The organism is Paenibacillus thermotolerans (genome assembly GCF_028745515.1).
Taxonomy (GTDB): domain Bacteria; phylum Bacillota; class Bacilli; order Paenibacillales; family YIM-B00363; genus Paenibacillus_AE; species Paenibacillus_AE thermotolerans.
Genome location: NZ_JAQZSG010000026.1, coordinates 11,962 through 69,632 on the forward strand (window position 1 = coordinate 11,962; position 57,671 = coordinate 69,632).

Here is a 57,671-nt window from a genome sequence, read left to right on the forward strand (position 1 = left end):
GCCGCGGGAAAGCGAGCAAGTCGAGCAGTACTTGATGGAAGAAGTGTTCGAAGGACTGGATAAGGCGATGCAAACCTTTTTGCTGGATGTGTCTGTGCTCCAGCGCATGACCGGACCGCTGTGCGAGACGGTATCCGGACCCGGCGGTGCGGACCGGCTGGCGGAACTGGCACGCCTTCGCTTGTTTCTTATTCCGCTGGACGAGCGGAAGCAATGGTATCGGTTCCACCACCTGTTCGGTGAATTTCTGCGGAAGCAGCGGCAAAAGCTGAATCCGGAACGAACCGCGTCCTTGTACAAGGCAGCAGCGGAGTGGTGCGAAGCTCGGGAGCTGTTCGAGGAATCGGTGGACTACTATTTGGCGGGGCAAATCTTCGAGGACGCAGTCCGCTTGTTGGAGCAAATGAAAAGCATGATGGTGCGGAAAGAGTTCTCATCGTTGAAAATGTGGCTGTCCGCGATTCCGGAGCCGTTGCTGCAGCAGCATCCGTTCCTTTATTTTTCGTACATCCATTCCTTGCTGTGGGACGGCGAACGCGATCTTGCCGAGCGGCACCTGCAAAGGGCCGAGCAATACTGCCGGACGGCCTCCGCCGGCTGGACCGAAGCGCAAACGAATTCCTACTTGGGCAATTTGTATTACATTCGCAATTTCCAAGCGACGCAATACGAGATGGATATGGTGAAAGGGCTCCATTACATACGTCTGTCTTTGCAGTATAGCCCCGAGGGCACCGATCTCTTGTTTGCGTCTCCTCATATGCCGCTGGTCCCGACCGTCTACCGATCGTATAACGGGAAACGGGGAAACCATTTGCCGAGGGGGCTTGCGGACTCCTTTTTCCATAATATGATTGAATTTATGACTCCCATGGGGCTGCACCGTTCGGTGCTTGTCTGTTACGGGGAACTGCTATACGAGCGCAATGAACTGGAGAAGGCGGAGCAGTATCTGAAATTGGCGTTGCAGGAACCCGGTCAATTCTACTATCAGCCGGAGAAGGTATATCTTCCCGCGTATTTTCTTTTGTCGAGGATTTGCAAGGCGAGGAAGGATTGGCAGCAGGCCGAGAGATGGCTTGAAGAGGCGGGGAGGAGGGCGGTCGAGGAAGAAGCGGAGGACGCGCTGCCGTTTGTGGAGGCAGAGTTGGCCGCACTGCATCTGGATGCAGGGGATGCGGCTGCCGCAGCGGCATGGCAGGAGAGTTACAAGCTGTCGGAAGACGACCCAGTCTCCGTATTTCAACTCTATAAATACTCGTTCCTTGCCCGGGTGCTGCTGGAAACCGGCTGCTTGAGGCAGGCTTGGGGATTAACGGAGAAGCTTCATCCGATCGCGGTAAAAGGGCACAGACCGATGGATGCACTGGAGATTGAGGTTGTTCAGGCGTTGATTTTGAAGGCGGAAGGCAATGGGGAGCAAGCGCTGCTGAAGGTCGAAGAGGCGCTCGTGTACGCGGAGCCGGACGATTATATTCGGGTATTCGTCGATAAGGGACCGGCGGTCGCCGTGCTGCTTACCGAATATGTCCAGCATCGTCAGAAGGGCAATTTACGCGACAAGCGCGGGCCCTCTCTTGGTTTTGTGCGCAGGATATTGGCTTGCTTCGAGGGACGTTCCGTCCCGTCGGAACGGTCGGCCGACTCGCTGGAGGCGCTGCTTACGCCGCGCGAGCTGACGGTCTTTCGGTGTATGGAAGAAGGAATGGACAATGCCGCGATTATCGAGGCGCTCGGCATCGGCATGGGGACGCTGAAAACGCATATTAACCATATTTACAGTAAGCTTCAGGTGACGAACCGGGTGGAAGCGATTAACCGGGGTAGAAAACTGCTTCATCTATAACCGAGTCTATAACCGAGGTTAGGTTTCAACTCTCTATAAATCATTTACTATTTGCTAATATGCAAATTCGTTTGATTGGGAGGATGTGGTTATTTATGAGCAAAATGAGCCGAAAATGGAAACAAAGTGCGATAGCCGCGTTGTGCGCCGCCGTGCTGATGTTCTCGATGTCGTTCGTGCGGCCCGCGTCGGCCGACGCGGAACTCATATATAATCAGGACGGGGCTGCCTTCAGCGGCCTAATCGAGGCTCAGCCGCTGGGGGCGGAGATCCGAATGACGGGTTATGCGCACTGGCCGAGCGAAGTGGGGAAGGGACGCTTCTCATTCGTTGGCGGGGTGTATGACGGCAGGGATGTTTGGATGATTCCGTTCAACGAGAGTCATGTTGTGAAAGTCGACGGCTCGACCGGCGACATGACGGCGTACGGCGATTGGCCGGCCGGGTTGAGCCTCGGAACCGACGGCTTCTTTGCGGGCTCTTTCCTAGGCGGCGTGTACGACGGGGAGTATGTCTGGATGATTCCGTACAATGCCAGTCACGTCGTGCGCCTGGATCCGGTTACCGGGGAAATGACGGCATACGACAATTGGCCGGACGGTTTCGTCAAAGGAAATCATGCCTTCTCGGGCGGCGTCTTCGACGGGGAGTATGTTTGGATGATTCCTGCCGAAGCCGATCGCGTCATTCGTCTCGATGCGGACACCGGCGAGATGGCGGGCTATATGGCTTGGCCGGACGAGGCGAATTTAGGCGTTAATCCTTTCGTCGGCGGAGTCTTCGACGGCCGAAGCATCTGGATGATCCCTTACGATGCCGATCAGGCGGTGAAGCTGGATACGCAAACCGGCTCGATGACGGGGTATGCCGATTGGCCGGCCGGATTTGCGAAGGGGTCAGCCGCGTTCGCCAGCGGGGTGTTCGACGGCGACAGCGTGTGGCTGATTCCCTACAATGCCGATCAAATAGTGAAAATTCATACGGCGACCGGGGAGATGACAAGCTACGACCGATGGCCGGACGGAGTTACAAAAACGGGCGGCAATACGTTCCGCGGGGGCGCTTTCGACGGGAGCGGCATCTGGATGTTCCCCTATACCGGAATCGGCAAGATCGTTCGTGCGGATGCGGCAACCGGAGAGATGACGGCCTATGACAACTGGCCCGACGGAACGGATACGTCTTTGTCCGCCTTCGCGAGCGGCGTATTCGACGGGACCAACGTATGGCTTGTTCCTTACTCGGCGGATCCCGTCGTCAAGCTGTCGACAAAGCTGCCGGGGCAAGGGACCGCGGAAGATCCGTATCGTATACGGACGATTCATCAATTAAGCGCCATTCGAGATGATTTGAACGCGCACTACAAGCTGGTTGCGGATATTGACGCCTCCGGGACGGCAAGCTGGAATCGCGGCGACGGGTTCCGGCCGATCGGCGACCCGGCTCGCCCGTTCCAGGGCGTCTTCGACGGGAACGGGTATACGATCGCGGGTCTTACGATCGACCGTCCCGCGATGATGGGCGTCGGGCTTTTCGGCGTGATCGGTGAGGATGGCGAGGTGCGCAACGTCGGTTTGTCCGGCGGGAGCGTGAAAGGATGGCAGCTCGTAGGAGGGATTGCGGGGCAAAACTTCGGCAGTATTCGGAATACGTTCGTTACCGCCGATGTAAGCTCCTCCGGCGCGAATGTCGGAGGGCTCGTCGGGTGGAATGCCTTGGCGGGGACGGTTTCTTACTCTTATGCGACCGGTGATGTTGCCGGTTGGGACAATGTCGGCGGGGTTGCCGGTCAGAACAACGGGACAATCGATCATACCTTCATGACGGGAGATGTAAGTGGCTCCCGTGCTGTCGGCGGGCTGGTCGGACGGAATGAGATGTATTCGGCTTCGATCATTGACAGCTACGCTGCGGGGAATGTGGAAGGATCGAGCGAGGTTGGCGGAGCCGTGGGACGGCATATCGGCATATTGGAACGAACGTATGCCGTTGGGAACGTGAGCGGTGCTTCCGTTGAGATCGGCGCATTGGTGGGCCGCAATATGACCGGTGTTGTGACAGATAGTTTCTATGATTCCCAGACGACCGGTCAAGGCGGATTCGGCACGGCGCTGACGACGGCACAGATGATGCAGCGCGCTTCGTATGGGGATGCTTGGGATTTCGAGGCGACATGGTCGATCGAAGAAGGGGAAGGGTATCCTTCGTTGCGTCCTGCACTGGCTGCACCGACCGGCGTTGGAGCCGCTGCCGACAAGGATTCGATTGACATTGTTTGGAACGATGTCGAGCTCGCCCACCGCTATCGGGTATTTGTAAGTACGGAGAGCGGCAAGTACCCGGGGACGCCGAACGCGGTGGTGACGGATTCATCTTATAGCATTACCGATGCGGTCTACGGCACCACTTACTATGTAGCGGTCCAATCCGCCAATTCCATGGGTGTAAGCGGCTTGTCCGGCGAGGTGGCCGTTGCGCTGGAAGACGGAACTCCGCCGCTCCTCAGCATTACGATGAAGACGGCGAGTGGGCACGACTATTCGGAGGGTGCATGGACGAACGAAAGCGTGACCATCAGCGTGTATGCGGAGGAAGCGCTAAGCGACATCGAAACCATTACGTACCGGATCGGCGGCGGCCCGGAACTGCAGTACACGGAGGAGGCCCCGATCGTGTTGGACGAGGAAGGAACGCATCTCGTTACGATTCAGGTGACGGACGGAGCGGGCAACAACACTTCCGATTCGGTAACGGTGCGGATCGATAAAAGTCCTCCAACGATCGTATTCGATCCGAACGGCAGCGAACGATGGGCGGAAGCCGCTTCGACGAATGTGACGGTCGCGGACGAGGCGAGCGGGGTTGACGCATCCCGTTTGCGATATGCATGGAAGATGGAGGAACAGACGCCTTCCTCCGGTTGGGCATCGTTCGGCAGCGGGGACGATCTGCGCCAATCGGGGGCCGACGGCGATTGGTACTTGCACGTGCAAGCGGTCGACTTAGCCGGCAATGTCGTGAACGCCGTGTCGAACCGGTACCGACTCGATACGTCGAGTGCCGTGCTTTGGGGCTTGTCCGTTCGGGAAGGGACGCTTCGTCCGGTCTTCGATGCGCACACGTCCGACTATTTCATCGGAGTGGGGCGCAGCGTAACGCAGCTGACGATCGACGCCGTGCCCGCGGACGCCAGCGATGCCATGACGGTGCGCGTGAACGGCGGCCAATCCGCACCTTTCGCAAACCAACCGATCGCGCTGCACTCGGGCAATAACACGGTCGAACTGACGGTCACGGCGCTTAACGGCTTGGAACACACCTACACCCTCTCGGTCGTACGAGATTCGTCAGGTCCGGGAAGTACGGGGGGTTCGCGTAATAACGACAGCTCGGAAGCGCAGCCGTCCAATATATTTTTAATCGGGTTGAGCGGTGGTACGGTCGTTTTCGAGGGAGGGCGAATTGTGATTCCGTCCGGCGCGCATGCCGCTTCGTTCTTTGTCACGGTCGATCCGGTGGAAGACACAGGCAAGCTGCCGCTCGATGAGAACGAGCGCTTCGCGAGCCGCGTGATCGAGTTGATGAAAAATGTGTCCGGACCGTTCGATCGAGAGGTTGCGATTGAGATGGAAGTTGCGGGAGACGTGCTGCAGGAGGAGACCATGGAAGTCACCTTGCGGTGGTTCGATGAAGCCCGCAACAAATGGGTCGCGTTGGATAACAACACAGTGGATTGGGAGAACGGCATCGTTAGCGGCACGACGAATCATTTCACAAAATTTGCCGCGATAGCCCGAACCGTCGAAGCGAAGCCTTCGGGGCCGCAGGAAGGCGAGGATTCGCACGATGACGTGCACTTCATCGATATCCAGGGGCACTGGGCCGAGACGCAGATCATGCAATTCGTCCGTGATACGGGGTTGGAAGGCTATCCTGACGGCACCTTCGGTCCGGATCGAACGGTGTCGCGGGCCGAGTTCGTTACGATGCTGGCTAAAGTCTTCGCATGGCCGAGCGGCGGGACACTGCTCTTCGACGATACGTCAGGGCATTGGGCTGAACGATCCATCGCAGCTGCGGTTGCGGCCGGCATCGTACAAGGTTATGATGCGAATACTTTCGCACCTGACGCACCGATTACACGTGAGGAGATGGCGGTGATGGCGGTGAGGGCGCTTCGGTTCTCAAACGGAGGGAGCGCTCCGGCTCCGGCTGATAAGATTTTGATTTTCGCCGATCAAGCCGCGATTGCGACCTGGGCGCTTGAGGGCCTCAAAGCCGCCTTGGACGGAGGCATCATCGCCGGCTATGCCGACGGCACGTTCCGACCGAAGGCTCACGCCACGCGAGCGGAAGCGGTTGTTGTCGTATCGCGCGTGCTGCGTTCCCTCAAATAACTCTTGTTAGGCACGGATACGTTTTCTTTCGGCTAACGCCGGAATTAACGGAACAAGTTGTCCGCTAATCGCCCGAAAACCGCCAATTACCGGCGATTCTAGCGAATTAACGGTCATCCGGTTCCGTTAGCGCCTTTCATACCTGGTGTTGCCCGCATGGACATGAGAGTTTACGGTGAAACACTATCGGNTAGCGAATTAACGGTCATCCGGTTCCGTTAGCGCCTTTCATACCTGGTGTTGCCCGCATGGACATGAGAGTTTACGGTGAAACACTATCGGCGGAGCCATGCGGTTTTTCGGGCGCTCCGCCTTAAGTTTTTTTTAGGCTTTTCCGCTATATCCAAGCATATATTTCATATATGTGGAACCAACGTCTAGCCGTTTCCATCCGCATGTACTATACTTGTCTTGACATCGATGGAAACGCTTCAATAAATATGGGGAGGAAAGTCGTATGAAGATCAGTATTTGTTCCTTCAGCTTTCACCGTTTGTTGGCGGCGAGAAAACAGGATATCTTCCAGTATATTGAGGATTGACAAGATGCTTGGCTGTACGCAGCTTGATCCGTGGAACGCGCATCTTTCGGCTCTCAATGACGGCGGACAGGTGCTTCATGCGGGAGCGAATCCCGGCGAGTCCCAGCATCTGACCGCTGTGGACGACGATTATATCGTTCGGGTAAAAGAGGCGGCAGACCGCGCGGGATTGCCCTTCGGCTGCATTGCGGTGGACGGCGCCCATATTTATGAGGAGAACGAAGAAGACCGGCGGCGGAACCGGGAGAAGGCTTATCGCTGGATCGAGATCGCCCGTAAGCTCGGCGCATCGCAAATTCGGATCGATACCGGCGGACCGGAGCAGCTGACGGACGAGATTTTCGAGATTATCGTGGAAGGCTACCGCGATTTGATCCCACGAGCCCGAGAAGCGGGAATCGAGGTCATCGTTGAGAACCACTGGGGTCCGACCAAACATCCCGAGAATGTCGTTCGATTAATGGAAGCGCTCCCGGAGCTGGGGCTGTTGCTGGATTCGTGGAATTGGGCCCACGGGAAGCAGGCTCAAGGCTGGTTAACCTGCGCCAAATACGCAAAGCTGACGCACATCAAGTCGTTCGTCTTCAATGAAGAGGGCGAGGAATTGACGCAGAATGTCCCTGCTTTTTGCAGGCTATTGATAAATAGCGGTTATACGGGTTCGTGGGGAGTGGAAAGCGTACCGGCCGACGGCGAAGAAATCGAAGCGGCACGCAAGACGATCGAGCTGATCCGGCGTTCGGTGCAGTCCGCGTAGCGCGAATTCGCAGAGAAACGAGAATAGAGGACGAAGAACAGCAGCCGAACGGCTGCTGTTCTTTGTGTTGCGCCCTAACATGCTTGAATTGGGTTGTTTTTTTGTTGACATATAATACATGCGGCATGGTACGATATATTTATCTTAGATTTGAGATAAATAGAGGCGCATTGGATGTATTGTTACTGTGCATTTTATAATTATTAACGGTAAAGGAAGGAAAATGTATGACAAACGATAAAATTGTTGGTGTACAGAAGCTGGGTTTTCAATGGCAGGCGGAAGATCCGTTTCTCGTAACTATGCACCATAAAGACGCTTATCCTTCAGGTAATGATAATCAGGGGCCGAACACCTCATTGGAAGGCAGAAATCTCGGTGAAGATTTTAGCTCGAAGGATGGCTTTAGTATGTATCATGGAACAACCGTGCCGGGGTTTCCTGCCCATCCTCATTGCGGGTTTGAAACGGTAACGATCGTTCTGGAAGGCTTCGTCGACCATTTTGATTCGACCGGAGGAGCAGGACGCTACGGGAATGGAGATGTACAATGGCTCACCACGGGAAAGGGAACGATGCATAGTGAAATGTTCCCGCTTGTACATCAAGATCGGGAAAACCCTTTAGAGCTGTTTCAAATTTGGTTAAATCTCGCATCGAACAATAAATTTGCCGAGCCGGAATATAAGATGCTTTGGGCGGAAGACATCCCGGAAATACAGTCGATCCATGCAAACGGGGCGACAACAACAATAAGACTGATAGCAGGAACTTTGCAGGGAAAAACCAGTTTAGAACCGAACAGAGCTTCCTGGGCAAATGACCGAAGCCATCATGTCGGAATTTATCTTGTTAAGATGGAACCCGAGGCCGCTTTTACGCTGCCATCCGTTTCGGGAACATTAAACAGAAATATATACTTTTACAAAGGAAAAGAAATCCGCATCGACGGAACTTTGATTGAAGCTTCACACCGCGTGAAGCTGGCGGGCGATCAAGAAATCGAGATAACGAACGGAACGGAAGAGTCTTATATTCTCGTCCTTGAAGGCGAGCCGATCCAAGAGCCTGTTGCACAATACGGACCTTTCGTCATGAACACAAAACACGAAATTCAAAATGCTTTCAATGAATATCAGAGAACTCAATTCGGAGGCTGGAAATGGGGCAGTTACGATCACGTAAATGAGCGCGATTCCGGAAGGTTTGCCCGTCATTCCGACGGCAGAGTCGAGAAGAGATAATTGCCGGTAAGTCATGTGTAACGTGCTGTCGAATGGGAATATAAAAAGATCACAAATCGGCTTCGATTTGTGATCTTTTTTTTACAATCATTCGTGAGTTGGTTCGATGACAGGTGCCCCGATTTTTTGGTAGCGGAACAGATGCTTTGCGCGCTCCGACATGTTATCGTAGGTTTCCTGAGGAATATGAACGGAATTGTCTCGACCGATAGCGCTATAGATGAGAGCAAGGTTCGGACGAATTTCATTGCTTCGATTAGGCGTGCCCCTATGCAGCATGCGAACGTCGCGGATCAGAATCGAGCCGGCAGGCATATGAACCTTCACCGACGTCATATGGGCGGTAAGCTGTTCCCAATTGTAACCGTTCGGGCCGTAAGCACGATCCGGAAGCAAATGAGTTCCGCCCGGCCAAATTTCCATAGGTCCGTTCTCGTCGGTGACATCCACAAGCGGTATGTTAAGTACGAGATCGGTGATGGGAAGCGCGGTGTCGCATAGATCGCCGAATCTTGCGCCGTAATCCGGATGAACGGGCTGAGTCTTCTTGCCTCCCGGAAGCGATGTATTGGAGGAGAACAACGTTACCGAGTGATCTTTCCCGAGTATGCGGTCGATAATATCAAGGGCAAACGGATGCTCGATCACAAGCGGGTCGTTGAACGGCGCTTCAAATGGGAGGAGTATGCCTAAGTGGTTCGTGCCTTCGTTGAAGCCCTTTTTGTTCAAATAAATACCTTCGCCGTGCTTGTTAATGAACCAATCCATTGCTGCTTTGAAGGCCGTTCTTAGCTCGAGCACCTTCTCTTTGGGCAGAACGCCTTCCAAAATAACGTAGCCGTTCACGCGAATCAAATCCGCGGCAAGCCGGGCTGTTTCTTCATTCAGCTTAAGGCTGTCCAGTTCTTCTTGACTGACTTTCAAGTATAATCACCTCGCGTAATGATGAGCGCTTTCGAATGAACACTATAAAAATACCATAGTTGGCGCTTACAATCCACGAAATGAAGCTAATCCTCTATAAAGTGCAATAATAACATAACGTACAACCATTCGTTCATATGACTGATAAATGAACAAGATTTTGGCTATGGGAATGGGGTAACGCGATGACCGATTCCGCCAAATCGCAGGCTATCGTCTTTGACGACGTATCTTTTCGATATTCGGAGCAGGGCAATTGGATCGTACGGGATATCAAATTCAGCGTTGCTTCGGGCGAATGGATCGCCGTCGTGGGAGGGAACGGTTCGGGAAAATCGACCTTGGTCAAGTTAATGAACGGCCTGCTGAAACCATGTTTGGGGAAGGCGCTTGTTTTCGGGGAAAACGTCGATTCGGGCAATACACAAAAGATCCGCCAGCGGGTTGGAGTGATTTTTCAAAACCCTGAAGAACAGACGGTCGGCACTACTGTCGAAGAGGATATCGCGTTCGGTTTGCAAAACTTAAGATTCCCGCGAGCAGAGATGATTGCAAGAGTAGATCGCATACTGAAATTGCTGCAATTGGAACCGTTGCGAAACCGACCGGTTCGAACCTTGTCCGGCGGGCAAAAGCAATTGGTTGCGATCGCAGGCGTACTCGTCATGCATCCGGAGGTCATCGTTTTCGATGAAGCCGCATCCATGTTGGATCCGCAGCATGCCGGCAAATTGCATGACGTGATGTTCGACCTTCATCGAATGGGGCTTACCGTCGTTCAAGTGACGCATGATCCGGAAGACATCTTGAGGGCGAATCGCGTCCTGGTACTGCATCAGGGATGTCTTGCTTTTGACGGAGACGTCCTCGCTTTCATGAAGCAATCCGATCTTCTCGAAGAGGCCCGGATGCTTCCGCCGTTTCTGGTTCGGTTCAATAAAGCGCTTCGCAGTAAGGGGATGAACCTGCCCGAATACTGCGGGTCGGAAAAGGAATTGGCCAAATCCATATGGGAATCGATTTCCGCAATGTAAGCTATACGCATGCCAAAAGATCGCCTATGGCGCATAGAGCGGTAAATGATATTACGTGCTCTATACCGGACGGACAATTTGTCGCGGTTATGGGCCCTTCCGGTTCCGGCAAATCCACGTTGGGGCAGCTGGGCGCCGGTCTATTGCACCCGGATACGGGGATCGTATATGTGGACAATATCCCGACGAACAACAAAAGAAGCCGTTCCGATGCATGGAACAAAGTCGCTTACGTATCCCAATTCCCGGAGCATCAGCTGATTGAAGAATCGGTATTCCGGGATATAAGCTACGGGCTTCGAAGTATGAAGTATAACGATCGAGAAATAACGGTAAAAGTGAAAGAAGCGATGGAAAGCGTAGGGCTCTCCTTTGAACAATATAAGGATCGCGCCCCATCCCAGCTAAGCGGCGGCGAAAAGAGACGGGTTGCATTGGCGGGGACCATCATCCTAAAGCCAAAGATCCTTATCCTAGACGAGCCGACGGCCGGACTGGATCCATTGACTCGCGTGAAGTTTTTGGCTTTGCTGACCTTTCTTCAACGAACGCGCCGGTTGACCATAGTCTGCATTACGCATCATCTGCAGGATGCTTTGGAGCATGCAGATCGGTTGCTCATTATAAATCGCGGACAACTGATCCGTGATTTGAAAATAACCGAAATCCGCTCTGTCCTTGAGGATCCAGATATTCCGTTATCTTCAACACCGTTACTGCGCTTTCTAAATGAGCTTGAATCCTTATTCGGCGGAAAAATCGATCCGGAGCTTGTTCAAGAATACAAGCTTCTCACCTTCATCGCTGAACGGCTCACGCGTACATAGCAGGTGATGAATCATGAACGGCTTAGGCCCTTTATCCGCCCTTCAGTATGTACCCGGCAATTCCTTACTGCACAAGCTGGATCCCCGCTCAAAATACGGGTTTGTCGTCAGTTATTCAATAACTCTTGTTTCTTCCCATTCTTTAACATGGAGCCTGATTTGTACGTTAGTCGCCTTATTTTTATTTTTACTTTCCAAGCTTCACCTCCTTACCGTATGGAAAAATATCCGAGGGCTTTTTGTCGTTATTTTCCTATTGGGTTACTTTCAATTTCGTTTACATGGAATTGAAGCAGCCGCTCTGCTGGCGCTAAAGATGCTTTCCTTATTTATGGCGGCGACGCTGATGCTATCCACAACGCCGCCTGAAAAACAAATGGAGGGGCTGCGAAAGGTTTTGTCCCCTTTGCGGCGGCTGGGAGTGAAGACGGAAACGTTTGTGTTCATGTTTACTATAGCTGTTATTTATGTTCCGCTTCTCTTGGAAGATATGATGCGAATCATGCAAGCGCAGCGTGCCCGCGGTCCGCAGCCCGGCAGATGGAATATTTTGAGCAAGGGCAAAGATATGGTTTTACTCTTGAATCCCTTACTTCTCATCATCTTCAGACGTGCGGAACGATTGGCAGAGGCCATGGAGTCCCGCTCCTATCGCCCCGGATGCGAGCGAACCGCTTATTATCAATTGAAGTTAGGCAAGCAAGATTTAGTAGTGCTGCTCCTGGCCCTGCTGCTTGCGTTTGTTCCTCTATACTCCGAATGGCATAAATGAGGGGGGGCTTCCAACAATGCGCGGACCGCTAATCGATTATTGGGCAAAACCGCTGCCGCGAACGGAATCCGGATCACCGCTCGCCAGAGTCGGCGCAAATCAAACCAAATCGATCGTGACCGTTGCCTTTTTAGGCGCCGTGGCGGCATTATTCCAATCCGCGGGAGGCTTTATGCCGGGGGCGGGATACTTGTTCAGCCCTCTTTCTACCGCCCCGATCGTATTAGCGACTCTCGTTTCATTTCGCTCGGGCCTAACCGCCTATGCACTGAGCAGCTTGTTATTGCTTCTCATCCAACCGAGCGAGTTAATCGTCTTTCCGTTTACAACAGGATTGCTGGGGCTGGCGCTGGGCCGCTTCATTGCGCGCTCCAAAAATCGTATTCAGGTTGTCTTCCTTTCCGCAACTGCATTATGGGCGGGGATTGCACTGGTGTTATATGCTTTTCGTTTTCCTTTGCTCGGGGCGTCGGTCGCCATGAGCTTTCGGATCGATACGGCCGTGTATGTATTTCTTTTTTGTCTTCTTTATAGCGGGATGTGGATGGAAATCAGCCTCAGGATATTGGCGAAGTTACGAAAATCCGTGTAAGGGTTATAAGGAAGGAGAAAGGAGAGGAATGCGATTTGAGAAAAGTTAAGGTTCGGTTACAGCCCATTGTTAGAAACTTGAATTTACCTACAGTAATAAAAACAGCTAAGCTCCCGGGCGACTCCACGGAATCATTATTTATTGCAACCCAGATCGGAGAAATCTTTTGCATAGGAAACGGAGTTATTAGAACATTTTTAGACATTCGCCCGCGAATCATCAAACTGGGCGGTTCCGGCGGCGGATATGACGAACGGGGATTGCTGGGACTGGCGTTTCATCCCGAATTTCATTATAACGGTCTGTTTTATCTTCATTATTCTTTAGCCGGAACCCAAGGTCCGGGCGCTCTTCCAGGCGCTCCTTTCGAATCATTTAAGCCGAACCCGTGCGATCCCGGAACTTTAAATCTAAGGTGGCTAAATAGAGAGACGCAGTATGATCATATCGATACGGTTGAAGAATGGATGTTGCAGCCGAATCGCGAGCCTCAAAGACGGCGGACATTGCTTAACGTAAGGAGACCGTTTTTAAATCATAACGGTGTCAATAGCTTAACCTTTTCGCCTGAAACCGGAAAACTTGTTTTAACAACCGGAGACGGCGGAGCAGGCTACGATCCGTTTAATTTGAGCCAAGACGATATGGAAATTGCCGGCAAAATCATTGAAATTGATGCAGGTGTGAATACTTTTATCAATAATCCGCCCGTAGTCACACGTTTTCATGAGCTTCCCGCACCTGTTCAGGAATCGTTAACCGTCATTGCCAAAGGGGTACGCAACATACCTGGCATTTCATTTCAAAGGTTTTATAATCAGTATATTAAATATGCGGGGAATGTCGGACAGGATTTTGCGGAGTCGATTTATTCATTCGTTCATTATAAACCGATGCCTGTCAATCAGCTTGTTCAAGCTCATTTAATGAATTCCGAACTTGACCGAGAAGGATGTATTAACTTTGGCTGGCGGGGATGGGAAGGCGCTTTTCCTACTTCGATAGTAAGGGGCTGCGCTGCAAATCCGGCTTTGGATGAGAAAACCGTTGCATATTACAATGAAGCGGTAGAAACTTCAGTTAAACGTCTTCAGCCTTTAACAAGTTATTATCATAAAGATCCCAGACCCGATAAGTTTGGAGGAACCGCGCTCACCGGAGTCCAGCCATATATGGGAAATGCAATTCCCGAGTTAACGGGAAGCGTTGTGTTTACCGATCTTGCACGGAATGAAGGATCGGAGCCGCCGGTCAAAGGGGTTTTAGCCTGCACCAGAGTAAGAGCGGATTGTAAACTAAATGATTTTCATGTGATTGAAGCCGATTATCATTTCGGATCTCAATCGGCTTACTATGTCAGCTTGGGAACGAATCGGGATCAAACCAGACTGTATTTAGGGGTCTATGGCTCTATGAGCGTGACGGATGTTAACCAAGGCACTGTTTTTGAAGTTGTCCCATGAATCAAATATCAATGAATGCTGAATGCCCAGAGAAATCTGGGCTTTTTTGCGGAGATGATATTTTTATGAACTTTCTTAATAATCGTTGAAGGCGCAATGGTCGTATGTTAGGGTGTGATTGAGCGAAATAACGAGACCGGGGGAATAGTAACGTTGACAAGAGAAAAATCAAATAATAAAAAGCAAAGAAAACAGCAGCGGGAATTGGAGAGAAATAAACAACAGCAACGAATGAAGTGGATGATCGTTACAGGGAGTATTGTGATTGTTGCATTCATCGTACTCGCAATCGTTTTCGCTCCAAAACCGAAACCCGTCGAGTTTGCTTATCATGAGCTTCCGATTCTCGGTTCGCCGACCGCGCCTGTGAAAATCGTAGAGTTCGGCGATTTCAAATGTCCGGCATGTCAATTTTTCAGTCAACAAATCGAACCATTGCTGAAACAAGATTTCATTGACGACGGTACCGCTGCTCTATACTTTATGAATTATCCTTTTATCGGTCCGGATTCGTATACGGCTGCGTTAGCAGGTCAATCGATATATCACCAAAATAATAATGAGTTTTGGAAATATTACGACGCGATCTATAGAGATCAAGGCGACGAAACGATTCAATGGGCAACGCCGGAATTTTTAGTCGAGCTGGCGAAGAAGGAAAAATTAAATATTGATTATGACAAGCTTCACAAAGAAATTACTTCTCAAACTTATGCGGATGAAGTAAACGAGCATAACCAGATCGCGCAGCGCCTTGTAACGAGTACCCCGACATTATTTATTAATGGTGTGAAATTTGAAGATTTTTCAGATTATCGTTCGCTGAAAAATGCCATTCAAAAGGCACTGGATGAGGCGAAGGAATGAGCGACGGGCTACTTCGTTATTTGAGGCGGCATGGTCTTTTTTTAGCATGGGTCGTTTCACTGATTGCAACCGGGGGCAGTTTGTTTTTAAGTGAAATTATGCACTATATCCCATGCAATCTTTGCTGGTTTCAACGCATGTTCATGTATCCGATTGTCATCTTGCTTGGAAGAGCTTCCTTTAAAAATGATCATTCCATTATTGGTTATGTATTGCCCCTGAGTATAATCGGGGGAAGCATATCCATGTACCACTATGCCGAACAGAAAATCCCGGCCTTGGCCAAGATGTTGCCATGCACTGTCGGTGTCCCGTGTCATTTGGATTATTTAAATTGGTTCGGATTTATTACGATCCCCTTATTAGCCATGATCGCATTTCTTTTGATTACGTTACTTTTACTGATATCCAAAAAAGGTTTGGAGTCGTAATGACGGGGGATACCCTCTGCGGTGCTAACGGACGCCACAGTCGTTATATCGCCTATTTGCCTACCGCTATATCGCTAACGGACACCACAGACGCTATACTCCGATTTTTGGCGCTAATCCCTGCTTTTTCGAAGCAATAACTGCAGTGGTGTCCGTTAGAACTGTAAACTCCATTCAAAACGCCGAATAACTGCATCCCTGACCGTTACAACGATCCGCCAGCCGTCTTGTCCGAATTTGATAGGTCCGATCCCTGAGACTGCCGCTCCTAACCGCCGAATTGCCCCCGCTTTATCTTATTTCATGTGGCGTGACCGCTCGAGAGGGCGGTATTTGCCTTACATAATTCGATTGATTTCGTCACATTTTTCCATTATACTAGCAACCGTAAATTTAAATAGTTTCTAGAAATAAAGGCAAAATCACCGAAAGGTGGTGACGCAAAGCCATGGGTCTTCCGTCCTCGCATGAGGTCAAAGATCGCCAGGTTACTCTAGGAGGTTTCGTTTTCCCTGAGTAACGCTATCAGGGATTTTTTATTTTTTGATGTATGACTGGAGAGGTCGAGAAAGGGAGAGATTCCACGTGGGTTTGAAAAGAAAGGTTTGGTTTCTTGTATTCGCCTCCGTTATATTCGCAATGCTGTTGGGCACCGGAGATGCCGCGAAAATCCAAGGTGCCGCTAAGGTTGCAGTAACGGACAAAGCGACAAAATACCCGGCCCCGGAGCCGGTTAATAATAAAGTGCAGGCACAAATCGCAGGCAGCGACATGATCTGGCTGGAAAACATAAAATTCAAGGGAATACATGTATTTTATCGCAATCTTGAAACAGGGGAATCGAAGCAGATAACGCAAGGGACAGGGGTTAGTGCCGCCAGTCTGGGCGGGGATTATGTTGCGGCGGTTATGTATGACAAAGGGTATGTTGTGAAGCTGTACAATCTTCGGACAGGCGGCGTGAAACAAATCACCGCCGAACCGCTGAGCACGATCGATAAAATTGCAACCGATGGACGCTACGTTGCTTACACGGACAATTATAAAAATATCCTTTACATATACAGTATCGAGAAACAGACCACCAAACCATTGAAAGAAGCCACGCTGCCGGCCGCGGCAGACGGTAAAATACTGTTCAAACAAAAGGACGGGTCCATTGGTTTATATGACGGCGCTAGCGATACGGTGCGGACCGTAATAACAGCCCCCAATGACGGGGCAATAGATTCTTTCGCGGGCTTTGCCTTCAATGGCGAGACCGCCCTATGGCTGCATAATGAATTCAACGGCACCGCAACGCAAGCCCGAATCGTTCAAGTGGACGACTCGCATCCGCGTCCTAAGCGGCTGTCAACGTCTCCCGAACGAAATAGGTTTACGTTTCCTGTTGTGATCGGGAACCGACTTGCCGCTTGGGTGGAAACGTCCAACGGAAAATTTCACATCGTAGCAGCCGACCTCCGTCTTGGCGAAGCGGCGGTCATTGCAACGGAAGATGAACGGCCTGTCTTGATCGGGATATACCGCGATTACGTCGTGATGAAAGGCAAGGACGGCAAGCTGTTGTATCGCGCGGTAACCGTAAGCGGACAAGCCGGAACCGAAGAGGAAGAAATCTTGATCTCTGAAGTTCCGAAGCCGGAGACGCGGCCAACCCCCGTTCAAGACTTGAGTGTTACAATTAATGAAGGGGAACAATTAGTGATCCCGGACGGCGGCGCGAAGCTGAAGGCGGCCTATCCGGGAGAAGCCCTTACATTTGGCGACGTCTATTTGGGGATGGCTTACGAGACGGACTTCGATTTTACAAAGGCCATGGTTCGCGGGCAAAAGATGGTGAGTCTGCCGTGGAAAGTCGATTTTCCGTCGGCGACCGACCTTTTGGAGCTAACGTTACGCTTCGATGAACAAAGAGTGCCTTCCGATCGACGCAATAAGCTGGGAATATACCGGTTTGAGGGCTCCTCGTGGGTTTACATGGGAGGCCTCTTCACGGAACGTTCAAATGAAATGCAGACGCACATTATTCAGCCGGGCGTTTATTCCGTACTGTTGTATGACGTTCCTAACGAATATGTACGGGACTACTGGATTCAGAAGCGGATGGCGCAGTACAACGAAAACGTTCCGATTCGCGTAATTTTGGATGGGGAAGAAGTGAAGTTCGACGCAATACCGCAAATGAAGAACGGAAACACGATGGTGCAATTCCGGCCGATCTTTGAAAAGCTGGGTCTAGCTATTGCTTGGGACGGGAAGACGCAAACGATTACGGGTAAGAAGGAAGGAAGCTCGCTTACATTAACGTTAGGCAAGACGAAGACAAGCATAAACGGAGCCTCGATCGATTTGCCTGTAGCACCGTATTTAGATAACGGCAATACGTTCGTGCCGCTTCGTTTCGTAGGCGAAGCCACCGGACGAAAGGTGTTATGGGACGCCAATCTGAAGGCCGTGTACATCTTCGATCCGAAGACTGAAGGGAAATTATATTATCCGAACGGAACGCTGATGTACGAAGGCCAATTAAACAACGGTCTCATGCATGGAAAAGGCAAGCTGTACCGGGAAGACGGAACGCTATGGTATGACGCCGAGTTTAAGAATAACGATGTCAACGGTTGGGGCACCGTCTACTTCCAAGGCGTCTTTCGCGGCCGTGACCGTACGGGAGAATTCAGTGTCGGGGAGCTCGACGGCGCGCTTCCGAACGGATATGTTCGGAATTTCGAAGACAGCGGTTATATCGCATACGAAGGCTCCGTCATCCAAGGCGTATTCAATGGAGAGGGCAAGTATTTCTTACAAGGCCAGCTGATCTATGAAGGTGAGTTTGAGAACAATGCTTACCATGGACAGGGTAAATATTATATTGACGGCAAGCTCCACTATGAAGGGCAATTTGCGGAAAACGCCAGCCATGGGAAGGGTAAGAAATACTATGAAGAAGGCGGCTTGAAGGAAGAAGGAACATACGAACAAGGTCTTCTTGTCGATGGAATCGAATATTATCCTTCCGGTGTTAAGAGCTACGAGGGCACCTTTGCTGGGGGATGGTGGCACGGTCAAGGAACAACCTATACCCCGGAAGGCCGGATTCGATTTAAAGGAGAATTCCATTACGGTGACTATAAAGACGGGGTTTTATACTACGACAACGGCGATCGATATGAAGGAGAGTATAAATTTCTAGTTCCCCACGGACAAGGGACGTTATACGATGCAAGTGGGAATGTAAAGCATCAAGGACGATTCGAAAGAGGCGAACCTGTAGTTTAAATCATATGAGGTAAGAGGAACCTCCCGAATGCATATAGCATGGGAGGTTCTTTCTTTTTCTTGATTCAAGAGCTTTCCCGGATGACCTTTCAAATACGATCGGAATTGCTTTCCTTGTTTCTTTTATTTATACGGTTCATATCGGAGTTTCGAAAGTCCGAAGGGGTGACTCCCTCCAGCTTTTTAAATACGCGCGTGAAGTAACCGGCGTCGTCAAATCCAACAATTCCGGCGATCCAGCCGATCGAGGCACGGTCTGTTTTTAGAAGCACTTTTGCTTCTTCGATCCGCCGTTGCTGTTGGTAATCGGTAAGCGTCATTCCCGTTTCTTTCTTGAATTGTCTCGACAAATGCGCCGGATGTACGTGGCAATGGTCGGAAAGCTTGTTTAGACTCAACGGTTTGTTGAAATGAATCGCAATATATTCCGCCGCTTTTTGCACTAATGGGGAATATCCGGATATGGCGCGATGACGTACCAATTCGCAATATTCCTCGCACATGACCATGATGAGGCGGTTCAGCGAATCGATCGTATCGGACCGTTCGATTTGCTTTGCAAATTTTTCGGAAATGCGATGCAGGAATAAGGGCTGGACATTTCCGTTCTCCGCCGCCCCCCGCAATATGGTATTGAGCACGACAAGGGAATTTTTCATGGCTCTTACCGGTTGATTCGGAAAACGTTCGGAAAAATCAAACAAATTTTTCGACCTTGAAAGAATTTGTTTAATGTGATCGGAATCCCCTTGTTCAACGGCCCGCTTGATTTCTTTTTCGATTTGATATCGCAATTCAATAAGATCGATGTAGCTTTCGTCAGGCTGCTGCAGCATGAATTCGGTATGATTCAGTTCAGTCGATTCCCGATTTGTTTGTCGTGACGTCAATACCCGAATGCCGGCATGGCGAATGGCGGCAGCCGAATCCAGTACATTCGCAATAGCTTGGATTGTCGAGCTGCTCATCAATTTTAATCCTCGAAAGAATGCTTCCAGTTCAATCCGATTTTGCTGATCGATCCTGGCGAACCGGTTCGGGTCGGGAACTTGCATTAAGAAAGGGCCGTTAACCAATATTTTCGATTCTTTGCCATGAACCCGGAATAGTCTGCATAAATACGAAAGGCCCAGATCGTTCGTATGAATGCAGCATTCATCCGGCGATTGCTGTGCTTCCGCGGTAAGCAGACAAAACTGCTCCCGCTGCATTCCGGCTAAGAAATCAGGCAGCCGGTCCCGTTCGTGCGTCAAAAATACCGAACCGTTACTATGCAATAGTATTGTATTCATTTCCGTTATCTTATAAATCGTCAAGCTAACGGTCATGAAGTCCAGCGGCGGAAGGCTCATTGGGATCACCCTTTATTATTGTGCTAAAATCGTCCCGCTTATGCAATTCCCGTTCTACTTATATTTTTCGTTACTCATTATACTTTTTATTAAAGACATTAAACAGTAAACGGAGGGGGATCGGTACACATGCTGTATCCAATCGTAACGGAATCCCGAGGGATGATAGATTTAAATGGAATTTGGAACTTTAAACTCGATTTTGGAAAGGGCTTTCAAGAAAATTGGCACATGTCGCCTTTGACCGAGACGATCCATATGGCCGTTCCGTCGTCCTTTAACGATGTAGGCGTGACCGCCGATATTCGGAATCATGTCGGCTGGGTATGGTACGAAAGGGAGTTCGCGGTGCCGGCTCTATACTTTTCGGAGCGCATTGTTTTGCGTTTCGGCTCGGCTACGCATGCGGCGAAGGTTTATGTGAACGGCGAGCTTGTCGTTGAGCATAAAGGCGGATTCACTCCGTTCGAGGCCGAAATCAATCCGTTCCTGAAGCCGGGCAAAAATCGCCTGACGGTGGCCGTGAACAATATCGTGGATGAAACCACATTACCTGTAGGCAATTACAGTGAGAAGGAAGTGCCGGGCCTCGGCCATATTGTCAGAAACAATCCGAATTTCGACTTCTTCAACTACGCGGGGCTGCATAGGCCGGTCAAAATTTATACGACGCCTCACACCTACGTCAAAGATGTGACGATCGTTACAGACTTGGATGATACAACGGGAATTGTCCGTTATGAGGTGGAGTTCGCCGGCGAGGCGCAAGTCAAGACAACCGTGATGGATCAATCGGGCGCCGTCGTGGCGGAAACCGCCGGCAAAAGTGAAACCGTTCACATCGAAGATGTAAACCTGTGGGAGCCGATGGACGCCTATCTTTATACCGCCAGAATTGAGCTTATTAATGACGGACGGGTTGTCGACGTTTACGAGCAGCCTTTCGGTGTAAGAACTGTACAAGTGAGGGACGGTAAATTTCTGATCAATAATAAGCCGTTTTACTTCAAAGGCTTCGGTAAGCATGAAGATACTCCGATTCACGGCAGAGGCTTCGACGAAGCGGCGAACGTTCTCGATTTCCGGCTGATGAAATGGATCGGCGCCAATTCGTTCCGGACGGCGCATTACCCTTATTCCGAAGAAATGATGAGACTGGCGGACAAAGAAGGCATCGTCGTCATCGACGAAACGCCGGCTGTCGGACTGCATCTGAACTTCATGATGATTTTCGGCGGCGAACGAAAAATAAAAACATGGGAAAAACTGCAAACTTTCAGCCACCATCAGGATATGATACGCGAACTGGTCGCCCGCGATAAAAATCATCCGTGCGTGGTGATGTGGTCCATTGCCAATGAGCCGGCTTCCGAAGAAGAAGGCGCTTATGAGTATTTCAAGCCGCTGGTGGAATTGGCGAAGGAAATCGATCCGCAAAAAAGACCGGTAACCATCGTTACTCACCTCGGATCGACTCCTGAGACATGCTTGGTTGCTGAGCTTGTCGATGTTTTGGCGTTAAACCGATATTACGGCTGGTATTTGCAAGGCGGGGATTTGGAGGTTGCGAAAATCAAGCTTCGGGAGGAATTTGACGGCTGGACAAAACGGTGCCCGGGCAAGCCGATCATCATGACCGAGTATGGCGCCGATACGGTTGCCGGCTTGCACGACGTCGACCCCGTCATGTTTACCGAAGAATACCAAGCGGAGTATTTACGCGCCAACCACGAGGTGTTCGACGAATTCGACAACTTCGTCGGCGAACAAGTTTGGAATTTTGCGGATTTTCAAACAAGCCAGGGAATCATAAGGGTGCAGGGCAACAAGAAAGGGATCTTTACGCGGGAACGCAAACCGAAATATGCGGCGCATGAATTGCGCAAAAGATGGCTTTCGATTCCGCATTTCGGATATAAGCAATAAGGTTCGTCCGGTATCGCAGGGAGTCTGGGTTGAAATCAGACTCCCGTCAAAATCAGGATAATGCAAGCGGTTTCAATAAAACAACCAGAGAAACGGGGGAGCGCATATGACGACGCAAAGCAAGACGAAAGGCGTTGCAGCTGCAGAAGCTTACGGAAACAACGTGCGCCCGTTCGGACTGCGGGATAAGCTCGGTTATTTGTTCGGCGATTTCGGCAATGATTTCTTTTTTATATTGGTAAGCGCATTCTTGATGGTATTCTACACGGATATATTCCATATTCATGCGGCGACGGTCGGCATTATGTTCCTCGTCGCCAGATTATGGGATGCAGTAGCCGACGTCACATGGGGCCGGTTCGTCGATGTCAGGAAGCCGGGCAAGCACGGCAAATTCAAACCTTGGATCTTCAGAATGTCTTTTCCGCTCGTCATATCCGGCGTGTTACTGTTCGTGAAAATTCCGGGGATGTCGGAAGGATTTTACTTAGCATACGCTTTTGTCACATACCTTGTCTGGGGAACTCTATATAGTACTGTTAATATTCCTTACGGTTCGATGGCCTCTGTGATTACGAACGATCCCGTGGAGAGGACAACGTTGTCCACCTTCAGAACGATGGGCGCCATGCTGGCGGGATTAGTCATTAACGTAGTCGGGCCGTTGGTTTTATTTGTAAACAACGAGGCGGATCCGGATCGTTTTCTAATGGCTGCCGTCATGTTCGGAATTTTGTCAATCGGCTGCTACATGGCTTGCTATAAATTGTCGACGGAACGGGTTGTCATCCATGAAACGCAAGGTAAAAGATCTAATTTAGGGAAAACGCTGAAGGGTCTGTTGAAAAACAAACCGTTGCTCGCGATTTTGGCGGCATCTTTGACTTTCATGATCCTCACCATGCTGATGGGCGCAGTGAACGTTTATTTGTTTAAAGACTATTTCGGCAACGCTTCGGTCTTAAGCATGGTAGGGTTGATCCAGTCGGCCGCTGTGTTTGTCGCCATTCCGTTAGCTAAGCCGCTGGTCGCCAAATTCGGGAAGAAGGAAGTTGCCTCGGCAGGTATGCTGCTTGCGGGAATTGTTTATATGCTCTTGTACTTCATGCCAAACTTGACGGCCGTTCAATTTATCGCGGTTTCGACATTAGGTATGTTTGGATTTGCTTTCTTTAACATCGTCATTTGGGCTTTCGTAACGGACGTGATCGATTACCAAGAATTTGTAACGGGCTTGCGGGAGGATGGAACGGTGTATTCCGTTTACTCGTTTTCGCGTAAAGTAGGCCAAGCCATTGCCGGGGGGATCGGCGGCGTGGCGATCGGGGCGATCGGCTATAACGCAGCCCTCGAGGTTCAAACGGAAAGCGTGCTCAAAGGCATTTATGTATTGGGCACTTTAGTACCGGCTTTCGCTTACCTGCTAATCTTTATGATTCTAGTATTTCTATATCCGTTGAATAAGCAGCGCACGAATCAGTTAGCCGCTAATTTGGCCGAACAAAGAAAAAAGCAAAAATAATGAAAAAAAGAAGATAGCTCGGATGATCCGAAGCTTTCTTCTTTCTTTTCCGCCTGAAATAGCGGGCGATTGGAACGTTACATGGAGGAAAACCGTTCCTCCAAGCGAGGGTCCAATAACGACGTCAACCGCAAGGGTCCGTCCGCCGCCATAATCTCGAGCAATGCCGCAGCGATCCGTTCCGCGAACAACGAAACGGGAGCGCCGATTGCCGTCACCGGAACTTCCAATTCCTCGAGCTGCGGAATGTTATCGTAGCTGACCAGCGACAAATCTTCCGGCACACGGAGCCCGCCGTCCAGCACCGCTCTTAGGAAGCCGGCCGTTACGTCGAACGCCCCGGTAATGACGGCGGTCGGCCGGACTTCAAGAGCAAGCAGCTTGCGTCCGGCTTCGAAGCCGTTCCGCCACGTATTGCCGTCAGAATTCAGGATCGCCGCCGAATCGGCGGTGTACCCGCATTCAAAAGCCGCTTCCATGTATCCTGTAATTTTCTCTTGCTGCTTGGCATCGGCTTCCCGTGCGTCGCCGATATAGGCGATACGCGCATGCCCAAGCGAGAATAAATACTTTACGGCTTCTTTCAAGGCTTCCTTCCGCTTGACGTCGACCAGCGCGTATCGCGATCCGGTAATATGGGAGGAGCCGATGGAGACGGCCGGAATATGGGTTGCGACCGGTTCCGCGTGCCGTTCTTCCGGCGTAATGTCCTCGAACACGATGATCCCGTCCACCTGAAGCCGTTGAAACAGACGGACCGCCGAAGCCGGCGGAAGGATCGACAGAATGACCTCATAGCCGCGATTGGCGAGCGCATCGTTAATGCGGCTCACCAGCGTCGAAAGCGCCACCCTTTCAAGTGACGGCAAAATGACGCCGACCGTCATGCTGCGCCGGGATACGAGGCTTTTGGCCGCCAAGTTCGGCTCGTATCCGAGCTGCGCCGCCAGCTCGACGATGCGCCGCCTCGTGTCCGGCTTGACCAGCGGACTGTCGTTGAGCGCCTTGGATACGGTAGAATAGCTGACGCCCGCAAGGCGGGCGATATCTTTAATGGTGACGTTCATTGTTGGTTACCGCTCCCGGAAATCAAAAATAAAAAACGTTTTCGGAAATAAAAAGCACTAATATAAAATATCATTGATTTAGGCGCCATTTCAACTTAATATATAGGTATGCAAAAATAACAACGTTGTTATTATTCGTATATTTCTCGCGTGTAGTTATACGCAAGAAACGATTTTTCTAATTCAGTACATTAGGAAATACTTAGAACGACCCGATTGAGCTATTTCTAAGGAAGGTGAATTTCATGAGCGAAATCATTCGTAATATGTTGCAACCGATCCCGATTCCGCCGATCGTCCGCATTCGCCAAAGGTTCGATGCGTCCAAGCTGGACGACCCGCTGGCGGTATTAAGCGAAGAGCTGAAGAAGCCCGGCGCCGTCAGCGCTCTTCGCGAAGGGCAGCGCGTCGCCGTCGCGGTCGGCAGCCGGGGAATCGCAAACATCGCCGGCATTACGAAGACGACGATCGACGCGATCAAGGCGGCAGGCGCCCGGCCGTTTATCGTGCCGTGCATGGGCAGCCACGGCGGAGCGACTGCGGAGGGGCAGGCCGAGGTGCTGAAGCATCTCGGCATCGATGAAGCGTCGATGGGGGCGCCGGTGGAATCATCGATGGACGTCGTCGAAATCGACCGGTTGCCGAACGGATTGCCGGTATATGTCGATAAGATTGCCTCCACCGCCGACGCTATTATCGTTATCAATCGGGTGAAGCCGCATACGGCGTTCCGGGGGCCGATCGAGAGCGGCATTATGAAGATGATTGCGATTGGCCTCGGAAAGCAGAAGGGCGCCGAAGCGTGCCATCAGCTCGGTTTTAAATATATGGCCGAATTCGTGCCGGAGATGGCCCGGGTCATGATCAACAAGCTGCCGATCGTGTTCGGGGTCGCCGCGGTGGAGAACGCTTATGACGAGACGTGCCATATCGAGGTTCTGCCTGCGGACTCTGTCTACGAGCGGGAAGTCGAGCTGCAGAAGATGGCGAAATCCCGGATGCCGAGACTGTTGTTCGATCAAATAGACGTGCTTGTGGTCGACCGCATCGGAAAAAACATTAGCGGCGACGGTATGGACCCGAACGTTACGGGCCGGTATCCGACCCCTTATGCCTTCGGAGGTCCGGACGTAAATAAAATCGTCGTGCTCGATGTGACAAAAGAATCCAAAGGCAATGCGAACGGCGTCGGAACGGCCGATTTCACGACGCGCCGGCTAGCGGACAAGATGGACTTTACGGCGACCTACCTGAACGGATTGACGTCGACCGTGTGCGCCCCGACGAAGCTCGCAACGACGCTGGAAAGCGACGAGCTGGCGATTAAAGCGGCGGTAAAGACGTGCAACGTTCTCGATTTCACAACGTGCCGGCTTGTCCGCATCCGCGATACGCTTCATTTGGGCGAGATCGAGATTTCGGTGCCGATGCTCGCGGAAGCGCGGGAGCATCCGGACATTGAGATCGTATCCGAGCCCTATGAATGGAAGTTCGACAGCGAGGGGTATTTCTTGCGATGAAACCATACATTGTCGCCGTAGATATCGGTACGACAAGCACGAAGGCGGCGGTAGTCCATCAGAGCGGCTCGATTCGCGCGGCGTTGTCGGCGGAATACCCGCTGTACACGCCGGCACCGGACCGGGCGGAGCAAAATCCGGATGAAATTGTCGGCGCAGTCGCGGACGCGGTGCGGAGCGTGATGGCGAAGTCTGCGGTCCGTGCGGATGAAATTCGGTGCATTGTCTTCAGTTCGGCGATGCACAGCCTTATCGCGCTCGATCGCGAAGGCGCGCCGCTCACTCCTTCCATTACGTGGGCGGACAACCGGGGCGCGCCGTTCGTACGCGTACTGAAAGATCAATACGACGCTCAGGCGATTTACGCAGCGACAGGCACGCCGATTCACCCGATGTCGCCGCTGCTCAAGCTGATGTGGATGCGGGAACGCGACCCGTCGGTGTTCGGGAAGGCGCACCGGTTCGTCGGCATCAAGGAGTATGTGCTCGGGCGTTGGTTCGGCGGGACGGGGAAGCATGTCGTAGACCATTCGATCGCCGGCGCCATGGGATTGTTCTCGCTGCGAAATCGCACATGGCATGAGCCGGCGCTGCAAGCCGCAGGCATCGACGCGTCCCGGCTTCCGGAGCTCGTATCCACTACGCACGTACTCGAAGGCATGGATCGCGAGTGGGCGGAGCGGCTCGGAGTCGCAGCGGATACGCCGGTCGTCGTCGGCGCCTCGGACGGCGTACTCGCGAATATCGGAGCCGGCGCGATCGAGCCGGACCAGTTCGCGGTGACGATCGGCACGAGCGGCGCGGTGCGAGCCGTCGTGCGCGAGCCGCGCACCGACCCGCAGGGCCGGACGTTCTGCTACGCTTTGACGGACGACCGCTGGGTCGTCGGCGGCGCGATCAATAACGGCGGGATCCTGTTCCGCTGGGTAAGGGACGAACTGGCGACGAAAGAAGCGGAAGAGGCCCGCGCGGCGGGGATCGATCCGTACGATCGTCTGAGCGAACTGGCGCAGCAGGCGCCCGCGGGCAGCGGCGGCCTGGTCGTGCTGCCGCTGTTTGCCGGCGAGCGCGCGCCATACTGGAACGCCAACGCACGCGGCGTCTTCTTCGGCTTATCGCTCGCGCACGGCAAGCCGCACATGGTCCGGGCCGTGCTCGAGGGCGTCGGCTACGCCGTTCGCTCCGTCGCGGAAGCGGTCGGCGACGCGGCCGGCCGCCCTCGCGAAATCCGGGCGTCGGGCGGCTTTGCGCGCTCTCCGTTCTGGCGCCAGACGATCGCCGATATTCTCGGGGCGCCTCTGACCGTGCCCGACGCGATCGAGAGCTCCGCGCTCGGAGCGGCCGCGCTCGGGCTCGTCGCACTAGGCGATTGGAGCAGTTTGGAGCCGGCCCGCGCCTGGTCGCAATCGTCGCACACGCATGAGCCGAATGCGGCCCACCGGGCGGCGTACGACGAACTGTTCGCGATTTATACCGACTTATACCCGAGGCTCGTCGATCCTTTCGAACGGATCGTCCGGTTTCAAACCAAATAGGGAGGGAGCAAATATTATGGCAGCAATGGACTTATTTCATTTATCCGGCAAGACGGCCGTCGTCATCGGCGGCAACAGCACGCTCGGCTCCGTCATGGGCGAGGCTCTCGGCGCATACGGCGCGAAGGTCGCAATCGTCGGACGAAACGCCGACACTTGCGCAGCCGCCAAGCAGCGAATCAACGACGCGGGGGGAGAAGCGGCCGTGTTCCAGGCCGACGCGATAAGCAAGGACGACTTGCGTCGCGTTCTCTCAGAGGTGCTCGAATGGTCCGGAAGCGTGGACATATTGTTGAATTGTCCCGGCAAAAACAGCGCCACGCCTTTCTTCGAAATCACCGAGGAAGAGTGGGACAGCATCATGGACGTCAATTTGAAAAGCGTCATGCTTGCTTGCCAAATATTCGGCGAGCGGATGATCGACCAAGGAAAGGGCGGAAGCATCATCAACATTTCTTCCGTATCGTCCGGGCCGCCGCTTTCCCGCGTCTTCACCTACTCCGCCTCCAAGGCCGGCGTCAATTCCGTGACTCAGTTTCTCGCGCGCGAATTCGCGCCGCATAACATTCGCGTCAATGCGATCATTCCGGGCTTTTTCCCGGCCGAGCAAAACAAAAAAATATTGTCCGAAGACCGCATTAAGAGCATCATGGGCCACACCCCGATGAACCGGTTCGGGAAAGCGGAGGAGCTGCAGGGCGCAGCCGTGTATCTCGCCTCCGACAAAGCTTCGAGCTTCGTAACCGGCACATTCCTTCGGGTCGACGGCGGATTCGGAGCGATGACCATATGACGATCAACGGGAAAAAACAACAAATCGGCGTCGCAGGGCTGGCCGTCATGGGCAAAAACTTGGCGCTCAACATGGAGAGCAAAGGGTTTTCCGTCTCCGTCTATAACCGTTCTCCCGAGAAAACGCATGAGCTGCTCGCCGAAGCGCAAGGCAAAAACGTGCTCGGCACGTTCGGCGTGGAGGAGTTCGTGCAATCGCTCGAACGCCCGCGGAAAATCATGATCATGGTGAAGGCGGGGGCGGCGACGGACGCTACGATTGAGCAGCTGTTGCCGCACTTGGAGCAAGGCGACATCATCATCGACGGCGGCAACACGTATTTCCCGGATACGCAGCGCCGCGACAAGGAGCTGAACGGCAAGGGCATACGGTTTATCGGCACCGGCGTATCCGGCGGCGAGGAAGGCGCGCTTAAAGGGCCGGCGCTTATGCCGGGCGGCCCGAAGGAAGCTTACGAGCTCGTGGCGCCGATCTTCACGGCGATCTCCGCGAAGGTAAACGGGGAGCCGTGCTGCACGTACATCGGTCCGGACGGCGCGGGCCACTATGTCAAGATGGTGCACAACGGCATCGAATACGGCGACATGCAGCTCATTTGCGAAGCATATCATTTGCTGAAGGATGTGCTCGGCATGACGGCCGAGGAGCTGCACGCCACCTTTGCCGAATGGAACAAGGGAGAGCTGGACAGCTACCTCATCGAAATTACGCGGGACATCTTCCGGAAGAAAGACCCCGAAACCGGACTCCCGATCGTTGACGTCATCCTTGACAGCGCGGGGCAGAAAGGCACGGGGAAATGGACGAGCGAGAACGCCCTCGATCTCGGCGTACCGCTGTCCATCATTACGGAGTCCGTGTTCGCGCGCTTTATTTCCGCTATGAAGGAAGAGCGGGTGCAAGCAAGCCGTATCCTGAGCGGGCCGTCCAGGAAGCCGCTCGGCATCGACCGCGGCACGTTCATCGAACAGGTGCGCCGAGCGCTTTATGCGAGCAAGATTTGCTCTTACGCCCAAGGCTTCGCGCAAATGCGCGCCGCTTCCGAGCACTACGGCTGGAATCTTCAGTACGGCGAGATCGCCAAGATTTTCCGAGGCGGCTGCATCATCCGGGCGCGATTTTTGCAAAACATCACCGACGCTTACGGAAGAAATCCGGAGCTCAAAAATCTTCTTCTCGACGAGTATTTCAAGAATGCCGTCGACAATTACCAGGATGCATGGCGCAACGTCGTTGCGACTGCCGTTCAGTACGGCATTCCGACGCCGTCGTTCTCCTCCGCTCTCGCCTATTTCGACTCCTACCGGGCGGAGCGGCTGCCGGCCAATCTGCTGCAGGCGCAGCGCGACTATTTCGGCGCGCATACGTTCGAGCGCATCGACAAGGAAGGCGTATTCCACTTCGAGTGGATGAAATCATTACAGCGATCGGGAGAGTGACGGAAATGGCGAAACCTTTTATGGACGACAATTTTCTATTAAATAATGCTACGGCGGAAGCGCTCTATCACAATTACGCGAAGAAGCTGCCGATTATCGACTACCATTGTCATTTGAGCCCGCAAGAAATTTACGAGAATAAGCAATACAAAAATATAACCGAAGTTTGGCTTTACGGCGATCATTACAAGTGGAGAGCCATGCGGGCGAACGGAATTGAGGAAGCTTACATCACCGGAAACGCGAGCGACTACGATAAGTTTCTTGCCTATGCGAAGACGGTGCCGATGACGATCGGCAACCCGCTGTATCACTGGACACATCTTGAGCTGAAGCGTTATTTCGGCGTGGAGCAAGTACTCAACGATCAGACGGCGCCGATCATTTGGGAGAAGGTCAACGCTCAGTTAACCGGAGGCGGCTTCGGAGCTCGCGATTTTATTACGAAGTCGGATGTCAAGGTTATCTGTACGACGGACGATCCGACCGATTCGCTCGAGTACCATGTGAAGATCAAGGACGATCCGAGCTTCGATACGGCCGTGCTGCCGTCGTTCCGCCCGGATAAAGCGCTTGAGATCAACAACGAAGGTTTTGCGGAGTGGATCCGCAAGCTGGAAAGCGTGTCGGGAATCGCCGTCTCCGATTACGAGGGCATGCTCGCGGCGCTGGAGAAGCGGGTCGATTTTTTCCATGCGAACGGCGGCCGCGTCTCCGACCATGCGCTTAATGATGTGCCGTATGCCCCCGCAACGAAGGAGGAGGCGGCTGCGGTATTCGCCAAGGCGCTTTCAGGCGAGAACGTCAGCATTCAGGAGGAGCAGCAATACAAAACCTATACTTTGGTGTTCCTGGGCAAGCTGTATGCGAAGCGTGGCTGGGTCATGCAATACCATATGAACGCTCTCCGAAACAATAATACGCGGGCTTTCGAGAAGCTGGGCCCCGACACGGGCTTCGACTCGATCAGCGACAATGCAATCGCCCGGTCATTGTCCCGCTTGCTTGACGCGATCGAGCGCGAGAGCGAGACCGGGTTGCCCAAGACGGTGCTTTATTCGGTGAACCCGGCGCATAACCATATCGTCGCCACGATGACCGGCAACTTTCAAGGCGGCGGCGTAGCGGGCAAAATACAGTTCGGCTCGGGCTGGTGGCACAACGACACCAAAGAAGGCATGATCGCGCAGATGAAGACGCTGGCCGAGGTCGGCCTGCTCAGCCGCTTCGTAGGCATGCTGACGGATTCCCGCAGCTTCCTGTCCTACACGCGACACGAATATTTCCGCCGCATTCTATGCAATCTGATCGGCTCGTGGGTCGAGGACGGCGAATTTCCCGACGACCGCGAGCTGCTCGGAACGATCGTGCAGAACATTAGTTATTACAACGCGAAAAGCTACTTCCCGTTCGAATAAAGATTATGAAGTAAATCCCCTGAATTTGGCCAATTCGTTCCGGGGGTTTTCTCTTTCCGGAGAAGTTGAAAGCCCTTACAAGAGTGATATAATAAGTGCACCTGCTTTGCTTGATCTGCTCTCGAGGAGGGATTCAAATGTATGAGGTTTATGAATAAGTCACTCTTGAATTCTATTCGAATCAAGCTAATCCTTGGATTAATAGCCGTAGTCCTGCCGATTCTCGTTTTTCTTATTTATAACAACCTCTATTCCATACAATTGGTGCGCGATCAAGTCGCTCAATCGAACAGCAATTTGCTTAAATTGTATATGGGATTGATCGACAAAGATTTGGAAAGCATCGATTCTTATTTATTTCTTTTTGCTGCCAACGATACCAGTTTAAATCGGTTGGATCGCCCCGCGCATCAACAATTGGATCTGTATAATCTGGCAAAGTATCAAGTGTTCCGGACATTGTACGAAAACAGCAGTACCTATACGATTCTCGACTACTTCTTTGTCTACTCCATCGAAAACCGGGACTTGCTGTTGGCGCCTAATAGTACGTTTGTAACAGGCGGTACAGATACATCAAGTGTACGAGATAAAATACAAAGTATTGTTCAAGACCGAAATCAAATGAAGAAATATCCTTACGACAGCTGGTCAAGCTTACGGATCAACGAGCAATCGTATCTGATTCATGTAATCAAAAGAGGAGAAATTTATGTAGGCGCGTTGGCGAACTATAACCGGATTACAGGGCCGCTTGACCTTCTTGATCTAGGAACGAACGGGAGGTCGCTGCTTGTCGACGCTGACGATGAACCGCTTCAAGACGCCGCTTTTTATGAAGAACAGCAGATCAATCTGAACGATATACCAAACGGCTACCGCCTTACGGGGGATAAAGAGAAATATATGGTGATCGGCGAGAAATCGTCTAAAGGGGATTTTAGCCTGCTTGCCGTCTTGCCGGATCGCAATATTTTGGCTAAGCTGCCTTACACGCAACGCGTGATCGCGGTTATTACTGCCGGAACGGTTCTAATTTTGGCAGGGGCTTTGTTTCTGTTGCGAAGGATTATTTTGCTGCCGATCAACCGGATCTTGACGGCCATGAGAAAGCTTCGGGACGGCCATCTGGACACTAGAATCAAGAGTACCCCGACATCCAACGAATTTCAGTTGATGAACGAGACGTTTAACAACATGGTTTCGGAAATTCAGAAGTTAAAGATTGAAATTTACGAAGAGCAGCTGCTAGGCCAAAAGGCGGAGCTGAAGCATCTGCAGCTGCAAATCAATCCGCATTTTTATTTGAACTCATTAAATACTTTTTACTATTTGGCGGAGGACGCCAATACGACGGTCATTAAAGAGCTGTCTCTATCCTTGATTCAATATTTCCGGTTTATGTTTCGCAGCGGCCATTCGGATTTCGTCTCGCTCGCAGACGAAATCAATCATGCCGAAAATTATTTGAGAATACAACATTTTCGATTTCCAAATTATTTAACGTACAGCTCTTCAGTCGCCGACTCGTTAATGGAATGCAGGGTTCCTCCGCTCATTATCCAAATGTTTGCTGAAAATGCCGTCAAATATGCCCTGACGTTAGATGAACCGATTCACATTCAAATGACGGTCCGGCAAGACGAAGCATCGCCCGAGGGACGGCTGCGGATCCAGATTCGCGACACGGGCAAAGGCTTTCCGGAAGACGTGCTGGAGCAGATAAAAAGGGGGACGAGCCTGATGAACGAGGCGGGGGAGCATGTGGGCATTTGGAATGTAAAGCGAAGGCTTTGGTTGTTGTTCGGAGATCAGGCCGACATCGCCTTTTACAACGACCATGGCGCCGTAGTCGAAATGACTTTGCCGCAGCGGCTCGGATCGGGAGGAAGCGAACATGTACTCGCTGCTTATCGTTGAGGACGAGGTTTATATCGCGAACAAAATTAAAGCAAGCGTACATTGGGAAGAGCTTGCCATTTCGGAAGTTTTTATCGCGCACAATTTTCGGCAGGCAAAGGAACGGATTGAGAACCAGCCGATTGATGTCATCATTTGCGATATCGAGATGCCGCAAGGAAATGGAATCGAACTGCTGGCATGGCTCAGGGAGATGAGTCTCAAAATCGAATTCATATTTCTAACCTGCCATTCCGAGTTCGAATATACGAAGAAAGCGATTCAGCTCGGCAGCTTGGATTATCTTCTTAAGCCGGTTCAACCCGAAGAAATAAAGGCTGCTGTGCTTACAGCCATCAAGAAAATCAACAAAGAGAGACCGCTGATCATCGAGCGCTTCTGGTTGGATTTGATAAACCAGACGATTCCGTTAAAGAGCGCTGAACAAAATATGCCTTATCCGGAAACGGAGCAATTTTTGCCGGTGCTTATCGGTATTCATCACTGGGGAAAAAAGCTGTCGGTCCGCGAGGAAAACATTATGGAATATGCGCTGCGGAAAGCTGCGGAAGAGCTTATGCTTCGGGGCGGCAAAGGTCAAGTGGTGCATGTGAAGAGAGGAATCTTGCTCCTCGTGGTTCCCCTGGGCAAATCTTCCTCTATCGACATAACGGAATGGAAGCGAACCTGTGAGGCGTTCATTGAAGCGTGCAGCCGGTATTTTTATTGCGAGCTTTCCTGCTATATCGGAGACATTGTTCCCGTACAAGAGATGCTTGCCATGTATGAAGCGTTAACGGAGATGCACTTAAATAACGTTACCGGGATCAAGAAAGCATGCAGGGTTCAGGAGCAATCGAAAACGAAAGCCCCCGATCACGTGCAGCTGCCCCTGCTGCACGTTTGGTCGGAAATGCTGAAGCGCGAGGATAAACAAAAGCTGCTCGCGGAAATATCGGAATTTTTCGAAACGTGGAAGCGAATCGAAGGACTGGATGCGAAGAAGCTGCAGCAGTTTTATCAAAGCTTCTTGCAGATGTTTCTGTATACGATGCAGCAGAAAGGGATCGCCGCGGATCAAATGTTTTCGGAGCATTTGTCGCCGGAACGGGCGTTATCCGCGAAGCGTACCGTTGCAAGTCTTCAGCTATGGGTTACGGAGCTTTTGGAGACAGCCTTCCGTCAGAAGAAGCAAGAAGAATCGAATCAGACGGTTGTCGATAAAATCAAACGCTATATCACGCTTCATATCGATCAAGCGTTGTCCCGGCAATACATCGCCGACTATATCGGGTTGAGCCCGGATTATATGGTGAAGCTGTTCAAAAAGGAAACCGGACTATCGATTACGGATTATATTGTTCAGGAGAGAATGAGCATATCGAAGGAGCTCCTCGTGAAGTCGGATTTGCCGGTCAGCGCGATCGCCCTTGCGGTAGGTTTCACGAATTTTGCTTATTTCTCCACCATATTCAAGAAGGAAACAGCATTGACGCCGCAGGAATATCGAAAAACGTACCAACAACAAGCTCCATGCCGTCCCTGACAAGGGGCGGCTTTCTTGTCGGAAACTCAAAAGTGCGAGGACGGCATTTTGGTAGTTGGAGAAAGGGATTTTTCTTATGATAAGTAGCAAGAACGATATCAAACAAGGATTGAGGAGGAGATTTAGTGGACGCAACGGCGCAAGTGAAGGCTCATGCGACGAACAATCAAGCCAAACGGGCCACTGCTTTCCAATCGAGCATGAAGAGGATTAACAGGTATAAAGCGCTGCTGCTTATGGCGCTGCCGGGATTGCTGTATTTGCTGATTAACAACTATGTTCCTATGTTCGGCATTGTAATCGCCTTCAAAAATTACAATTTCGCCGATGGGATCTGGGGCAGCGACTGGGTCGGCTTTAAAAACTTCGAGTACTTATTTAAGACACAGGACGCTTACATTATTACCCGAAATACGCTGCTCTATAATCTGGTCTTTATTATTAAGGGCACCATTCTGGCGATTGCGGTCGCTATTTTGTTGAATGATTTGAAAAACCGGGTGTTCTCGCGGTTTTACCAAAGCCTTATCCTTCTCCCGTATTTAATATCCATGGTGATCGTCGGGTACCTCACGCTTGGATTTCTGGACGTTCAAAGCGGTTTCATGAATAAGACGCTGCTTCCTATGCTGGGGCTTTCCGAAATTTCATGGTATAGCGAAACGAAATATTGGCCGTACATTCTGGTCATCGTTCATACATGGAAGAGCGTCGGCTACTCGTGCGTCATCTACTTGGCAGCGATTATCGGCATCGATCCGGAATATTACGAAGCGGCGAAGATCGACGGCGCCAATCGATGGCAGCAAATTCGACATATTACCCTTCCGTTGCTTGTCCCGGTCATTACGATCATGGTTTTGCTTCAGATCGGCCGCATATTTTACTCCGACTTCGGACTTTTCTATCAGGTTCCGCTGAATACGGGAGTGCTGATGCCGGTGACGAACACAATCGACACCTATGTTTATCGGGCATTGATCAACCTCGGCGATATCGGAATGTCCTCGGCTGCCGGATTGTATCAAGCGGTCGTCGGATTTACCCTCATCATGATTTCAAATTATATCGTCAAAAAAGTGAACAGAGACAACGCGCTGTTCTAGAACGGAGGAGTTCCGATGGCGGAAAAATTGTATCAAGGAAGCATAAATCTCCTTATGCTGGCGATTACCGTATTCTGCGTTTACCCATTCGTTCTGCTTGTTTCCTCCTCGTTAACCGACGACATGGAAATTATCCGGAGCGGATATTCGATCATTCCCAAAGATTTCAGCCTTGACGCATACAAATTTTTGATGAATGACGCCGAAAACATCATGCGGGCTTACGGCATTACGATTCTGGTAACCGTGATCGGGACGGCGGCGGGACTTACGGTCATTGCGATGCTTGCATATCCGTTATCTCGAAAGGACATGCCGTTTCGCAACTTCCTGGCCTTCTACGTTTTTTTCACGATGCTGTTTAACGGGGGACTTGTTCCCACGTATCTCGTCTACACGAATTTGTTTGATCTTAAGAACACGTTATGGGCATTAATTATCCCTGGATTGCTGCTGAACGCGTTCTACGTCATCATCATGCGAACCTTCTTTGCCACTACGATTCCATCAGCCATTATCGAATCGGCTTACATTGACGGCGCCAAGGAGTTCAAGATATTTATCAGCATCGTGCTGCCGCTGTCGACGCCCGTGCTTGCAACGATCGGGCTATTCCAGACGATTAATTATTGGAACGACTGGTTTAACGGATTGATTTACCTTACGGACAGCAAATTATACAGCCTTCAAAATTTGTTGAACCGCATCCTGCTGGATATTCAGTTTCTAAAAACAAGCCAAGACGGCATTGCAGCCGAAATAGGAGCCAACATTCCGTTGCAATCGATGCGGATGGCAATGGCTGTCATCGGGGTCATCCCCATTATTATCGCGTATCCGTTCTTTCAAAAATATTTCGTAAAAGGCATTACGATCGGAGCAGTCAAGGGCTGAGCTATAACTGGAAGGGCCAGTTTAGCATATATCATTTCAATTAGGGGGCTATTGGATGAAAACGGCGTTAAAGCAAACAAGATTATTCGTAGCGATTTTAATGATGTTCAGCTTGCTTCTGGCCGCATGCAGCGGCGGAAACGGCAATCAGCCGCCGGCCGAAGGATCCAAAGAATCTGCTGGAGAAACGGCTTCGTCAAAAAGTAACGACGAGTTAAAGCCTTATGAGATTGTCATGGTTTTTGCCGCCGGCAGCGAGCCCAAAGATTTACAGCTTGTGCAGGACGAAATCAGTAAAATAACGAAGGAAAAAATGAACGCGACCGTTAAGCTTGTGCCGATTAACTATGGGGCATGGGTTCAGCAAACGATGCTGATGCTGTCGGGCAATGAAAAAGTAGACGTGATTTTAAGCGGCCTTGGGACATACAGCCAAGATGTAGCCAAAGGATACTACCTTCCGCTAGACGACTTGATCGCCCAATACGGGCAAGGGGCGAAAGAGGCGCTGGACGCGCAGGATCCCCAATTCCTCGATGCCGCAAAAATTGAAGGGAAACTATACGGCATCCCTGGAGTTAAGGATTTGGCGGATGAATACGGTTTCACCATCCGCAAGGATCTCGTTGACAAATACAAGCTTGATCTGTCGGCAGTAAAATCTTTGGACGACTTGGACCCGATCCTTCAAACGATTAAAGACAACGAGCCGAATATGGCTCCAATGACCCGGTATGGAAATAGTCTTTTAGATACGATCTCCCCTGCCTATATGGATCCGCTGGGAGAAGGCTTCGGCGTACTCCCGAACCATGATAACGGTCTTCAAGTCGTAAACTGGTTTGAAACGCCTGAATATGCGCAGCTGCTGAATACGGTAAGAAGGTGGTATACGGCGGGCTTTATTCATAAAGACATTGTAACGACTACGGAATACGGACCGGCCTTGGTTAAGGCAGGCAAGGCCGCTTCTTACTTGCAGCATATGAAGCCTGGGATAGAGCAGCAAGAATCGAGAATGACCGCTCATGAGATGGTCTCGATCAGGCTGAAGCCCGCAGTAGCGACGACAGGCAAAATACAAAGAGTCTTATGGAGTATTCCGAATAACGCGAAAAATCCGGAAAGATCTATGATGTTCATCAATCTGTTATTCACCGATAAGCAAATCGTGGATTTGCTCGACTGGGGAGTGGAAGGCAAGCATTACGTGAAAGTGGCGGATAATGTCATTGACTATCCGGAAGGGGTTGATGCCGCGAATACCGGGTACGGTTTAAACCAAGGCTGGATGTTCGGAAATCAGTTTTTATCCTATGTATGGAACGGCACAGACTCTACCATATATGAGCAAATGTCGAAATTCAATCAAGATGCCATAAAATCCAAAGCATTAGGCTTCTCCTTCAACGCGGAAAACGTAAAGACGGAAATCGCCTCCGTGACGAACGTGCAGAACCAGTTCAAGAACGCATTGGAAACCGGAACGGTAGATCCCGCAACGCAATTGCCGGAGTTTATTAAACAGCTTAAAGCGGCAGGCATCGAAAAGATCATTGACGAGAAGCAGAAGCAGCTTGACGAATGGGCGAAGCAATAAATAACGAATGGGCTTCACGTCAGCGTGAAGCCCGTATCCAAATCAATTGCGAGGTGCGACGAAATGAAGCAAGTACGCATGGGGATTATCGGTTTAGGAGCGGAAGGCGGATTTTACGCCAAATTTTTATCCGAAGGCAAAGTGAAAAATATGGTAATCGGCGCCATTTGCGACATTGACCCGGCCAAGAGGGCGGTAAGCCTGGAGAAATACCCCGACGTCCCTTTCTACGACAATTATATCGACATGCTGGAGAGCGGCACCGTTGATGCGATCGTGACGTGCGTCCCGCATTATTTGCACCCGGAGATGGGCATCGAAGCATTAAAGCGAAACATTCACGCATTGGTTGAAAAGCCGGCCGGCGTATATACGAAACAGGTTCGTGAGCTGAACGAATTTGCTGCGTCCAAACCGGAGTTAACCTTCGGAATTTTCTTCAACCAACGAACGAACCCGTTATATCAGAAGCTTAAGGAACTCATCGACAGCGGCGAAATCGGCGCCATCCGCCGAACCAACTGGATCATCACGAATTGGTGGCGGCCGCAAGGCTACTACGACCAAAGTGCGTGGAGAGCGACCTGGGCCGGAGAAGGCGGCGGTGTGCTCGTCAACCAAGCTCCTCATCAGCTCGATTTGCTTCAATGGATTTGCGGGATGCCCAAGAAGGTATACTCCAACGTAAAGTACGGCTATCAACGCAAAATCGCCGTCGAAGACGAAGTGACGGCTTTGCTTGACTATGGCAATGGCGCTACCGGCGTTTTCGTTACGTGCACGCATGATGTGCTGGGTACGGACCGATTTGAAATCCTTGGCGATAAAGGGAAGATCATTGTCGAAGACAGTAAGAAGGTAACGATCAAGCGGTTGAATACGTCCGAGAACGAAATGAGCGCCACCATGAGCATGCAGGATGTTATGAAAATATTCATGGGGCAAAGCGATTCGAATATATACACCGAAGAGGTGCTGGAATTCGGAAGTCAGTGGGGCACGCAGCATATTGCCGTAATGGAAAACTTCGCCGCCAACATTATTGACGGCACGCCGCTCATCGCGCCCGGCAGCGACGGCATCCGCGGCGTAACCTTAGCGAACGCGATTCATCTTTCCAGCTGGCTGGGGAAAGAAGTCGAGATTCCGTTCGACGAAGAGTTGTTCTTATCCGAATTGAATAAAAAAATAGAAGAGGAAGCCGCAAACCCGGTCAAAGTGTAAAGAGGAGGCGTTCGGCAGATGAATAAAGGAAAAATCGGCGTTCAAATGATGATGCTGAAAGGGAAAGCGGATGAAATCGGCGTTTATGAAACGCTGCGGAAAGTTCGAGAGCTCGGATACCGCAGTGTGGAGGTGTCGCAAATTCCGATGACTCCGAGCAATGTGTCGGAGATGAAGCGGGCATCGGACGATTTCGGAATTGACATTGCGGCGCTGTCCGCGGCGGTGGAGCCCATGTTCCCCGGCATGCCGGGCGAAACCTTATCCACCGATTTCGATAAAATCGTGCAGGATTGCAAAACATTGAATTGCAGCTTCTTGCGTATCGGTATGCTTCCGTTCACCGCCATCGGGGATAAAGACAAAATTATGGCATTTGTAAAAAAAGCGGATGAGATCGCGGCGAAATTGGCCGAGCACGGAATTGACTTATATTATCATAACCATCATGTGGAGTTCCAAAAATACGACGGAGAGTATTTGCTGGATATCATCAAAAACAACACGACCCGCCTTGGTTTTGAGATGGATGTGCACTGGATTCAACGGGGCGGTGAAAACCCGGCGGAGTTTATTAAGAAATACGCGGGGCGCGTTGCGTTGATCCACTTGAAGGATTACCGCATCGGCCAAGTGAATATTGATGTTTCTCAAGGCTTTGATCCGAAGAAGTTTTCGGACGCATTTAACAACATCATCCAGTTTGCCGAACTAGGCAAGGGCAATTTGGATTTGAAGAGCATTATCGAAGCGGGCCTGGAAAGCGGAGCTCAACACTTCTTGGTCGAACAAGACGATCTGTACGGCAGCGATCCGTTTGATTGCTTGAAGGCTTCCGCTGACCATTTGAGAAAACTAGGCTACGAGGATTGGTTTTAATGCAGAAGAAAGACGGCATGAACTATGCGCCCCGGGGAAAGCCCAACCCGGTTGTGAACCCCGGGGAGTTCGTCTTTGCCGCGATCGCGCTCGATCACGGCCATATTTACGGCATGTGCAACGGATTGATCGAGGCCGGAGCTTTGTTGAAATGGGTTTTCGATCCGGACCCGATGAAGGTGCAATCTTTCTGCGAAATATTCCCTCAGGCGAAGGCGGCATCATCGGAGCAGGAAATTTTTAACGATCCCGAGGTTCGTTTGATCGCGGCTGCCGCCGTCCCGTCCGAACGGGCGGCGCTGGGGATGAGGGCGATGGATCGCGGCAAGGACTACTTTACGGATAAAACTCCGTTTACGACATTGGAGCAGCTGGCGGCGGCTAAGGCGAAAACTGCAGAAACAGGACGGAAGTACGCCGTTTATTTCAGCGAGAGGCTGCATGTGGAAAGCGCGGTGTTTGCCGGACAGCTCATCCGGGAAGGCGCGATTGGCCGGGTCGTACAGGTAATCGGCTTGGGACCGCATCGCTTGAACGCAGCGTCCCGCCCGGCTTGGTTTTTTGAGAAGAAGAAATACGGCGGAATATTGTGCGATATCGGAAGTCATCAAATCGAGCAATTTCTATACTTTGCGGGCTGCAAAGACGCAAAGATCGTCAGCAGCAAAGTAGCAAACTACCGGGCAAAGGATTTCCCCGAACTGGAGGACTTCGGCGATGCAACGCTGGTCGGCGACAACGGTGCAACCTTCTACTTCCGGGTCGATTGGCTGACGCCGGACGGACTGGGGACATGGGGCGACGGACGAACGATCATTCTAGGAACGGACGGCTATATTGAGCTTAGGAAATATATCGATATCGCGCGGGACAACGAGGGAGATCAGTTGTATTTGGTGAACCATGAAGGGGAGCGGCATTACTCCTTGCATGGGCGGGTCGGGTTCCCGTTCTTCGGGCAATTGATATTGGATTGCTTGAACCGAACGGAGCATGCCATGACTCAAGAGCATATTTTCAAAGCGGCGGAGCTTTGTTTATTGGCGCAGCAGCAAGCGATTCGCCTGGAGTAACCATAGAGAGCATGTAACAGGTCAAATGCCGTTGTCGGCGGAGATAATCTGCCTTGACGGCATTTTCTTATGATATCGGTGGGGGGGCGGCAGGTGAAAACAGGGCCAAGTTTAACGGTACTTTTACTAGGGGCCATTGCAGCGATCCTCAATCAAACGGTTTTAAATGTTGCTTTGCCGACGATCATTGAAACATTTCACGTACAAGCTTCAACAGCCCAATGGCTCATCACGCTTTATATGCTTATCAATGGGGTGACGATCCCAATTACGGCTTTCCTAATGGAACGGTATTCGACGCGGCAGCTTTTTTTCTCCGCCATGTTTATCTTTTCCATCGGAACACTATTATGCGGAATGGCGCCGGCCTTTTCGATTCTCTTATTCGGAAGAATTGTGCAGGCTACGGGTGCGGGCATTATTATGCCTTTATTATTCAGCGTCGTATTCCGGCTTTTCCCTATGGAGAGACGCGGAGCAGTGATGGGCATGGTAGGTATTGCAATAACGTTTGCGCCGGCAGTAGGTCCGACTTTATCGGGAATATTGCTCGAAAAGCTTTCGTGGCACTATATCTTCTTGTCTGTTTTGCCGTTTTCGCTTGCCGCACTGATCGCATCAAGCTTTATTTTAAGAAATGTGTCCGAACCAAAGCCGGTAAAGCTTGATGTACTAAGTGTTATTTTATCAACACTCGGTTTCGGCGGAATCTTGTACGGCTTCGGGTCGGCAGGAGTACTTGGTTGGGGGAGCCCTTACGTTATAACCGCAATTGTGATAGGAATGATTTCTCTTGCGTGGTTTGCAGCACGTCAACTGAGACTGGAACAGCCGCTCATTAATCTGGAAATTTTCAAATCCGCTGAGTATACGTTTTCGATCGTTATCAGCTTCCTTGTAAACTGCGTCACTTTCGCATCCATGATTTTATTGCCGATTTATTTGCAGAGCAGCCGCGGGATGAGTGCCTTAGAGACTGCCTTTTTTCTATTGCCGGGCACGATCTTAATGGGTATTACGTCACCTTTAGCCGGGAGACTATATGATCGATTCGGTGTAAAGTGGCTGGGGTTCATCGGCATGCTTCTATTAGTAATGACGACCGCATTCTATACGAATTTGACAGAAACGACAGGAGTGTTGCCGATGGTGATAGTGTATACGGTCCGCTCATTCGGTCTTACTTTTCTGTTTATGCCGTTAATGACTGCCGGGCTGAACGCGTTGCGGCCTGAACTGCACGGTCATGGGGCAACGATGCAAAACACGCTGCAAGCGATCGCCGGTTCCATTGGAGCCGCAATCATGACAACGATCATGACAGCGCAATCCAACCTGTATATCGCCGAGGAAATGTCAAGAGCGGGCATTGCGCCATCGGCAACGGGATCGATTGGCGACATAGCGGCGGCAGGCTTATTGCACGGTGTGAACCGCTCTTTCACGGCAGCCGCGATCTTCGCCGCTGCCGGTCTGGCAAACATGATCGCGTTAGCTGTTATACTGGATCGGAAAAAAAGGGATATTTGCATAGTGCATGAAGCAACAAACAAATGACTGGGGAACCGTGGGCAAACGTTGGCAGGCAAAGGTGCAGGTGCATATGCGTGCGCAGGATGGACAGGGTCGAGTTGGGTCCGGTCCGGCCCGGTCGGTTGAAAATTGTCAGTCAAGTAGACAAAATTGTCAGCGCAGAGTGACAAAATAGTCAGTCCGATTGACTAGCGGTTGCAAGTGTCAATAAGATTGACAAAATAGTCAGCGCTCGCTGACAGATTAGTCAATATCGCTGACAAATGACTGGGGAACATGATAAATGTATTTTCTGAATTGCACTTTTGTATGTTTCGATTCGTTTTGGGAAAAATTAGAGCCGACTTCAACATAGGAGGATTTTTACAACATGAGTAACCGGTTCGAAGGGAAAGTAGTATTAATCACCGGGGCAGGCTCCGGATTAGGGCGGGCCTCCGCTTTGCAAGCGGCAAGAGAAGGAGCAAAGCTTTCATTGGTTGATTTGAACAGCAATTCTTTAGAGGAAACAAAGAAAATGATTCTGGAAACAGCACCGGAAGCGGAGGTGCTTGTCATTACCGCGGATGTCTCGAATGAACAATCGGTAAAACATTATGTTGACAAAACGATGGAGAAATACGGCCGAATCGATGGGTTCTTCAATAATGCCGGAATTGAAGGAAAGCAGAACTTGACTGAAGATTATGGCAGCGACGAATTCGGCAAGGTGCTGGGCGTGAATCTGAACGGTGTATTTTTTGGAATGAAGTATGTTTTAAAAGTAATGAAACAACAAGGTTCCGGTTCGATTGTAAATACGGCTTCCGTCGGAGGAATCCGGGGTGTCGGGAATCAGTCGGGATATGCAGCGAGCAAGCATGGCGTTGTAGGGTTAACCAGAAACTCCGGCATCGAGTACGGGCAATATGGAATTACCATCAATGCGATTGCTCCCGGAGCGATTATGACGCCGATGGTTGAAGCTTCTTTAAAACAAATCGGCGGCGACAACTGGTAAGAGGCGGGCAAAGAGTTCGTAAGCGTAAACCCAATGAAACGATTCGGCAAACCTGAAGAGGTGGCAAACTTAGTCGCTTTCTTGTTATCGGATCAAGCTTCTTTTATCAATGCAACCGTCGTTCCGATCGATGGAGGACAATCGTATAAATACTAAGTAAATACTTAATTTGTGACCCGTTGTTTTTCCAAATCAAATCCCCCGCTTTTATATATCCAGGCATTGGGTATAAAAGCGGGGGATTTTTGTTGATTTTTTTTGAAATAAAATTCCAAAAAGGTATTGAAAAATGAAATTAAATTTAATAGTCTGTAAAAGGGGGGATTGAAACCCAATCGTTACAAACAGGGGGGATGGGCCGAATAGCGGCAACAGACGAAGGGAATTGAAAGCGGATACAATTCATGAGGAGGAAGTGAAGTAATGAGTATGTACGTGCAACGCTTCAAGAGACCGATCTCGGCGATTACGGCATTATCTTTATTTCTTAGCGTCATGTTCGTACTTGCCCCGACCGCCAAAGCCGGAGCGGCGCCGGCGTCGACGGTAGAAGGCTTTGAGCAGCTTGCCGGGCTGGTCGCATCGTCCGCCCAAGCGAATTCGGTGCGGCTGGATTTGGTAAGCCGGCCGGAGACGATCTATCACGGCCAGCATGCCGTTAAACTCTCTTATGATTTTACAGGCAAACCGGGCACCTCGGCGGCTTACGTCAATTTACGGGACCCGGATGGTACGGCCGGACGATCGATCGAGGGAGAGCCCAAGAAAATCGGATTATGGGTGTACGGCGACGGGAACAACCATTGGCTGCGGGCCCAGCTGCGGGATTCCACAGGCACGCTGGCGCCGGTTGATTTCACTTCGAGCAGCGGCTTGAACTGGAAGGGCTGGAGGTACGTGTCGGTCGCCGTTCCCGCCACGCTCAAGCCGCCGATCAAAATCAATCAAATTTATATTGCCGAGACGAAGGCGGACAATAAAAACAGCGGCGCGATCTATTTCGATCAGCTGAGAGCGTTCTATACGGATTCGACCGTGTACGGCCTGGACTTCGCCGGACTGCATCCGATGCAAACGGGCGAGTCGCTGCAAGCGAAGGTGTTCGCCGCTTATCAGAACGCAGTGGAGCCGGTGGAAGTCACAAGCGGCATATCCTTCCGAAGCGGCAATGAGGAGGTGGCGACAGTCGACGCAAACGGAACGGTGCATGCGCACAAGGCGGGCTCAGCGGTCATTACCGCAAGCTACGGCAACGCGCCGGAAGCGGCGTATACGCTAACCGTTACGGATGAGCCGGTTGCTCCGCAATCGCTGCCGCTGTCCGCTCCGGTTAAGCTTGAGGCGGGCACGAGCGAGCGGGTTCGGGTATACGCCGTATACGGCGGGTCTGCGGAACCGGCTGCGATTGTGAGCGGCGCCGCATTTGAAAGCAGCCGCCCCGACATTGCGGCGGTGGACGCCTCCGGACGGATCAGCGCGCTGAAAACCGGTACGGCGGTCATTACCGTTCAATACGACGGGGCAACGGCGACGCATGCGGTGACGGTAACGGATCCGGTGCCGGTGCTGCAATCCATCGCACTGTCCGGCTTGCGGACGATGGAGATCGGGCAAACCCGTCAGGCCCGAGTGTTCGGTACATATACTTGGCTGCCGGAGCCCGTTGAAATTACGAGCGGCGTTGCTTTCGTCAGCAGCGACCCCGGCGTAGCATCCGTCGGCCCGACCGGCGAAGTGAAGGCGCTGAAGCCGGGAGCCGCACGAATAACGGCGACATACCAAGGCAAGTCGGCAAGCTACTACTTGGCGGTCAATAAAGTAGCCGTCGTTCCGAAGACGGAGCTCAGAGCCGCTTGGATCGCGACCGTCGACAATGTCGATTGGCCGAGCAAGGGCGTGACGGAGGCGGAGCAGCAGAAGCAGGAGTATATCGAGCTTCTGGATGAGCTGCAGGCGGCCGGCATGAACGCCGTCATTATGCAAATTAAGCCTACGGCGGACGCTTTCTACCCTTCGGAATACGGGCCTTGGTCGGAGTGGCTCACGGGCGTTCAAGGCAAGGATCCGGGCTATAATCCGCTCGCCTTCATGCTGGAAGAGGTTCACAAACGCAATATGGAGTTCCATGCTTGGTTTAACCCGTACCGGATCAGCCTTCACGATCGGATCGATCTTCTCGTAGAGGACCACCCGGCGCGCCAGCATCCGGATTGGGTCGTCAGCTACGGCGGCAAGCTGTATTTCAATCCGGGCATTCCGGAAGCGAAGGACTTCATTATCGACAGCATTATGGAAGTAGTGAAGAACTATGATATTGACGCGGTGCATTTTGACGACTACTTTTATCCGTATCCGGTTTCCGGGGTCGACTTCCCCGATCAAGAAGCGTTCGAGCAGTACGGCGGCGGCTTCACGAACAAGGCGGATTGGAGAAGAAACAACGTCGATACGTTCGTTCAGGAAATGGCGGCGGCGATCAAGCGGGAGAAGAGCTATGTGAAATTCGGCATCAGCCCGTTCGGGATCTGGAGAAACAAGAGCCAAGATCCTTCCGGCTCCGATACGAACGGATTGAGCGCCTATGACGACATCTATGCGGACACGAAGAAATGGGTGGAGCATGAGTGGATCGATTACATTACGCCGCAAATTTACTGGTACATGGGTTACTCGCCTGCGGCCTACGATAAGCTGATCGAATGGTGGAACGGACTTGTGCAAGGGAAAAACGTTCACCTATACAGCGGCCAAGCGGTTTACCGAATCGGCAGCTCCGACCCGGCTTGGATGAATCCGGACGAAATGCCGACACAGGTTGCATATAACCGAAACTTCGATAACGTGAAAGGAAGCATGTTCTTCAGCGCGAAGTGGCTGCCGGAAAATCCGCTCGGATTTACCGACCGGTTGAAGAATGATCTTTACAAATATAAAGCGCTCATTCCTTCGATGCCTTGGATCGATGCGGAGGCTCCGGGCGCGCCGGCGATTGTTTCCGCCATCCGCAAGCCTGCGGGCGTGGAGCTGACGTGGTACGGCAGCGGGGCAACCGATGAGTCGTATTATGTAGTGTATCGATTCGACGGGGAAACGGCGGGGAGCGTGCAAGAAGCGGCACGAATCGTGGATACGGTACGGAAGCGGGAGGGGGCCGTGCAAACGTACATCGACCGCACTGCAGCGGACGGACTAACCTACACCTACGTTGTGACGGCCGTAGACCGTATTCATAATGAGAGCGAGCCGAGCGGCGGAATTACTATGACGAATATTTTGGATACGGCGCCGCCTGTTACGGCAGCAGCCGCCCAGGGCACGTCAAATAACGGGTGGTACGTGTCGGAGGTTTCCGTAAAGCTGAGCGCAGCCGACGACCTGAGCGGAGTGGAGCGTACGGAATTCAGCACGGATCACGGGGAAACGTGGACGCTCTACACTGAACCGGTGTCGATTGCGGCTGACGGCGTTCATACGCTGCTGTACCGCTCAACCGACCGTACAGGAAACATAGAGCAAGCGTTGTCGGTCGAAATTCCGGTAGACCGGACGGCGCCGACAATCGAGATCGTCGGGGCGGGAGCATTCGCCATCGACGATACGGTGACTATCACATGTGCAGTATCGGATACGGTATCCGGCATCGTGTATAATCCCTGCACAGGTCCGCTCGTACATGCTCGCGCGTTCGAGCTGGAGCCGGGCGAGCATCTTTTGACGGTTGAAGCGGAGGATGCGGCCGGAAACAAAGCGACGGTTTCGGCGACGTATACGGTGATAGTAACGGAAGAGGGCTATGCAAGTCTCATTCGGGAGTTTGTGACGGGCGACGGGGAACAAGGCGTTGAAGACTCGCTCCTTAAGAAGCTGGAGAAGCGCCAGATTACTCCCCTCATTCAAGAGCTTGAAGCGCTGGCTGGGAAAAAGCTGATCTCGGAGCATGCGGCGGTCTTAATCCGGTTGGCGGAACGATTACAATAACAATTATCATAAAGGGACAGTTCGAGGCGGAAGACCACTCGGACTGTCTCTTTTTTTGTTTGTGCCGGAACAACAAATTAGCGGTCATCTTGTTCCGTTAAATCGCGGGATTCCGCCGTTTGCCGCGAATCAGCGGACATTGTGTTCCGCCAATAGCGTTGCGCTCTTTACCGGCTGCATCCGAGCCGTCGTTTTTTGAACGCTTGGAAATAATCATTGACTATTTGTTATAACAATAATAATCTTGTTGTAACAACAAATTCCGAGATAAGCAGAATCAAAACCTAACCCGATTAATATTTATCAATTGATTGAAGGTGGTGCGAAGATCCTGAATTCGTGTAGTCATTGAAAGGGGAAATAGGGAAGATGGATACTCCGGCGATTATAATCAATGCGAACAAAATGGATGAGAACATACGAAAGGCAGCCGAAATCGCGAAACGATATGGCGTTAACCTGCGTCCCCATACGAAAACTCACAAAATACCGGATATTGCAAAAAAGCAATTGGAAGCGGGGGCTTGCGGGATCACGGTTGCCAAGGTGTCCGAGGCGGAGGTCATGGCCGGACATGGTATCGACGATATATTCGTAGCTTATCCGGTTGTAACGGAAGCGAAGCTGGAGAGAGCGGCCGAGCTAAACCGCAGCGTTCATCTCACAGTAGGAGTAGACAGCATAGAAGGCGCCGTAAAAATGTCCGAGGTCGCAAGAAGGCATAACAGACCGATCCGGGTTCGTATGGAGGTCGATACCGGATTTAAGCGAACCGGTGTGCGGTACGAGCATGCGATGAAGCTTGCCTATCAACTGCAAAGCTTGGAGTTTCTTATTTTTAAAGGCATTTATACGTTCCGCGGTTCTTTTATGGACGGCAATCCTACGCTCGATTTTGAGAAGGCAGGGCTTGAAGAAGGCAGGCTCATGGTCGATTTGGCCGAACGTATGAGGAACGCGGGGATTGAAGTGAGCGAAATTAGCGTCGGTTCGACGCCCACGGCACCTTTTGCGGCTCAAGTTAGAGGAGTTACGGAAGTGAGGCCGGGAACATACGTATTTTTTGACCGTTGGCAGGCGGCTCTCGGTTGCTGCAGTTTGGAGGAGTGCGCAGCTGCTGTTCGGGTTACCGTTGTCAGCCGGCCGGATGACGATTTCGTCGTTATTGACGGCGGCAGCAAAACGTTCGCAACGGACATTGCGCCGGACACCAAACCGCTGTTCCTTAAAGGGTACGGCCATATTGTAGAAGCGCCTCATGCGATCCTGGAGCGTCTTTCGGAAGAGCACGGAATGGTCCGAATCCGTAAAGAAGACCCGTTTCAGGTCGGCGATGTGCTGCATGTGATTCCGAATCATATCTGCAGCACTTTGAACCTGCATAATAAGGTTTATATTGAAGACGACAGCGGTATTCATGAGAAAACGGTGTTTGCCAGAGGAATGCTTTCTTGACAAAGAACGGGAGTGACTGTCCGAATGAGGTCAAAAATCGAAGAACGATTAAAGGAATTAGGAATTGATTTGCCCGAACCGGAAGAGCCTAAGTTTTCTTATATCCCGTGCACTCAAACGGGGAATCTCGTTTATGTATCCGGTCAAGTTGCACGGGCGGGCGGCGAATTGATCTATACAGGGAAGCTGGGAAGCGAGCTGACGATTGAGCAGGGGCAGGAGGCCGCCCGTCAAACGATCATTAACAGTCTTTCCGTTTTAAAATGGTATTTAGGCGATTTGGATCGGATTGCGAAGGTTGTGAAAGTGCTTGGATTTGTAAATAGTGCGCCGGGATTTGCAGAGCAGCCGTACGTCATAAACGGAGCGTCCGATCTGCTCGTTGAGGTTTTCGGCGAGAACGGAAAGCATGCCCGCTCCGCCATAGGCGTAAGCGAGCTGCCTTTCCATACGCCGGTTGAGACGGAAATCATCGTTGAAATTCGAGACTGAAAGGAGGTTCGGATATTGCGCTTGATTATGGGAGTAGACGGCGGCGGAAGCAAAACTTACACCGTTATTGTCGACGAGGCCGGTAACAAGCTCGGAAGCGGAGTTTCGGGCTGCGGAAATCACCAAGTGAACGGAATAGACGAGACGATTCGGAATATCCGAGAATCTATGGAGATAGCGCTCAAGGAAGCCGATCTGCAAGCATCGGACATTGATTTCGTCCAATACGGGCTTGCGGGTGCGGATCGGGAGAAGGATTTTGCGATTCTTCGGCCCGCGCTCGGTTGTTTGCCAATTCCCAATTGGGATGTCGTTTGCGATACGATGGAAGGGCTTCGTACGGGAAGCAAGGATAATATCGGCGTCATCCTCGTATGCGGCAGCGGTACGAATGCGGCGGGAAGAAATCCGTCCGGTCAAACCGTTCAGACAGGCGGCTTCGGGTACCTTTACGGAGATGCGGCCGGCGGAGGCCATATGGCGAGCGAGACGTTCCGGGCGGCCGTCCGTTCGTGGGAATACCGTGAAATTCCATCCATCCTTCCGGATATGGTGGCGCAATTTCTAGGCTTCAGCGATTTCGAGCAAACACTTAATCATTATCTCGATCATGAACTGTACAGCGTTCCTCGGAATGTAACGATCGTACTCCACGAAGCTGCCGATAAAGGCGATTTGCTGGCGATTCAGCTGCTGGAAACAACCGGGAAGGAGCTCGGCATCGCCGCCAATTCGGTCATTCGCAGGCTTGGGGGCTTTGACGGCGTTACCATTCCGATTGTACTGGTAGGCAGCGTGCTGCAAAAAGGGAAAAACCCGCATTTGCTGAATGCATTGAAGCGTACCGTGGAAAAAGAGAACCCGCATTTCGAGCTCATCCTTCCGGAAATGGCGCCTGTCTACGGTTCCATTTTGCTGGGGATGGACCATCTGGGCATTGATGCGCCTCAAGCGGTATACGACAAATTTATTCAATACGGAGGTTATGATCAATGAGGAAGGAAGCCTTGAAGGTAGCCGTCATCGGCGGGGGATCCTCGTACACGCCTGAACTGATTGAGGGAATCATTAAACGTTATCATGAGCTTCCGATAAGAGAGTTGTACTTGGTAGATGTCGAAGAAGGCCGCGAAAAGCTTGAGATCGTCGGCGCGCTTGCCAAGCGCATGATCGAGAAGGCCGGCTTGCCGATCGATCTACACCTTACCCTGGATCGGAGAGAGGCGATTTCCGGCGCGGATTTTGTCACGACGCAGATGCGCGTCGGCTTGCTTGAAGCCCGATCCAGAGACGAGAAAATTCCATTGCGTTACGATTGCATCGGCCAAGAGACTACAGGTGCGGGGGGCTTAGCCAAAGCGCTGCGCACGGTTCCCGTGATTCTTGATATATGCAAAGACATCGAGGAATTGGCGCCGAACGCATTTTTGCTGAATTTTACGAATCCGGCGGGCATTGTTACGGAAGCGGTGCTGAAGCATACGAACGTTCGCACGATCGGTCTTTGCAATCTTCCGATCGGAACGAGAATGCAGATCGCTAGATTGTGCGACGTGGACGTATCCAAGGTTTATATCGAGATGGCGGGCATCAACCATTTGAATTGGACTACGAGGGTGTTGGTGGACGGAATCGACATTACCTCCAGTATTATCAATAAAGCGGCCGGCGCTTCCGGTCTTACGATGAAAAATATACCAGACTTCGGCTGGGATGCGGAATTCCTTCAGTCGCTGGGCGCTTTGCCTTGCAGCTATCATCGATACTTTTATATGAAGGATCAAATGCTGGCCGAGCAAAAGAAGCAGCTGGAAAACGGAACGACGCGCGCCGATACGGTAAAGAAGGTGGAAGCGGAGCTGTTCGAGCTTTATAAGCAGCCGGAATTGAACGTGAAGCCTCCGCAGCTGGAAAAACGCGGGGGAGCTTATTATTCGGAAGTCGCCATGAATCTCATTTCTTCCATATATAACGATAAAAAAGATATCCAAACGGTTAATGTAAGAAACAACGGAATCATCGCTTGCTTGCCGGATGACGTTTCTATTGAAGTAAATAGCGTAATCGGCGCTGACGGCGCGACTCCGCTTCAAATCAAGTCACCGATCGGCCCGGAAATCCGGGGACTGCTTCAGGTTGTCAAAGCATACGAAGAGCTGACGGTGAAGGCGGCCGTTTACGGCGATACCCATGCTGCGCTTCAAGCCCTAACGATTCATCCGTTGGTAGGCTCGGCTGCTTTGGCTCAGAATATATTGCGCGACATTTTGCAAGAAAATAAACGATACCTTCCTCAGTTTCAATAAACAGGCGCACCTTAATGAGGATTAAGATCTCCGTATTTTATTTGCTGTTGTATCTCGGTATGGGCGCCGTTTCGCCTTTTATGAGCTTGTTTCTGGACGAACAAGGGTTCAATGGAAGCGAAATCGGAATCATTCTCGCGGCGGGTTCGTTGACCGGCATTGTGGCGCAGCCGATTTTCGGGCTGATTAACGATGCTTCGAAGGATTACAGGACGCTGCTGAAAGTATCGACTCTTTTATCGGCGTTCGCGGTATTCGGTTTTTTCTTCAGTCATAGCTTTTGGCCGATCATCGTCACCGCTATTATTTTTTCATTCATAAATACGCCTACGGCTCCGATAGTGGATGCGTTCGCCGTTGAGAAAGCGCCGGCATTCGGGTTTTCCTACGGTCAGGTTCGCGTTTGGGGAGCGATAGGCTTCGCGCTTATTACGGTGATTGCCGGATATGCTTTGAGCAGCGTCGGCTACAAGTATATGTTTCTGGCGTACGCGTTTTTTGCAATCTTCATGTTTGCGATGATTTTTTCGTTTCCCCGAATCGATCGGCCGAAGCGCCCCTCTGTCTTTGGCAGAGAGGTGCTCGGCGCGGTGTTCACGAATTGGCGGTTTGTCCTGTTCGTGGCCATATGTTTGCTGATTTCGATAAGTGTTACGATGAATTTTAGCTATTTGCCGATTTACTTTCAAAAATTGCATTATCCCGTTGACCTGGTCGGCTGGAACTTCACCATTGCCGCGGTTGTAGAAATTCCATTGTTTTTGTTTTCGACATATGTCATTCGGCGCATCGGGCTGTTTCCGATGCTGGCGATCGGGACGTGCGCTTACGCCGTGAAGTACACCGTCATGGGGTTTACTCCGCCGCTTGGCGCGGTGCTTGCATTGCAGGCATTGGATGGAGTGGCGTTTGCCTTTTATTTTACGGCGGCCGTAGAAATTGTGAACCGGATGGCCCCCGATAACGGAAAGGCCACCGCTCAGTCCGTATTTGCCGCGGCCGGCGGAATCGCGGGAATTGCCGCGAATGCGGCGGGGGGAGCGATCATCGACACCCAAGGGCCGCAGTTTCTTTTCTTGCTTATGGGGGGCATTAGCTTCTTTGCTACGCTGCTATTCATCTTATTTCCAAGAAAGCATGTTCAGCGGGATACAGACTATGCTATAACCGGCTCGAATGGATAAAAAGAAAAGAGGTTACGGACGATGTAAGTCCCTGGTTTCTCCGAAAAACAGGGACTTATTTGTTTTCAACCGGGGTTTGGAATTGCCTTGGGGTTATAATTGATAATTTCTTTCGATTACAAATTTGGAGCGGTCTCCCCTGAAATATCCGTAGCTATATTCGATAGGAACTTCATCGGCAGTATATGCAGTCGTCTCCAAGTAGAAGGCGGGGGTTCCTTCCGGAATGTTAAGGTAATTCGAAGTCATTTGATCCGTAAGAACAGGCTCGACATACTCAACCGTACGCTTTACGGGAAATTGAAACTTCGTTCGGAGGAGCTTGTACAGCGATCCTTCGCAATCTTCATGTTGCAAGCCCGGGGTAAATTTCCAAGGCAGAAACGAGACCTCGTAAGCCAAAGGCTCGTTATCGGCATAACGCACTCTCAACAGTTTATTGACCGGGTCTTTTTCGGCAATTTGCAATGAAGCGGCCAACGCCGGAGTAGCGGGAATCACCATCAAATCCAATACTCGCGTTTCAGGTCGAAGTCCTTGGTCCAGCATTTGCTCCGCAAAGCCCTTTTCCAGCGATGTTATAGAATGGTGCACCTTCGGTTTCGAAACGAAAGTGCCCTTCCCTTGCACCCGGTGAATTCTTCCCTCGAGCGCTAATTGCTGCAGCGCCAATCGGATCGTCGTGCGGCTTACGTCAAATTGCTTGCATAGCTCCGATTCCGTCGGGAGCTGCTCCCCGATCGGGTATTTGCCTGATTTGATCATCTCTAAAATTTTGTCCTTAACTACGTTGTAAAGGGCAATTCCCGACTTTTCCTCCATTACTGCAGATGCTCCCCCTAAATACGTTGTTTATTGTCGAAAATGTTATTACAAATAATCATATTATTGTAATGACAAGTGGTCAAGAAACTATAAGATGAACATAGTAAATTGACGGAAGGTTTAAAAGGTAATAACATTATATCAATGTTATTATGTAATTAATTGGAAATATAAACTCGTGAAGTCCACGCCGCAAATTGTCCGGGAGAGTGAATAGCCGTGAACTATCGTTGGAAAATTGTCGTAACCGATTATGAATACCCTGATTTGAGCTATGAAGAAGCGGTATTTGCCGATTTAGGCGAAGGAGCTTTTGAATTTGTGAAAGTACAGTGCCGTACGGAAGAGGAAGTGATTGCAGCTGCGGCTAATGCGGATGCGTTGATGAGCCAGTATGCGCCCATCGGTTCCCGTGTGATTAAACGGCTGGAAAGGTGTAAAGTCATTTCCCGATACGGAGTCGGGTACGATGTAGTTGATGTAGAAAGCGCGACGGCAAAAGGCATATGTGTGGCAAATGTGCCGGATTACTGCATGGATGAGGTTTCCGATCACACGCTAGCGCTTCTATTGGCTTGGAATCGTAAAATTCCCCAATACAATCGGCATATAAGGGACGGCCATTGGAATTATAAAGCGGAAACCCCGATTACTCGAATTAGAGGTCAAAAGCTAGGCTTGATCGGCTTCGGGCGCATTCCAAGGGCGGTTGCCTCGAAGGCTCGCGCTTTCGGATTTGAGGTGCTGGTGTACGACCCATTTGTAAGCAGTGATATTGTACGTCAGTCCGGATGCGAAATGGCGGAGCTCGAGCAACTTATGCGGGAATCCGATTTCGTATCTGTACATACACCTCTAAACAATCATACGCGAGGTTTTATGAACGCAGGCTTGCTTCGGTGCATGAAGAAAACGGCGTTCTTGATCAACACCTCGCGCGGCCCGATTGTCAACGAGGACGATTTAGTGAGGGCATTACAAGAAGGATGGTTGGCAGGCGCGGCACTTGATGTGATTGAACAGGAGCCGATACGACCCGGTCACCCGTTTCTGACAATGGATAACGTAATCCTGACTCCTCATGTTGCATGGTACTCCGAGCAATCTCAGGCGGAGCTGCGAACAAAATGCGCAACAAACGTGCTGCAGGTGTTACAGGGGTATTACCCGACTTATTTAGTAAATCCGGAAGTAAAACAAAGAACGGAACTGGAAGAAATTTGACGCTTTTGAGAATTGACGCGAAGAGCGGAAGCCGCAAATCGGGAGGATGTAACAGATTTATGGTAAACTTCTATTCAAGAAGTATAGCAAGTAAGGAGTGGAGCAGTTGTTTGCTGAACAGCGGCATCAAATCATTATTCAGAAACTGAATCAGGACAAATCGATCCGAGCGTCGGAGCTAATGGAGTATTTCGGAGTTTCGTTCGAGACGATCAGACGAGACCTCGAATATTTGGAGAGCGAAGGCTACCTGCGGCGGGTGCACGGCGGAGCGATTTTGAAGGAGCCGGACTACAGCCGGGAAATTCCCTTGCCGATCCGCGAATCCATATATTTGGAAGAGAAGGCGGAGCTGGCCCGAATTGCTGTTCGCTATGTGACCGAAGGGATGTCCGTCGCGCTTGACGCAAGTACGACCAACACCCAGATCGCGAAGGAACTGAAGATGAAGTTCGAACGCTTGACGGTCATTACGAACTCGCTTCCGATCGTGAACGAATTCATATCGATGCCGGGGTACACGCTCATTATGACCGGGGGCGTTATTCGCCAAGAAGAGCAAAGTATTATCGGCGATTTGGCGGAAGAGTTTGCGTCGCGCTTTCATGCGGATTTGTTTTTTATGAGTATGAGCGGGGTTACGTTAGAAGCGGGCATTACGGATAACGCGATCGGCGAAGTTCAAGTGAAAAAAATTATGCACGCAAACGCCAAGCGATCCATCGCCCTTGCAGACAGCAGCAAGTTCGGACAAAATTCGTTAATCAAAGTATGCGGCGTAACGGAAGTCGAACGGTTTGTAACGGATTCGAAAATCGACCGGGAGCTTGTCGAGCAATTCGGCAAGAGCGGGGTCGAAATCGTATACCGATAATATCAATAAATGAAACGATTCTAGGTTACCACGAACCTGGGATCTTTTTTTTGTATTCTCGGATGTGTTTGGTTTTATTATATTGCGTTTATGTGTATTTGCGTGTTATTATGTTCCGGTAATCAAGGGAGAAGGTGTTTATCATACATGATCGTAATTCCTCTAATTCTTGTGTTATGCTCCGGGTTGGCGCATGCCGTATGGAACATGCTGGCTAAGAAGAGCACGGATAAACCGGTATTCCTATGGGCGATGTATCTGCCGACTACGCTTGCGCTCATTCCGGCTTTGGTCAACGAATTGTCGCGAATCCAGCTGACGGCTCAAGGATGGCTCACCATAGGTTTGTCATTGGCAATGCAAGCCGTATATTCGGCGCTGCTTGCCTATACCTATAAAGCAGGCGATTTATCGCAGGTGTATCCGATTATGCGGGGATTGCCCACCTTGCTTATACCGGTTTTTGGCGTTGTGCTTTTAGGTGAAAAGCTACCGCTATGGGGATGGCTCGGGATCGGCTGTATGCTTATAGGGTTTCTCGTTATGATCGGGCGCGTTCCGGGGAGGGAGCATCGCAAGGGGGATCTAAAACCGGTGCTGCTTGCGCTGGGTGTTGGACTTTGCATAACGACTTATACGTTAATAGACAAAGTGAATTTGCAGCACCTGTCTCCCTTGGCGCTGCTTGAAGTGACGAATATCGGCTTCATGCTGGGGCTTACGCCATCCGCACTGCATGTTGACCGGTTGAAACGTGTCGTTCGTACTCATCTCAATATTTTATGGATCGGGTCGATCCTATCTCCGGGCTCATACTTATTGTTTTTATTCGCTGCGAGAAATACCGATGTTTCTATGGTTGCTCCGATGCGCGAGGTCGGAATCGTATTCGGTACGCTGCTCGGTTTTTTCGTGCTGAAGGAGTCGCAAGGCTACAGAAGAATTGCGGCCTCGGTCGCTGTCGTGCTAGGCATTATGATGATCGCGACTTCCGGGCATTAACTTTTGTGAGAAATGTGTGACAAAGGGG

The 57,671-nt window shown here is 51.2% G+C and carries 41 protein-coding genes, 1 pseudogene and 1 riboswitch; of the genes and pseudogenes, 38 read left to right on the plus strand and 4 right to left on the minus strand.

The genetic code is table 11. The annotated features are described in order from the left end of the window. The 4 genes from PT964_RS19135 to PT964_RS19150 form a co-directional block, all read left to right on the plus strand. Positions 1-1,846 (plus strand): winged helix-turn-helix domain-containing protein (locus PT964_RS19135; RefSeq protein WP_274364955.1); only part of this gene is annotated, 1,846 nt, incomplete at its 5' end. 95 nt (positions 1,847-1,941) lie between these two features. Continuing rightward, positions 1,942-6,243, plus strand: coding sequence for an S-layer homology domain-containing protein (locus PT964_RS19140; RefSeq protein WP_274364956.1), 4,302 nt, complete (start codon positions 1,942-1,944; stop codon positions 6,241-6,243). A 530-nt stretch (positions 6,244-6,773) separates the two neighbouring features. After that, positions 6,774-7,541, plus strand: coding sequence for a sugar phosphate isomerase/epimerase family protein (locus PT964_RS19145; protein WP_274364957.1), 768 nt, complete (start codon positions 6,774-6,776; stop codon positions 7,539-7,541). Positions 7,542-7,768: 227 nt separating this feature from the next. Next, on the plus strand, positions 7,769-8,785 hold the full coding sequence (locus PT964_RS19150; RefSeq protein WP_274364958.1) for a pirin family protein: 1,017 nt from the start codon (positions 7,769-7,771) through the stop codon (positions 8,783-8,785). A gap of 87 nt (positions 8,786-8,872) precedes the next feature. Here the strand turns inward: PT964_RS19150 and PT964_RS19155 are convergent, their stop codons facing one another. Next, entirely contained in the window at positions 8,873-9,709 is an 837-nt protein-coding gene (locus tag PT964_RS19155; RefSeq protein WP_274364959.1) for a phytanoyl-CoA dioxygenase family protein, read from the minus strand. Between the two features lie 185 nt (positions 9,710-9,894). Between PT964_RS19155 and PT964_RS19160 the strand changes: the two genes are divergently transcribed. From PT964_RS19160 to PT964_RS19195, 8 genes are all read left to right on the plus strand, one after another. Further along, complete coding sequence (locus tag PT964_RS19160) at positions 9,895-10,743, plus strand: ATP-binding cassette domain-containing protein (protein ID WP_274364960.1); 849 nt, start codon at positions 9,895-9,897, stop codon at positions 10,741-10,743. Continuing rightward, positions 10,719-11,570 carry an ATP-binding cassette domain-containing protein gene (locus PT964_RS19165; protein ID WP_274364961.1) on the plus strand — a complete coding sequence of 284 codons (852 nt, stop codon included), beginning with the start codon at positions 10,719-10,721 and terminating at the stop codon, positions 11,568-11,570. Before PT964_RS19160 ends, PT964_RS19165 begins: the two co-directional genes overlap by 25 nt. 13 nt (positions 11,571-11,583) lie before the next feature. Then, complete coding sequence (locus tag PT964_RS19170; protein WP_274364962.1) at positions 11,584-12,342, plus strand: energy-coupling factor transporter transmembrane component T family protein; 759 nt, start codon at positions 11,584-11,586, stop codon at positions 12,340-12,342. A gap of 16 nt (positions 12,343-12,358) precedes the next feature. Then, positions 12,359-12,934 (plus strand): YybS family protein, encoded by a 576-nt coding sequence (locus PT964_RS19175; protein WP_274364963.1) that lies wholly within the window; start codon positions 12,359-12,361, stop codon positions 12,932-12,934. A gap of 35 nt (positions 12,935-12,969) precedes the next feature. Continuing rightward, positions 12,970-14,397 carry a PQQ-dependent sugar dehydrogenase gene (locus PT964_RS19180; RefSeq protein ID WP_274364964.1) on the plus strand — a complete coding sequence of 476 codons (1,428 nt, stop codon included), beginning with the start codon at positions 12,970-12,972 and terminating at the stop codon, positions 14,395-14,397. Between the two features lie 153 nt (positions 14,398-14,550). Next, entirely contained in the window at positions 14,551-15,264 is a 714-nt protein-coding gene (locus PT964_RS19185) for a DsbA family protein (protein WP_274364965.1), read from the plus strand. Next, on the plus strand, positions 15,261-15,695 hold the full coding sequence (locus tag PT964_RS19190; RefSeq protein WP_274364966.1) for a disulfide oxidoreductase: 435 nt from the start codon (positions 15,261-15,263) through the stop codon (positions 15,693-15,695). Before PT964_RS19185 ends, PT964_RS19190 begins: the two co-directional genes overlap by 4 nt. 405 nt (positions 15,696-16,100) lie before the next feature. Beyond that, a riboswitch (cyclic di-GMP riboswitch) is annotated at positions 16,101-16,191 on the plus strand. 89 nt (positions 16,192-16,280) lie between these two features. Beyond that, positions 16,281-18,977, plus strand: coding sequence for a stalk domain-containing protein (locus PT964_RS19195; protein WP_274364967.1), 2,697 nt, complete (start codon positions 16,281-16,283; stop codon positions 18,975-18,977). 89 nt (positions 18,978-19,066) lie between these two features. On the opposite strand, the gene PT964_RS19200 is transcribed toward PT964_RS19195, so the two are convergent. Next, on the minus strand, positions 19,067-20,329 hold the full coding sequence (locus PT964_RS19200; protein WP_274364968.1) for a helix-turn-helix domain-containing protein: 1,263 nt from the start codon (positions 20,327-20,329) through the stop codon (positions 19,067-19,069). 129 nt (positions 20,330-20,458) lie between these two features. Between PT964_RS19200 and uidA the strand changes: the two genes are divergently transcribed. Further along, entirely contained in the window at positions 20,459-22,255 is a 1,797-nt protein-coding gene (gene uidA, locus PT964_RS19205; RefSeq protein ID WP_274364969.1) for a beta-glucuronidase, read from the plus strand. Between the two features lie 106 nt (positions 22,256-22,361). Next, positions 22,362-23,777 carry an MFS transporter gene (locus PT964_RS19210; RefSeq protein ID WP_274364970.1) on the plus strand — a complete coding sequence of 472 codons (1,416 nt, stop codon included), beginning with the start codon at positions 22,362-22,364 and terminating at the stop codon, positions 23,775-23,777. Positions 23,778-23,854: 77 nt separating this feature from the next. Here PT964_RS19210 and PT964_RS19215 read toward each other — a convergent pair whose 3' ends face one another. Beyond that, complete coding sequence (locus tag PT964_RS19215) at positions 23,855-24,844, minus strand: LacI family DNA-binding transcriptional regulator (protein WP_274364971.1); 990 nt, start codon at positions 24,842-24,844, stop codon at positions 23,855-23,857. Positions 24,845-25,089: 245 nt separating this feature from the next. Between PT964_RS19215 and PT964_RS19220 the strand changes: the two genes are divergently transcribed. The 21 genes and pseudogenes from PT964_RS19220 (at position 25,090) to PT964_RS19320 (ending at position 53,718) form a co-directional block, all read left to right on the plus strand. Next, positions 25,090-26,364 carry a nickel pincer cofactor-dependent isomerase, group 22 gene (locus PT964_RS19220; RefSeq protein ID WP_274364972.1) on the plus strand — a complete coding sequence of 425 codons (1,275 nt, stop codon included), beginning with the start codon at positions 25,090-25,092 and terminating at the stop codon, positions 26,362-26,364. Next, positions 26,361-27,899 carry a gluconokinase gene (locus tag PT964_RS19225; RefSeq protein ID WP_274364973.1) on the plus strand — a complete coding sequence of 513 codons (1,539 nt, stop codon included), beginning with the start codon at positions 26,361-26,363 and terminating at the stop codon, positions 27,897-27,899. The genes PT964_RS19220 and PT964_RS19225 overlap by 4 nt, the downstream gene beginning before the upstream one ends. 25 nt (positions 27,900-27,924) lie before the next feature. Further along, on the plus strand, positions 27,925-28,692 hold the full coding sequence (locus tag PT964_RS19230; RefSeq protein WP_274365008.1) for an SDR family oxidoreductase: 768 nt from the start codon (positions 27,925-27,927) through the stop codon (positions 28,690-28,692). After that, positions 28,689-30,131, plus strand: coding sequence for an NADP-dependent phosphogluconate dehydrogenase (gndA, locus tag PT964_RS19235; protein ID WP_274364974.1), 1,443 nt, complete (start codon positions 28,689-28,691; stop codon positions 30,129-30,131). The genes PT964_RS19230 and gndA overlap by 4 nt, the downstream gene beginning before the upstream one ends. Before the next feature lie 5 nt (positions 30,132-30,136). After that, positions 30,137-31,549, plus strand: coding sequence for a glucuronate isomerase (gene uxaC / locus PT964_RS19240; RefSeq protein ID WP_274364975.1), 1,413 nt, complete (start codon positions 30,137-30,139; stop codon positions 31,547-31,549). Between the two features lie 141 nt (positions 31,550-31,690). After that, positions 31,691-33,469, plus strand: coding sequence for a sensor histidine kinase (locus PT964_RS19245; protein WP_274364976.1), 1,779 nt, complete (start codon positions 31,691-31,693; stop codon positions 33,467-33,469). Next, positions 33,447-34,994: a response regulator transcription factor gene (locus PT964_RS19250; RefSeq protein ID WP_274364977.1), complete on the plus strand. Its 1,548-nt coding sequence runs from the start codon at positions 33,447-33,449 to the stop codon at positions 34,992-34,994. The genes PT964_RS19245 and PT964_RS19250 overlap by 23 nt, the downstream gene beginning before the upstream one ends. A gap of 200 nt (positions 34,995-35,194) precedes the next feature. Continuing rightward, positions 35,195-36,100, plus strand: a complete 906-nt coding sequence (locus tag PT964_RS19255; RefSeq protein ID WP_274365009.1) for an ABC transporter permease — start codon at positions 35,195-35,197, stop codon at positions 36,098-36,100. Positions 36,101-36,115: 15 nt separating this feature from the next. Next, entirely contained in the window at positions 36,116-36,994 is an 879-nt protein-coding gene (locus PT964_RS19260) for a carbohydrate ABC transporter permease (RefSeq protein ID WP_274364978.1), read from the plus strand. A 55-nt stretch (positions 36,995-37,049) separates the two neighbouring features. Continuing rightward, positions 37,050-38,594, plus strand: coding sequence for an ABC transporter substrate-binding protein (locus PT964_RS19265; RefSeq protein ID WP_274364979.1), 1,545 nt, complete (start codon positions 37,050-37,052; stop codon positions 38,592-38,594). A 63-nt stretch (positions 38,595-38,657) separates the two neighbouring features. Next, on the plus strand, positions 38,658-39,818 hold the full coding sequence (locus PT964_RS19270) for a Gfo/Idh/MocA family protein (protein ID WP_274364980.1): 1,161 nt from the start codon (positions 38,658-38,660) through the stop codon (positions 39,816-39,818). A gap of 18 nt (positions 39,819-39,836) precedes the next feature. After that, positions 39,837-40,697: a sugar phosphate isomerase/epimerase family protein gene (locus PT964_RS19275; RefSeq protein WP_274364981.1), complete on the plus strand. Its 861-nt coding sequence runs from the start codon at positions 39,837-39,839 to the stop codon at positions 40,695-40,697. Continuing rightward, the gene (locus PT964_RS19280; RefSeq protein ID WP_274364982.1) at positions 40,697-41,770 is read left to right on the plus strand and encodes a Gfo/Idh/MocA family protein; all 1,074 of its coding nucleotides are present in this window, start codon (positions 40,697-40,699) and stop codon (positions 41,768-41,770) included. Before PT964_RS19275 ends, PT964_RS19280 begins: the two co-directional genes overlap by 1 nt. A gap of 93 nt (positions 41,771-41,863) precedes the next feature. Beyond that, entirely contained in the window at positions 41,864-43,327 is a 1,464-nt protein-coding gene (locus tag PT964_RS19285) for a DHA2 family efflux MFS transporter permease subunit (protein WP_274364983.1), read from the plus strand. Between the two features lie 346 nt (positions 43,328-43,673). Continuing rightward, positions 43,674-44,459 (plus strand): annotated as a pseudogene (locus PT964_RS19290) (glucose 1-dehydrogenase). A gap of 267 nt (positions 44,460-44,726) precedes the next feature. Further along, a complete protein-coding gene (locus tag PT964_RS19295; protein ID WP_274364984.1) occupies positions 44,727-48,281 on the plus strand; it encodes a family 10 glycosylhydrolase in 3,555 nt (1,184 codons plus the stop codon). A gap of 369 nt (positions 48,282-48,650) precedes the next feature. Continuing rightward, on the plus strand, positions 48,651-49,736 hold the full coding sequence (locus PT964_RS19300; RefSeq protein WP_274364985.1) for an alanine racemase: 1,086 nt from the start codon (positions 48,651-48,653) through the stop codon (positions 49,734-49,736). Between the two features lie 24 nt (positions 49,737-49,760). Further along, positions 49,761-50,228, plus strand: a complete 468-nt coding sequence (locus tag PT964_RS19305) for a RidA family protein (protein ID WP_274364986.1) — start codon at positions 49,761-49,763, stop codon at positions 50,226-50,228. Positions 50,229-50,243: 15 nt separating this feature from the next. Beyond that, positions 50,244-51,224 (plus strand): N-acetylglucosamine kinase, encoded by a 981-nt coding sequence (locus PT964_RS19310; RefSeq protein WP_274364987.1) that lies wholly within the window; start codon positions 50,244-50,246, stop codon positions 51,222-51,224. Beyond that, positions 51,221-52,534 (plus strand): 6-phospho-beta-glucosidase, encoded by a 1,314-nt coding sequence (locus PT964_RS19315; RefSeq protein ID WP_274364988.1) that lies wholly within the window; start codon positions 51,221-51,223, stop codon positions 52,532-52,534. The genes PT964_RS19310 and PT964_RS19315 overlap by 4 nt, the downstream gene beginning before the upstream one ends. 14 nt (positions 52,535-52,548) lie before the next feature. Next, positions 52,549-53,718: an MFS transporter gene (locus PT964_RS19320; protein WP_274364989.1), complete on the plus strand. Its 1,170-nt coding sequence runs from the start codon at positions 52,549-52,551 to the stop codon at positions 53,716-53,718. 93 nt (positions 53,719-53,811) lie between these two features. On the opposite strand, the gene PT964_RS19325 is transcribed toward PT964_RS19320, so the two are convergent. After that, positions 53,812-54,540 carry a GntR family transcriptional regulator gene (locus PT964_RS19325; protein ID WP_274364990.1) on the minus strand — a complete coding sequence of 243 codons (729 nt, stop codon included), beginning with the start codon at positions 54,538-54,540 and terminating at the stop codon, positions 53,812-53,814. A 222-nt stretch (positions 54,541-54,762) separates the two neighbouring features. On the opposite strand from PT964_RS19325, the gene PT964_RS19330 reads away from it, so the two are divergent. The 3 genes from PT964_RS19330 (at position 54,763) to PT964_RS19340 (ending at position 57,643) form a co-directional block, all read left to right on the plus strand. After that, positions 54,763-55,767 carry a C-terminal binding protein gene (locus PT964_RS19330; protein WP_274364991.1) on the plus strand — a complete coding sequence of 335 codons (1,005 nt, stop codon included), beginning with the start codon at positions 54,763-54,765 and terminating at the stop codon, positions 55,765-55,767. Between the two features lie 97 nt (positions 55,768-55,864). Continuing rightward, the gene (locus PT964_RS19335; RefSeq protein WP_337995051.1) at positions 55,865-56,641 is read left to right on the plus strand and encodes a DeoR/GlpR family DNA-binding transcription regulator; all 777 of its coding nucleotides are present in this window, start codon (positions 55,865-55,867) and stop codon (positions 56,639-56,641) included. A gap of 147 nt (positions 56,642-56,788) precedes the next feature. After that, a complete protein-coding gene (locus PT964_RS19340) occupies positions 56,789-57,643 on the plus strand; it encodes a DMT family transporter (RefSeq protein ID WP_274364993.1) in 855 nt (284 codons plus the stop codon). Positions 57,644-57,671 lie beyond the last annotated feature (28 nt).

What these genes read in the sequence shown, in the direction of transcription:
- PT964_RS19300 (WP_274364985.1), top strand. Translation starts at nt 48,651, where the DNA reads ATGGATACTCCGGCGATTATAATCAATGCGAACAAAATGGATGAGAAC.
- PT964_RS19165 (WP_274364961.1), top strand. Translation starts at nt 10,719, where the DNA reads ATGGGAATCGATTTCCGCAATGTAAGCTATACGCATGCCAAAAGATCG.
- PT964_RS19340 (WP_274364993.1), top strand. Translation starts at nt 56,789, where the DNA reads ATGATCGTAATTCCTCTAATTCTTGTGTTATGCTCCGGGTTGGCGCAT.
- PT964_RS19245 (WP_274364976.1), top strand. Translation starts at nt 31,691, where the DNA reads ATGAGGTTTATGAATAAGTCACTCTTGAATTCTATTCGAATCAAGCTA.
- PT964_RS19150 (WP_274364958.1), top strand. Translation starts at nt 7,769, where the DNA reads ATGACAAACGATAAAATTGTTGGTGTACAGAAGCTGGGTTTTCAATGG.
- PT964_RS19160 (WP_274364960.1), top strand. Translation starts at nt 9,895, where the DNA reads ATGACCGATTCCGCCAAATCGCAGGCTATCGTCTTTGACGACGTATCT.
- PT964_RS19280 (WP_274364982.1), top strand. Translation starts at nt 40,697, where the DNA reads ATGCAGAAGAAAGACGGCATGAACTATGCGCCCCGGGGAAAGCCCAAC.
- PT964_RS19225 (WP_274364973.1), top strand. Translation starts at nt 26,361, where the DNA reads ATGAAACCATACATTGTCGCCGTAGATATCGGTACGACAAGCACGAAG.
- PT964_RS19295 (WP_274364984.1), top strand. Translation starts at nt 44,727, where the DNA reads ATGAGTATGTACGTGCAACGCTTCAAGAGACCGATCTCGGCGATTACG.
- PT964_RS19200 (WP_274364968.1), bottom strand. Translation starts at nt 20,329, where the DNA reads ATGAGCCTTCCGCCGCTGGACTTCATGACCGTTAGCTTGACGATTTAT.
- PT964_RS19255 (WP_274365009.1), top strand. Translation starts at nt 35,195, where the DNA reads ATGAAGAGGATTAACAGGTATAAAGCGCTGCTGCTTATGGCGCTGCCG.
- PT964_RS19250 (WP_274364977.1), top strand. Translation starts at nt 33,447, where the DNA reads ATGTACTCGCTGCTTATCGTTGAGGACGAGGTTTATATCGCGAACAAA.
- PT964_RS19265 (WP_274364979.1), top strand. Translation starts at nt 37,050, where the DNA reads ATGAAAACGGCGTTAAAGCAAACAAGATTATTCGTAGCGATTTTAATG.
- PT964_RS19320 (WP_274364989.1), top strand. Translation starts at nt 52,549, where the DNA reads ATGAGGATTAAGATCTCCGTATTTTATTTGCTGTTGTATCTCGGTATG.
- PT964_RS19170 (WP_274364962.1), top strand. Translation starts at nt 11,584, where the DNA reads ATGAACGGCTTAGGCCCTTTATCCGCCCTTCAGTATGTACCCGGCAAT.
- PT964_RS19305 (WP_274364986.1), top strand. Translation starts at nt 49,761, where the DNA reads ATGAGGTCAAAAATCGAAGAACGATTAAAGGAATTAGGAATTGATTTG.
- PT964_RS19230 (WP_274365008.1), top strand. Translation starts at nt 27,925, where the DNA reads ATGGACTTATTTCATTTATCCGGCAAGACGGCCGTCGTCATCGGCGGC.
- PT964_RS19270 (WP_274364980.1), top strand. Translation starts at nt 38,658, where the DNA reads ATGAAGCAAGTACGCATGGGGATTATCGGTTTAGGAGCGGAAGGCGGA.
- PT964_RS19220 (WP_274364972.1), top strand. Translation starts at nt 25,090, where the DNA reads ATGAGCGAAATCATTCGTAATATGTTGCAACCGATCCCGATTCCGCCG.
- gndA (WP_274364974.1), top strand. Translation starts at nt 28,689, where the DNA reads ATGACGATCAACGGGAAAAAACAACAAATCGGCGTCGCAGGGCTGGCC.
- PT964_RS19175 (WP_274364963.1), top strand. Translation starts at nt 12,359, where the DNA reads ATGCGCGGACCGCTAATCGATTATTGGGCAAAACCGCTGCCGCGAACG.
- uidA (WP_274364969.1), top strand. Translation starts at nt 20,459, where the DNA reads ATGCTGTATCCAATCGTAACGGAATCCCGAGGGATGATAGATTTAAAT.
- PT964_RS19215 (WP_274364971.1), bottom strand. Translation starts at nt 24,844, where the DNA reads ATGAACGTCACCATTAAAGATATCGCCCGCCTTGCGGGCGTCAGCTAT.
- PT964_RS19260 (WP_274364978.1), top strand. Translation starts at nt 36,116, where the DNA reads ATGGCGGAAAAATTGTATCAAGGAAGCATAAATCTCCTTATGCTGGCG.
- PT964_RS19140 (WP_274364956.1), top strand. Translation starts at nt 1,942, where the DNA reads ATGAGCAAAATGAGCCGAAAATGGAAACAAAGTGCGATAGCCGCGTTG.
- PT964_RS19210 (WP_274364970.1), top strand. Translation starts at nt 22,362, where the DNA reads ATGACGACGCAAAGCAAGACGAAAGGCGTTGCAGCTGCAGAAGCTTAC.
- uxaC (WP_274364975.1), top strand. Translation starts at nt 30,137, where the DNA reads ATGGCGAAACCTTTTATGGACGACAATTTTCTATTAAATAATGCTACG.
- PT964_RS19275 (WP_274364981.1), top strand. Translation starts at nt 39,837, where the DNA reads ATGAATAAAGGAAAAATCGGCGTTCAAATGATGATGCTGAAAGGGAAA.
- PT964_RS19315 (WP_274364988.1), top strand. Translation starts at nt 51,221, where the DNA reads ATGAGGAAGGAAGCCTTGAAGGTAGCCGTCATCGGCGGGGGATCCTCG.
- PT964_RS19325 (WP_274364990.1), bottom strand. Translation starts at nt 54,540, where the DNA reads ATGGAGGAAAAGTCGGGAATTGCCCTTTACAACGTAGTTAAGGACAAA.
- PT964_RS19190 (WP_274364966.1), top strand. Translation starts at nt 15,261, where the DNA reads ATGAGCGACGGGCTACTTCGTTATTTGAGGCGGCATGGTCTTTTTTTA.